This window comes from Streptococcus dentapri (assembly GCF_042649885.1).
Lineage (GTDB): Bacteria > Bacillota > Bacilli > Lactobacillales > Streptococcaceae > Streptococcus > Streptococcus dentapri.
The window spans coordinates 1-57,671 of the sequence record NZ_JBHSAC010000052.1; the positions used below are offsets into that span (position 1 = coordinate 1).

The window sequence follows — 57,671 nt, forward strand, 5'->3', positions numbered from 1 at the left end:
TGTAGAGTACAGAAAACTGGCCGCATAAATGTGTTTTTCTTCTGTCCCATTATGTGGGTGCAGTGCCATTTGAGAACACCGTTTTTTTATGTGTGATCAGAATCTTAGTCAGCTAGAGCAGCTGGATTTTGTGCAACCAAAGAGCGGTAAAATTCAGCTCTGGTAGCTTGAACGTAAGGAGCTAACCATAGATAGCCAATTCCTAATGTAAAGATACATAAAATAGCCCAACCCAAAAAGCTCAAGTCAAGGACAAAAAGCTCAAATTTATGGCCGTCCATTAAACGACGAGATCTTGTAATCGCTTCGCTTGCTCCTAGTTCTTTGCCCTGACGTTTTAAATCATCGACAATGTAATAAGACATTGAGTAAGAATAAAATTTAATGATACCAGGAACAACTAACAGTAGGTTCCACAAGAAGATAAAGATTGTTTGCAGGAGCCAAGTCAACACAAATGAACCAGCTCTGTTTTCTCTAAAACCAGCGAACAAGGCATTGAAAATGTTATCGTCTTTGCGACCATCAACCAAGTGGAGAAATGCAAAATATAGATTGGCAGCAAGGATGCCGGTTACAACACCAGAAGTGATAAAAGTGAAAAAAGAAAGCAATATACCGAAGACATAGAAAACAGCTATTAATCCAACAGCCCAGCCCCAGTTACCAGATAATTTTTGTTTAGCACGTGTTTTTAACTCAGCACGAGTCATGATAAAATCTCCTAACATATATTATTGTGTTATCGTATAGATACCAAGCGATTATATAATAATTTTAGCTAGTGGTCAAGGGACTGAAGAGAGTTTTTTATAAGATACTTTAACTTGATCGGACCTTAGTTAAATAATGTCAGTTCTTGTTGGAAACTCTGAGAATCTGCTTGAATTGTAATTTTTTCAGAGGTGAAGGGGTGTGTCAAACTGATTTGATGGGCGTGCAGCATCAATCGTCTTGCCCTTTGATTTTTATTATAAAGAGGGTCACCGATAATAGGATGTCCATGATGGGATAGGTGCACCCGAATTTGATGAGTCCGTCCTGTTTCTAACTGGCAGTTAACTAGTGTCGCCTCGTTAAATTCTTTTGACTTACTAATGTGGGTAATAGCTGTCTGGCCCCTGCTCTGATTAACAAGGCGTTTTCTGCGATCGTGGCGATCCCGTCCAATTTTATCTCTGTAAATCAAGCTATCTTGCTTGATTTTTCCCTGCACTAGAGCCCAATACTGACGCGAGATTTGTCTATCTTCCAAAAGACGATTGAGAATGGGTAGAACGAATGGGTTCTTGGCAAATAGGATTAAGCCACTGGTCTCCTTATCCAATCGATGGACAACATAACAGACTTTACCGACATAGGCTGAGACGTGATTGAGCAGGGCAATTTCTTGAGGTTCATTAGCATGAGTTTTCATGCCTTCGGGCTTGTTGACTATTATCAAGTGCTGGTCCTCATAGAGGCAGGCCACTAAACTAGCATCTCCCATGACAATAGACTTCTTAGGATAGTCGTCTTGGTCAAAGACTAGTTCAATATGATCACCAGCTTGAACCAAGCTTTGCCAGTTGATTTTCCTGCCATTGACTTTTAGATGTTTTTTGCTACGTAAAAAATGTCGAATCTTTCTGGGGACTAGCCAGTAATCTTCTAAGAGGGACTTAACTGTCGTTTTGGGAAAAGTATTGGGCAGTATTATTTGAAATTTCATAACCTCATTTTATCACAAAAATGTTTTCTTCTTAAGAATTTAAAGGAATCTTGCTATAATAGGATTATGAAATTTTTAGAAATTATGAAAGCTCAGTTTCGTAAACTGAAATCTGGACTGTTCAATAATCAAAAGCCAAAGAGATCTAGAAGCACTAAAAATACTAGATCTCAAGATTCTCAAGTGACTGATGATATGAGCATGACGCAGCGATTGGAATCGGTGCCGGTTCATGAGAGTCCTTATCATCGCAGTGGCACACATAGCCAAAAACATAAAAGCCGTTTGGATAGACTGATTGATAAATATCCTAAATTAGCTTGGGTAAAGGTCTTGATACCAGATAAGCAGTCTTGGATTCGTCGTTTTTGGCGGCGTTATCAGATCAATAAAATTTTGGCTCTGGGAGTCAGTATCTTTGTGCTGTTTACAGCAGCCTATCTCTTTTATTTGGCTAAGACGACCAATGTCTCTGACCTGCAGGACGCTTTGAAATCTTCTACAGTCATTTACGATAAAAATGGCAAGGAAGCCGGTAGCTTGATTGGCAGCAAAGGGACTTATGTTGAGCTCGATGCCATTTCCGATGACTTAGAGAATGCTGTTATCGCTACTGAGGATCGTAGTTTCTATAAAAATCATGGGATTAATTACCAGCGTTTTATTCTAGCCATTCTCACTGCTGGTAAATTTGGTGGAGGGTCAACCATTACCCAGCAATTGGCTAAAAATGCCTATCTCAGTCAGGAACAGACAATCACCCGTAAAGCCAAGGAATTTTTCTTGGCGGTAGAATTGGATAAAAAATATTCCAAGAAACAAATTTTGACTATGTATCTCAATAACTCTTATTTTGGAAATGGTGTTTGGGGAGTGGAAGACGCTAGTCAGAAATATTTTGGGACCAGCGCGGCTAATCTGACCGTAGATGAAGCAGCGACTCTAGCTGGTATGCTTAAAGGACCTGAAATTTATAACCCGCTTTATTCCGCAAAAAATGCCACCAATCGTCGTAATACGGTTCTTGAGAATATGGTCAATGCCAATTATCTTAAGGCATCGGACGCAGCTTCTTTCAAGTCTGTAGACATTAGTAGTCGTCTCAGTGATACCTATGTTGATAGTCACAAAGACTATAATTATCCGTCCTACTTTGATGCAGTTGTCAATGAGGCTATCAATAAATATGGTATATCTGAAAAAGACATTCTCAATAATGGCTATAAAATTTATACGGAATTAGATACCGATTATCAAACAGGTATGCAGACGGTCTATTCGGCACCATCACTCTTTCCGGCATCGCCTTATGATGGGAGCAATGCCCAATCAGCTAGTGTTGCAGTTGATCCTTCAACGGGAGGCGTTCGGAGTCTAGTTGGTCGTTTGGAAAGCACTAATGATCCGACCTTCCGTAGCTATAATTATGCGACTCAGTCATCACGCAGTCCTGGTTCAACTATTAAGCCACTAGTTGTTTACTCACCTGCTCTGGCGCAAGGTTACGATATTGATGAAGATTTACCAAATACGGTCAAGGACTACAATGGTTATTCGCCTTCCAACTACGGAGGAATTGAAACAAAAACCATTCCGATGTACCAAGCTTTGGCCAATTCTTATAATATTCCTGCCGTCTATCTACTCAATGAGATGGGTGTTGGAACTGCCTTTGACTACGGTAAGAAATTTGGTCTTAACATGGACAAGGTTCCTAAGAATCTGGGTGTTGCTCTAGGAGGCAGTGTCACCACTAATCCTTTGGAAATGGCTCAGGCATACTCTACCTTTGCTAATGATGGTGTTATGAATGAAGCACACTTCATCACTAAGATTGAAACGGCTTCTGGCAAACCCGTTATCGAATATAAGAAGTCTTCATCGCGAGTCATCAGCAAGTCGGTCAGCGATAAGATGACAAGTATGATGTTGGGGACCTTCTCCAATGGGACCGCTGTCAGTGCTAATGCCTACGGTTATACTATGGCTGGTAAGACCGGAACAACCGAGACCAATTTCAATGAAGACTTGGTTGGTGATGAATGGATTATTGGTTATACACCAGATGTCGTTATTGCCCAGTGGATGGGATTTGAACATACCGATGAAAACCATTATATTGTTGATGATTACGGGGCTTCAGATAATGTCTTTAGTCAGGTGGCAAGTTATATTCTTCCTTATACTAAAGGAACAGAATTTACTCAAGAAAATGCCTATCTATCTGATGGTGAGGGCCTGACTTATGATGCGAACAGCCAAGACAGTAATGGAACTTCAGATGAGTCAAAAGGTATTGTTGATAAAATTAAAGATGCTGCTGATGATGCTTCAGACAAGGTTAACAGAGCTGTTGAAGATTCTGGTATTGTTGATAAGGCCAAGGATGCTTGGGATACGGTCAAGGGCTGGTTCCAATAAACTTGCCAGATACTTTAAATCGTGCTACAATAAAGGAGATTGAAACGGAGGCAGAAATGGCTCAGAAAAAAGCAAGCTTAGCTTGTTCGGAATGTGGATCGCGCAATTACTCTATCAAGGTTAGCAGCAATCCCAGACTAACACGTTTAGAAGTTAATAAATATTGCAAGCGCTGTAAAAAGTACACACAACATAAGGAAACACGCTAAAAGTTTTAGCAGTTAGAGGGAGAAAGATCGTGAAATTTATTGCTGGTATTTTTCAAATTTTAGAACATACGAATTGGCCAACTCCCAAGCAACGTTGGGTAGACTTTATCTCTATTTTGGAATATACGGCCTTCTTTACGGTAATCATTTATATCTTTGATTACCTACTACGTATGGGTATTAATTATTTATTGACCCATGTGCATTTTTAAGAATATGAAAGGAGAATGGGATAGTAATCCTACTCTCTTTTTTTAATAAAATAAAAGGCTGAGGATTTTCCCTCGCCTTTTATTCTACTAACCTGCTTGGAAATCTTTATTTCCAGAATCCTTACTATCGCTAGAATCATCGTCATCATAATCATAACCATAATAGCTATAATAAGATTTTTTAAGCTCTTTTTGAAACTCTTTGAAACTCATATAATTATTTTTGGCATCCCTTTTCTCTTTTCGCGCATTGGAGCTAGATAGAGACTTGTAGGTTTCCATATAATAGGGTTCATTATCATCATAATAGACAATCGTTAATTTATGATCTTCAACAAAATAACGAGCCTCTAAATCATCAAAATCAGTATGTTCATCGTAGTTTACAGGATAGTATTCCTTGTAGTCATCATCATCAATTCTTGCTTTGATAGTTTGTTCATCTTTATTAATGTTTAAAGTCAATGAAGGGTGGGCTGTTGAAGCAAAATAGAAATCATAATCACTCAAATCTGTGTGGTTATAGGAGACAAGATTTCCGTTCTTACTAGTCAAATAGGTATAGAGAGTCACATCTTCATAATCAGATTTGTATTTACTATCGACCACTTCTCCATTTTTAGAGAAAGTTTCCCAATTACCATCATCATAGTAGGCAGATTTTGTTAACTGCCAATCTCCCTTAATATCTTTAGCTAGTAAATTCTTTTGAGCATAATATCCTGAAATCCCAAAGATCAAAAGGATTAGAGCAATGAAGGCGGCGATACCGATATTGAGCCAGAGTGGCCAACCTTTTTCCCCCTCCTTTTTAGCTTTGAAGAAGTTAGCAAATTTCTTAGGTTTAGGTGCTGCAACAGCTGCTTGATTCGGTACAGAGCTCCCAATACTGCCATCAGCTTGAACAGCTGGTGGCGTAGTTTGTACTTGATCAACTTGCTGAGGAGAAGCAGTGGTAGTCTCTGCTTCTTTCTTATCGGGAATAAATTCCCCTGCTAACTCAGCTTCTAAATAATCGATCGTTTCGGGCTTTCTTCCTTGAGTTAATTCAAAAAACTCAGCCCATTCTTTTTCATTCATAAAAAGATCTCCTTAAAACAAAATACTCTCCTAAAGAGTTTGATAGCAATAGTATATCATTTTTGCTTGCTTTCCGCACTATTTTTTGAGAATTCGCGGAAAAATAGTTTTGTGGTCCGGATAATTGTGCTATAATGTTATCAAATCAAAGCCAGCAGAGGCTTTTTTATTATGAAAGGAAATCATTATGTTAGATTCATTTGATAAGGGTTGGTTTGTTCTACAAACGTATTCAGGTTATGAAAATAAGGTTAAGGAAAATCTTCTACAAAGGGCTCAGACCTACAATATGATGGATAATATTCTGCGTGTTGAAATCCCTACCCAAACCGTCAATATTGAGAAAAACGGTAAGGTTAAAGAGGTAGAAGAGAATCGTTTCCCAGGTTATGTTCTGGTTGAAATGGTCATGACTGATGACGCTTGGTTCGTTGTTCGTAATACACCTAATGTTACAGGATTTGTTGGCTCACACGGGAATCGTTCTAAACCAACACCACTTTTGGAAGAAGAAATCCGTTCCATCCTTGTTTCTATGGGACAAACGGTTGAAGTTTTCGATACCAATATCAAGGTTGGTGATGTTGTTCAAATTATTGACGGAGCCTTTATGGGACAAGAAGGACGTGTCGTCGAGATTGAAAATAACAAGGTTAAAATCATGATCAATATGTTTGGTTCGGAAACCGCAGCCGAAGTTGAACTCTATCAAATCGCTGAATTATAAGCACTTGAGCTAGAAAGTTTATTGCCTCGTAAGTAGCTCCCAGTTGGTTTGGGTCAATAAACTGTTATTAGGCTTAGCAGCTGTATTAGTCTCAAGAATTTGATTGCGCTGAAAAAGATTTAAAAACAATAAAGATGGAGATATTTTCCTAAAATATTAGGAAAATATCTCCATTTTCTTTTTCTAACACCTTGTTATAATAAAATTGTTAAAATGAATCAAATAGATGTGGAGGAAAATGATTATGTCCAGATTACCTGAAAATTTTCTTTGGGGTGGCGCTGTTGCTGCCCATCAACTGGAAGGTGGTTGGCAGGAAGGCGGTAAAGGAATCAGTGTTGCTGATGTTATGACAGCAGCTCGTCACGGCGTACCGCGTGAAATCACAGAAGGTGTGTTGGCTGATAAATATTATCCTAACCATGAGGCTATAGATTTCTATCACCACTATAAAGAAGACATTAAGCTTTTTGCAGAAATGGGCTTCAAGTGTTTTCGGACATCTATTGCTTGGACTCGCATTTTTCCGAATGGTGATGAAACAGAACCTAATGAAGCAGGTCTGCAATTCTATGATAATTTGTTTGATGAATGTCTGAAATATGGTATCGAACCAGTTGTTACCCTGTCGCACTTCGAGTTACCCTATCATCTCGTTACTGAGTATGGTGGCTTTACTAACCGCAGAACCATTGATTTTTTTGTTCATTTTGCAGAAACCTGTTTTAAACGTTATAAGAGTAAGGTCAGGTACTGGATGACCTTCAATGAAATTAATAATCAAGCTAATTATCAAGAGGACTTTGCACCTTTTACTAATTCAGGTATTGTTTACAAAGAAGGCGATGATCGCGAAGCCATTATGTATCAAGCTGCCCATTATGAGTTGGTGGCTTCTGCGCGAGCTGTAAAAATAGGTCTTGCTATCAATCCAGATTTTCAAATTGGTTGTATGATTGCTATGTGCCCGATTTATCCGGCGACCTGTAAACCTGCCGATATCCTGATGGCTCAGAAGGCCATGCAAAAACGTTATTATTTTGCCGATGTCCATGTGCATGGCTTTTATCCAAATCACATTTTAAAATACTGGCAACGTAAAGGAATTCAGATTGATTTCACTCGAGAGGATGCAGAAGCTTTGCAACAAGGGACTGTTGACTATATCGGATTTAGTTACTACATGTCCTTTGCCATTGATTCACACCGCCCGAACAATCCGCATTACGATTATCTTGAAACGGAAGATTTAGTGAAAAATCCTTATGTCAAAGCTTCTGATTGGGATTGGCAAATTGATCCTGAGGGTCTGCGATATTCGCTAAATTGGTTTACCGATATGTACCATCTGCCACTCTTTATTGTGGAAAATGGTTTTGGAGCCATTGATCAGGTGGAAGCGGATGGTATGGTTCATGACACCTATCGAATTGACTATCTTGGCAGCCATATCAAAGAAATGATTAAAGCTGTCGATGAGGACGGCGTTGATTTGATGGGGTACACTCCTTGGGGTTGTATTGATCTTGTTTCAGCAGGGACAGGTGAAATGCGGAAACGTTACGGTTTTATTTACGTTGATAAAGATGATGAGGGTCAGGGGAATTATAAACGTTCACCGAAGCTTTCATTTGATTGGTATAAGCAAGTAATTGCTTCAAACGCAGAAATAATATAATAGTCAATTGGGCTCACTTATTTTGTAGATATAAAAATTTATCATGACGACTCGGTTTTTGTTTTAAAATAAAACTGAGTCTTTCTTATTGTAACTTTTAGCCGTTTTTAGTATCTGGCAACATTTTTCCGTATTTGATTAATTTTCCGTATCGTTGCGGAAAAAAAGACAATGGTAAATATAAGCGCTTACAAGTATAATAGAAATACCAAATATGAGGAGGAACTTTTATGTCAAAGCAAGCTTTAATTATCTGTGCAGGTGGGATGTCATCATCGATGATTGCTAAGAAGACCATGACTTTGCTTCAGGAACAAGGTGAAGATATTGAAATGGATGCAGTTGGTGTTCCTGAAGGACAAAAACGTATTGATGCAGATAAGTATGATCTCTATCTGGTCAGTCCGCAAACGAAGATGAACTTCAAACAGTTGGCAGATGCTGCTGCTAAGAAGAATAAACCCATTGTGCAAATTCCACCGCAAGCTTATGTTCCAATTCCAATGGGAATTGAAAAAATGGCTAACTTAGTAAAAGAAAATATTTAGAAAACAATCATATCCTAGCGCTATCAAACTGGAGGTTGTGAGGTGCTGAATAAAAGGGAAACACAGATCATCCAACTTTTGATCAAGGAAGAAGATTTTATTACCGGCAAGGAGTTGGCTAGACTTTTAAATTGTTCGGATAGAACAATCAGAACTTACTGTAAATCTTTGTCTGAAAAATTAGCGGCTTATTCCGGTCTTGAAATCATCTCCAAACAAGGGCAGGGATATAAGCTTGAGATTCACAATAAAAAGGCTTATTTGCAATTTTTGGAAGAGAGCCACATCAACGACTATCAACTGAATCATCAGCCAACTAATGATATCAATGATCGTTACAGTTATTTATTAAATAAACTTTTATTTGAACAAGATAAAATTTATTTTGACGATCTTGCCGATGAGCTTTTTGTCAGTCGTTCTACTTTGTCGAGCGATTTTAAAAAAATCAGACAACGTTTTGCTTCTTATCATCTTAAAATTGAAAGCAAGCCTAACAAAGGTGTCTTTGTAACTGGTTCTGAATGTGATAAAAGACGTTTTATCATGGATTATTTTATCCATTCGGGTTTTATCACCACTATGCAGACTTATATTGACAATGAACTCTTAAATCAAAAAATCTCTTTTGAAGAATTGACTATTATTGTTCTGGATGAATACCGTGAGGGACATTTAAAGCTGTCCGATTTTGTTATTCAAAATCTAGTCGTCCATATCGCTCTGGCTATTCGGCGGATTACTGAAGGTTTTCATATCAATAAGATAGAAGAGAAGGTTGATTTGGGCAGCTTGGCTGAGCATGAAGTTGCTAGAAAAATATTGGAGCGTGTTTCTGCGGTTACAGGTATTCATTTTCCAGATGAGGAAATGGATTATATCACCCTACACTTGATTTCCAAAGGACGCGGAGGTATAACCTATGTGTCGGATGGTCTGCTTACAGATATTCGCTCAGAGTTGATTCAAAGCATCACACAATATGTACCTGAATTTGAAAATGATTTTCAGCTGATTGAAGGAGTTGTCACACATTTATCGACGCTTTTAATCCGACTGGAAAATGGAATTGTCCTTGAAAATCCAATGACAAATGACATTCTTGTCAATTACAGGGATATGTATTTTTTGGCTGAAAGGGTCATGTCCCAGTTGCCGACCTTTAAACGCTTTTCTCTATCGCAGGATGAAATTGCCTACATTGCTCTACATTTTATGGCTGCCCAAGAACGCTATAAGGAGCCAGAATAAATATAATATTCTTGTCATCTGTGCTACTGGTTATGGTAGTGCGCAGATGCTAAAAAGTCGTATTGAAAATGAGTTAGGTGGCTTGGTTCATATCACTGATGTGATTGGTTATTATGATATTAGTGATGATAAATTGAAAGATATTGACTTTATCATCTCCTCCATTGATCTCTCTAATCTAATTTTCTCGATCCCGGTCTTTACTGTTTCAGTTTTTCTCAGTGAGGATGAATTAAAAACCCTTAAAAGAGAGATTGCTTCTTTAAGTCAGTCAAATCAACATACTCCCTCTCCTCAAAAAACAAGAGAAGCAGTTGAAGGATATTTTGATGATTATTTCTCTGAGCGTTCCTTCTTTTTCTTATCTGAAACGAATAAAGAGGACGTTATTAAGCAGTTGATAATCAGTGTTTCTGACGGTGAGGATTCGGAATTTGAACGACGTATATCCCAGCTTATTGGGCAAAGAGAAGCTATGAGCTCAGTTGTTTTCAGCGAGACTATTGCAGTTCCCCACCCTCTCAAAGCGGTAGGTGATAGACATCATATAGCGGTGGCTATTATTAAGGATGGTTTGTATTGGAATCGAGAATTTCCGGCCATTAAGTTAGTCTTTTTAACTTCCATGTCTATTTATGAAAATGAGGGTCTGCCTGAATTAGCTTCCTGCATTGTTGAGTTGGTGAATCGTTTGGATATCCAAGAAGAAATATTGAAATGTCAGTCGTTTGAGCAGTTTAAAGCATTATTTTTAAAGCTAGAAGAAAGGTAGAAGGTTAATGAATACAGAAGAATTACAGGTTGCAGCATTTGAAATTATTTTAAATAGTGGTAATGCTAGAACTATTGTGCATGAATCATTTGATACTATGCGTGCAGGGAATTATGATTTGGCTGAGAAGCAGCTTGAAGAAGCTAATGAAGAGATGTTAAAGGCCCACCAAGCTCAAACAGATCTCTTACAAAAATATGCTGGCGGTACAGAGATTAAGATTGAAATTATCATGGTGCATGCTCAGGATCACTTGATGACAACCATGACTTTGAGAGAAGTTGCACTTGAAATGTTGGAATTGTATAAAAAAATCGGTTAGAAAGGGGTGGAAAAATGTCTCAACACTTAGATAAAAAACCAAGAAAAACAGTAAACCAGCAGTTGAAAAAGGAGATGATCCTGAAGAATAATTTATTTTCGCGTTATCTACTCTTTAGATATAGCTTGGCCTTATTTTTCTTTATCAATCTCTATTGGTTATTGCCTTTCCTTTATCGTCCCAATGTCTACCTTATTTTGCCAGTAATCTTGTTGATTGTAATTATTGGGGCTTGCGCTGAGCAGTTTAAATTGTACGGAGCTAAGGAAATTCATCTGACGCGGACCAGACAGGCTTTAAAAATTCAAGTTTTTGTACAGATTTGTTTGTTAGTTGTAGACATTTTGCCCCAGCAGTTATCGGCTGCCTTCCCTTTCTTTTCAGATAGTTTATCGGCTCATGTGATTTGTGCCCTGCTGCAATTCTTTGGTTTGCTTATCTGTTGGTACAACCTTAAGCGTATTAAGCAGATTAACAAGAATGAAGACAAGTTCTATCATCGTTTCCATAATCATATTGAAAAATATATTTAAAGGAGGAAAAAATTATGGATGAACAAAAAGGACTCTTCGGATTCTTCGATAAATATTTAATGGGTCCTATGAGTATAGTGGCACAGTATAAAGTTGTACGTGCGATTACAGCTGCAGGAGTTGCTTCGGTTCCCTTCACAATTGTCGGTTCAATGTTTTTAGTATTTAATGTTTTACCACAGTCCTTTGATTTTTGGCCTGCAATTGGAGATTTTTACGAAGCCACATTCTTCAAATTTTCCAGTCTCTATATGTTAGCTTATTACGTTACCATGGGTTCGCTATCACTTTATTTTGTCTTAACCATGGGTTATGAGTTGACCAAAATTTATGCTGATGAGGAAGATTTGAACCTCAATCCTTTAAATGGAGCCATGTTATCCCTCTTTGCCTTTTTAATGACCGTGCCACAAATCATTTTTAAGGATGGTTCTATGTCGGCTATTCTCAATCTAAAAAAGGGTGCAGTTGTATCAGATGGTTGGGCAATTGCTGATGGTGCCATAACACGTTTTGGTACCACAGGTATTTTTACCGCAATCATCATGGCTATTGTAGCAGTTTTGCTTTATCGGATGTGTGTAAAACGTCATTGGGTTATTAAAATGCCAGAAGCTGTTCCCGAGGGAGTCTCTCGCGGATTCACAGCTTTGGTACCCGGCTTTGTCATTGCCTTTGTCGTACTGTTTATCAATGGTGTTTTCGTTGTACTAGGAACAGATATTTTCCAAGTTATTGCGGCTCCGTTTGGTTTTGTTAGAGGTTTGACAGATACTTGGATAGGTATTATGATCATCTATCTTTTGACACAGATTCTGTGGAGTGTTGGTATTCATGGTGCCAATACAATCTTTGCTCCCTTTGTTAATCCAATTGCTCTAGCTAATATGGCGGCCAATGCCAAGGGAGCTCATTACATTGTAGCTGGTGAATGGTCTAATATGTTTGTCATCGCTGGTGGTTCTGGTGCTACGCTAGGTCTTTGTATTTGGTTAGCCACTCGTGCTAAATCTGAACAGTTGAGTGCTATCGGAAAAGCCTCCATTGTACCCGGTATCTTTAATATCAATGAGCCCCTCATCTTTGGTATTCCTATCATTTATAACCCGTCGCTTATCATCCCATTCATTTTAGCTCCAATGACGTCGGCGACAATTTATTATTTTGCCATGAAGCTTGATCTGATCAAGGCTGTTTTTGCTCAAGTTGCTTGGCCCACACCTGTTGGTATCGGTGCTTTCACAGGGACGGGTGATTGGAGAGCTATTATTTTAGCTCTTATCTGTGCTATTGCCGCCTTCCTAGTTTACTATCCATTTATCAAATCTTATGATAATAAACTCCTCAAAGAGGAACAAGGTGCTTGATGACTTATCATTGTCTAGCAAATATCTACCCAAAAGAGAGTAGGAGAGAAATTAGTAAATCGTGATAAAATCGCAATTTCAATTTTGTCGTCTTTTTTTCTGTACAGTTGGTTAGTTTGGCCTTTATCACTAGCTTGGCAAGGGATAAGAACTGCCGATCAACCAATACCTTAATCTGGTAAAGCTAAAACAAAAAAGGCAGGACTTTTGTCCCAGTCTTTTTAAATCTGGACTACATTGAGTGTCATACCAAAAAGTTGCAATCTGATAATTTTTGGTCTATGATAAGAGTAATTTATATAAATGGGGTTATCTTATGTTAAATTTTGAAGAAGTTATCAGTCGGTTTGAAACGATTTCTGCAGTAGAAGCACGCAAGCGTATTGATTCCAAGGAAAAAGTTATTCTCTTTATCGGTCGTCCAACCTGTCCTTTCTGTCAGCGCTTTGCTCCAAAACTGGATAAGGTTGTTGCAGAAACAGGAGCGAAAGTTGTTTTTTTACTCAGTGATGATGCGACACAAATTGAAGCAATTCAAGATCTTCGCAATCGCTACGGTGTAGCTACTGTACCAGGTCTTTTAGTTGCAGAAAATGGTGCTGTTAAAGTGGTCTGTGATTCGTCACTCTCTGAAGATGATATTAAAGATTTCATCGCTTAAAAATCATAATTAGTTTAAAAAAACTCTTCTCAGTAGCTGATTGCTGTCTGGAAAGAGTTTTTAGTTTTGAAATATTTAATTTAAAATGCTTTATTTACCTCTGGGAATAGTTTTTCAACAACTCTGGTTGAAACAACTTGTCCTGGCCCTTCTGAGCAATAGGTGTGCATGTACATGAGTGGATTGAAATTCAGTTCAATGCAAGTAGCATTGGGCCGCTCTGGAGAATAAGCTAATCGGTAGTCGGGGATAATTAAATCAACCCCACAGACCCAGGCCCCAATGGCTTGGGTCATTTGACTAGCTAGGGTCAAGTAGCTTGGATGCATTTGCTCGGTCATATCAATAGAATCACCACCGGTAGAAATATTGGAATTCTCCCGCAAGTTGATCCGCACATCCTTATCGGGAATACTATGGATATTGTACCCTTGCTGTTCTAGCATCAACTTTTCGATTTCTCCAAGTTGAATTTTTTCGAGAGGTGAGCGATGATCGATACCTCTTAGAGGGCTACTGTTCTTCTCCTCTACAAGTTCAACGATAGTTGATTTCCCATCCCCGACGACATTGGCTGCCCGTCGCAGGAGGACAGCTTGGGTTTGACCATCGAGAACGAAAAAGCGGTATTCAGTCCCAGCTATATATTCCTCAACAAGAATGCTTTTGTCCTCGGCGAAGGCTAGCTCGACAGCTCTTTGGTAATCGCTTGGACTAGCACCATACCTAAAAATAGAAATTCCTAAACCGAAATTCGTGCTCTTGGGTTTGATGACAATAGGCTTGTCACGAAAGCGCGCGTAAGCCTCTAGGGCAGTATCAGGATAATCAAACTTGGCACCATCGGGGACAGGGAATCCATTTTGGCTGAGGAGTTTCTTGGTGACCGTTTTATTTTCCATGGCTAGTGGCACAATAAAACTATCTTTGGCTGTCATGTTCCCATTCTTAACATATTCAATATGTTGACCTACAGAAAGTTTTAAGAATTGATCATTTTCATCGAGAATTTCTAGGTTGATTCCCTTTTGGATAACATCGAACATGATGAGCTGGGTGGATAGTTCCATCGTTTCAAAGCCTTTGAGAGCATAAGGAGCTTGCCAGGCTAGGTCGCTGAATGTTTGCCCTTGTTTTTGGCCAAATTTTTCTAAAGACAGGTTATCAATATTCTTATAGAGACGACCACCGATTGTTAAATAAGGGTCAGCAAGCTGATCTTCGATTCTATCAACCAAATCACGGTAGTAGGTTTTTAGATGAAAATGTTCAATTAATGCACGTAGAGCCTCGATGATTAGTCGAGTGTTGGTCATCTCAGGTAGAGGTTCTAACGGATTAGCTATGGCAATCTTTTCATTCATTTGATGGGCTAGTTCCAGCTCTTGGTCAACCTCCAAAGGGGCTGGTAGCCAGAGCAGGGCTAAGGCTAAGAGATGAATAGTATCAAGAGTCTCTTGACTGATTCCGAGCGGTTCAAAAGGATTGAGGTCAAAACAACGAAATTCCAGATAGGTAATGCCTTGCTTCAGAAAATCTCGGCTGTATTTAGCACCGCGTAGGCGAACAGGAGAGTAAAATTCTTTTTCTGCAATCAAAGAGCCATCGGCGACACAGGATTCAATATCGGCAGTATACTGTTGGAGACTGCTGTAAGAGATTTTGACCTGATCCTTGTTGACATAGCCATACTGGCTATTGCGAATGGAGCGCATAGGGCGTTGGAAATCTTCATCAAAGAAGCCTTTTTCAGCGATTGGGCTCGCTCCATAAAGATAGGTTAAAAGCCAACGATACTTGATGAAATTTTGAGCTAGTTTCAAGTAGAGATCATTCTTGAATTCGAGGAAATCTTCATAATCGCTTTGTTCAAAAAGTTGGGACAAAAGGTCTTTACCCAGCCCAAAATTATAGTGAATCCCCGACATGGACTGAAGTCGCTTGCCATAGGTCTGAGCTAGGTGTTGACGATAGTGGCGTTCAAACTCATCATCTAGCTGGGCGATAACAATTTCTGCCTCACTGACTCGCGGAGGCATGGACAGAGGCCAGAGATAGTCTTCTTTAGACAGGGAACGTCCGGCAACATCGGTGATTGCCTTTAAAAAACGCCTAGCTTCTTGGGTGGAATGAGCGATTGGTGTGATTAGCTCTAACTGAGGCTCACTATAATCGGTCTGAATATAGGGGTGAAAGCTTCTCGCTCCCAAGACCGGAGGATGCTCCCTATGTGATAATTTTTGCGATTTTCGGTCGATGCGCAAACTTTCATGCTCTATCCCAAAAGTTCCTTCTAAGATTGGTAAATTGCTGGGACTGCCTTGTAAAAGGTTATCAAGATTCATAAGAGTGTTCTCCTTATGGATATTAATTGATGGCGATAATCTGAATAATAGCCCACTATACACTGAATCCCCCGTAAAAACAAACTTCCGCTATATTTTGATAAGAATTTTCGCGATACCCGAACTATCACTTTTTTGATTAAAGGCAGCAAAGTTCGGTTTTTGCTTGTAAAAAATAGAATATTTAGTCATCCCTTCATCTTTTGTTCATTTTATCTTGGTTTTCTTGAAAAATAATCAGAAATTTCTTATAATAAGGTGTTGTAGAAAACCGACAGGTGAGATTCCTGCGTCTTATTTCTAGAAAGGTAAGAGATCCCTATATTAGGGTTCTCCAAAGTATGAATATATGACATCAGTAGTAGTTGTAGGGACCCAATGGGGTGACGAAGGTAAAGGAAAGATTACTGATTTTTTGAGTCAGGATGCTGAGGTAGTCGCTCGTTATCAAGGTGGTGATAATGCTGGTCATACTATCGTGATTGATGGTAAAAAATTTAAACTACATTTGATTCCATCTGGTATCTTTTTCTCAGATAAGCTCTCTGTCATCGGTAATGGTGTTGTAATCAATCCCAAATCTTTAGTTGAAGAGTTGGACTATCTGCATAAAAAAGGAATCAATACAGATAATTTGCGCATCTCAGACCGTGCTCATGTGATTTTGCCTTACCATATTAAATTGGATCAGCTGCAGGAAGCTGCTAAGGGAGACAATAAGATTGGAACAACCAACAAGGGCATCGGTCCAGCTTATATGGACAAGGCTGCGCGTGTTGGTATTCGTATTGCGGATCTTTTGGATAAGGATATCTTTGAAGAGCGTTTGAAAACTAATTTAGCTGATAAGAATCGCCTCTTTAATAAGATGTATGAATGCGAAGAAATTGCCTTTGAAGACATCTTCCAAGAATATTATGACTACGGGCAACTAATTAAAAGATACGTGACAGACACATCCGTTATTCTTAATGATGCTTTAGACAAGGGCAAGCGTGTGCTTTTTGAAGGTGCTCAGGGTGTTATGCTTGATATTGATCAAGGCACCTATCCTTTTGTAACCTCATCCAACCCCGTAGCTGGTGGTGTCACTATTGGCTCTGGTGTTGGACCAAGTAAGATTAATAAGGTTGTCGGCGTCTGCAAGGCTTACACGAGCCGTGTTGGTGATGGCCCCTTCCCTACTGAACTCTTTGATCAGGTTGGCGATCGCATCCGTGAAATTGGTCATGAATATGGGACGACAACAGGTCGTCCGCGCCGTGTTGGTTGGTTTGACTCAGTGGTTATGCGTCACAGTCGCCGTGTCTCAGGAATTACCAATCTCAGTCTCAATTCTATTGATGTCCTTTCTGGACTTGATAGGGTTAAAATTTGTGTGGCCTATAATCTAGATGGTCAGCGGATTGATCACTATCCAGCAAGTTTAGAGCAACTCAAACGTTGTCAACCCATTTATGAAGAATTACCTGGCTGGTCAGAAGATATCACTGATTGTCGCAGTCTGGATGAACTTCCTGAAAATGCCCGTAACTATGTTCGCCGCGTTGGTGAATTGGTTGGTGTTCGGATTTCAACCTTCTCTGTTGGTCCAGATCGCGATCAAACTAATATTCTCGAAAGTGTTTGGGCGAATATTTAAAAAATGGATTATTATAATAAATAAGGAAAGAAGTCAGCATAATTTATGATGACTTCTTTCCTTATAGTTTTATCTTTTTGCCATAGTGACAAAGGTGAATTTATCTGGACGGTAGCTGATTGTTCCGTATTGAAAAAGCTGGCCGTTGGATAAATAAGTCATACTGGTAACGACAGCCACCATCTTGTAATCCCCTAAATCCATATTTTTAAGTTCTTCCTTGTTAGCATAGCGAAAGGAAATTTCACGTCTTGAATGGGTAATGCGCAAGCCTAACTGATTTTCTAAATATTGGTAAATAGAGCTCTCGGCAATCGTCTTGTTCAGATAAGGTACCACGCGCCGATCAAAGTAGGAGAGTTCAAATTCGATACGCTCTCCACCAATGATACGACTGCGGCCAACACGATAAAAATCCACGCTGTCATCTACCTTAAAGATATCCATGATTTCTTTTTCACCTTGGATAATATAGAGGTTATCTAATTGTGTTTGAATATCAAGGCTGTCATCGCGGTTGAGTTCATCTGAGGTCTTGATTTCAGAGAGATAATTATTTTTAGTCCGACCGTGTTCCATGACAATTGAATTGCGGCCACGCATCTTTTGAATGTAGCCGTCTAATTCTAGGAGTGAAAGCGCCTTGCGGATAGTATCTTTGGAAAAACCATAGACTTCCATCAGCTCATTCTCAGTTGGTAATTCCTGATTGGGCTGTAGACTCCCCTCTTCAATCTGTTTTTTGATGTCCTCATAGACTAATTTGTACTTACTCATAATATTAATTCCTTTGATAAGATAGTTTAATTTTACCATAAATTCTTTTAAAAAACAGCAGAATACGTATCCAGAAATTAATAATCAAAAGAATTACGTAAAACTATTGACAAAAGCAATCGCTTTCACTATAATAAAATAGCAAAAGTTCAGAAAGGATTAGAGATATGGCAAAACGAAAAAGTGGCGTCCTAATGCATATTACATCATTGGCTGGCAAACGGGGAATCGGCTCTTTCGGCCGGTCAGCTTATGACTTTGTTGATTTTTTGGTGGAGACCAAACAGACCTACTGGCAGATTTTACCGTTGACAACAACTAGTTATGGAGACTCCCCTTACCAATCTTTTTCAGCGATAGCAGGGAACACTAATCTCATTGATTTAGATTTTTTAATCGCGGATGGTTGGTTAAAAGAATCGGATCTGCAAGGTATTAATTTTGGAGATTATCCGGAGGAAGTGGACTACGGGCTTCTCTTCAGGGTGCGTAGACCCCTTTTAGAAAAAGCAGCTAGAACCTTTTTAGCAAATGCAAATGCGCTTGCTAATTTGGCTGCTTTTGAAGCAGAAAATAAGTCTTGGCTTCAAGATTATGCGGAGTTCATGGCCATCAAAGAGCACTTTGATCAAAAGGCACTACAAAATTGGGATGACAGCAAGGCTATTTTGCGCGATGAGAGTACACTGACTAAGCTTCGTCAGAACTTAGCAGAGATTATAGATTATCACAAGGTAACCCAGTTCTTTTTCTTTCAGCAATGGCAAGCCCTTAAGAGCTATGCGAATAAAGCGGGGATTCAAATTATTGGTGATATGCCCATCTATGTTTCTGCCGATAGTGTTGAAATGTGGACCATGCCTGAGCTCTTTAAAACAGATAGCAATCGTAAACCACTTTATGTTGCGGGTGTTCCTGCTGATGAGTTTAGTGATGAAGGTCAGTACTGGGGTAACCCTATCTACGATTGGCCGGCGCATAAGACCAGTGGCTACGCTTGGTGGATCTATCGCATTAAAGAAAGTCTTAAACTCTACGATCTAATTCGTATTGACCATTTTAAAGGCTTCTCGGATTTCTGGCAAGTTGATGCCAGCCAAAACACAGCCAGATATGGCAACTGGCAGCCTGGTCCAGGTTACGATCTCTTTCGTGCTATTAAAAATGAGTTGGGAGAGCTGCCAATCATTGCAGAAAACCTCGGCTATATTGATGAAAAAGCTGAAAAACTTTTGGCAGATACGGCTTTTCCGGGTATGAAGATTTTGGAATTTGGCCTGCAAGGGCCAGATGAGAACAACCTTGATTTGCCGCATTTTTATACAAGCAATTCCATCGCTTATACAGGAACGCATGACAATGAGGTAGTCCGAGGATGGTATGAAAATCTATCTGAGCAAGCGCGCATCTATACTGATGCTTACACTCATCGTTCGGCCGGAGAACCGGTCACTCAAGCCTTGCTTCGCACCTTATATGCCAGTGTCAGCGATGTTGTGATTGCTACGATGCAGGACATTTTGGACCTACCGGCCAACACTCGAATGAATACGCCTAATACTGTTGGCAACAACTGGAAATGGCGGATGACAACTGATCAATTAACCAGAGATCGCAAGGAATTTTTAAAAGAGATTACAGAACGTTACCATAGGGGGAGAACATTATGACAGTTACACAATTTATTGAAGAAAGTAAAGGAGCTAAATTAGCAGATCTCAGTGATAAAGATATTTATTTAGGGCTGATGGATTATGTTAAGGAGCGCTCTAGTCAACTGCCTAAAAATACTGCTAAACGCAAGGTTTACTATATCTCAGCAGAATTCCTCATCGGGAAACTGCTCTCCAACAATCTAATCAACCTCGGCATTTATCAAGAAGTCAAGGATGAATTAGCGGCAGCTGGAAAGTCTATCGCACAAATTGAGGATGCTGAGCTTGAGCCTTCTTTGGGGAATGGTGGTCTGGGACGGCTAGCTTCTTGCTTCATTGATTCCATGTCTACACTAGGTATCAATGGTGAAGGAGTTGGTTTAAACTATCACTGCGGTCTCTTCAAACAGGTCTTTCGCAATCATCAACAAGAAGCAGAAGCAAATTACTGGATTGAAGATGATTCTTGGTTGCTGCCAACGGATATTAGTTATGAAGTACCTTTTCGCGATTTCACTCTGAAATCCCGTCTGGATCGTATCGCTGTTTTGGGCTACCATAAGGACACTAAGAATTATCTTAATCTCTTTGATATTGATGGCTTGGATTATGGACTAATCCATGATGGTATTGCCTTTGATAAGACAGAAATTACTAAAAATTTGACTCTCTTCCTTTACCCAGATGACTCTGACCGCAACGGGGAACTTTTGCGGATCTATCAACAATATTTCATGGTGTCAAATGCTGCTCAGCTTCTAATTGATGAGGCCTTGGAACGTGGTTCTAACCTGCATGATCTAGCTGACTATGCCTATATTCAAATCAATGATACTCACCCTTCAATGGTTATTCCGGAATTGATTCGTCTTTTGACAGAAAAACATAGTATTGATTTTGATGAGGCTGTTACCATCGTCTCTAAGATGGTAGGCTATACCAATCATACTATTCTGGCTGAAGCTTTGGAAAAATGGCCTTTGGACTACCTCAATGAAGTTGTTCCTCAATTAGTAATAATCATTGAAAAACTTGATGCCTTGATTCGATCTAAAGTTAGTGACCCGGCTGTTCAAATTATCGATGATCAAAAGCGTGTCCATATGGCTAATATGGATATTCACTTCTCAACAAGTGTCAATGGTGTTGCGGCCTTACACACAGAGATTTTGAAATCTAGTGAATTAAAGCCTTTTTATGATCTCTATCCTGACAAATTCAACAACAAGACCAATGGGATTACCTTCCGCCGTTGGCTGGAATTTGCTAATCAAGATTTAGCTTCCTATATCAAAGAATTGATTGGAGACGATTACCTGAGCGATGCCACTAAATTAGAAAAGCTGTTGGCTTTTGCGGACGATGAGACAGTACAGAAGCGTTTAGCAGAGATTAAATTCCAAAATAAATTGGCTCTCAAGCGCTATCTTAAAGAAAATAAGGGCATTGATCTGGATGAAAACTCCATCATTGACACCCAGATTAAGCGTTTCCACGAATACAAACGCCAGCAAATGAATGCTCTCTACGTTATCCATAAGTATTTGGAAATTAAGCGGGGACACCTGCCGAAACGTAAGATTACAGTTATTTTCGGTGGTAAGGCAGCTCCAGCTTACATTATAGCGCAGGACATTATTCACTTAATTCTTAGCTTATCTGAACTAATCAATAATGATCCTGAGGTTAGCCCATATCTCAATGTTTACTTGGTTGAAAACTATAATGTAACAGTTGCTGAACATCTGATTCCAGCAACAGATATTTCTGAACAAATTTCCTTGGCTTCTAAAGAAGCTTCAGGAACTGGTAATATGAAGTTCATGCTCAATGGTGCCCTTACCCTTGGGACTATGGATGGTGCTAATGTAGAGATTGCTGAACTGGCTGGCAAGGATAATATTTATACTTTCGGTCAAGATTCTGACACCATCATTGATCTCTACACTAATCAGGCTTATGTTGCTAAAGACTATTATGAGGGCGACGAGGTTATTAAAGAAGCTGTGGACTTTATTGTCAGTCAAGACTTGTTAGCTATTGGCGATAGCAAACGATTAAAACGTCTTCATCAAGAGTTAGTCAATAAGGATTGGTTCATGACCTTGATTGACCTCAAAGACTATATTGCCGTTAAGGAAAAGATGTTAGCTGATTATCAAGACCAAAAGACTTGGAATCGCAAGGTGATTAAAAATATTGCCAGGGCTGGCTTCTTCTCATCAGATCGGACTATCGCTCAGTACAATGAAGATATCTGGCACAGTCATTAGGTCCTTAGTAATCAAAGGTTGATCGGGATAAATTACAGAAAAAAAGTCAAGAAATAAAAATAATTACGGAAAACATATTGACATAAGAAAACGTTTACATTATAATTGAACTATGATTTAGGAGAAAGGATGCTCAGATGAATCTATTAACCTTAAATGTTCATGCTTGGTTAGAGGAAGATCAAGAGGCGAAAATTCGGTATCTAGCGGATGTTATCGCAGAAAAAGATTACGATGTTATCGCGCTCCAAGAGGTTAACCAGAGCATCTCAGCTCCAAAGGTCATGGGAGAGGTGAGATCAGATAATTACGGAATAGTTTTACTCGACCTTCTTAAAGAAAAAGGGATCACCGATTATCATTATTATTGGTCGCCTTCTCATATTGGTTATGATGTTTATGAAGAAGGTGTCGCTCTTCTAACTAGGGATAAGGTTCTGGAAGTTGAAAATTTTTACACCTCTAAGAGTCAGGATATGCACACCATTGACTCACGCAAGATTATCAAACTTCAGCTAGAAGTTGATAATCAAGTCTTAGAAATTTACAGCTGCCACATGAATCTACCCAGCAGTCGGATTGAAAACCAGCAGGATAACCTCCAACGACTGGTTCAACATTCGGACTTTTCCGGTCTCAAGATTTTTTTAGGTGATTTTAATACCGACGCTATTGGTAGTCCGCAGGCCTACCAAGTGATTTTGGATCAGGGGCTGCTGGATACCTATCAGTTGGCTCAAGAGAAGGATGATGGTATCACCGCCTCTAAAGCTATTGATGGCTGGGCAGATCAGCTAGAAGGGAAACGTTTAGATTATGTCTTCCTCAACCAAGAGCGGTCGGTTTCAGCCAGTAGAGTCATCTTTAATAATCGTTATAAACAGGTCGTCTCAGATCATTTTGGTCTTGAGGTTACCATAAATATTTAAAAGGAGTAGCTTAAATGAAAAACATTAAAAGCTTAGCTAGCTTCGAATTTTGGCAAAAATTCGGTAAAAGTCTTATGGTGGTTATCGCTGTCATGCCTGCCGCAGGACTCATGATTAGCATCGGTAACTCACTTGCCTTGATTGATCCTAACAACACTTTGTTGGCACAGGTTTCCAATCTGATTGCCCAACTCGGTTGGGGATTCTTGAATAACCTGCACCTCTTATTTGCATTAGCTATCGGTGGTAGTTGGGCCAAGGAACGTGCTGGTGGTGCTTTTGCGGCTGGTATTGCCTTTATTCTTATCAACTTAATCACGGGTAATTTTTATGGTGTTACTATTGAAATGTTAGGTGATAAGAGTGATGCAACGGTTCATACAGTTTTTGGAGGAACTGTTCCCGTGGCTAACTACTTTATCAATGTTCTGGGACAACCAGCTCTTAACATGGGTGTTTTTGTTGGTATCATTGCTGGTTTTGTTGGTGCTACCGCCTATAACAAATACTACAACTATCGCAAACTCCCAGATGTGCTATCTTTCTTTAACGGAAAACGTTTCGTACCATTTGTTGTTATTTTACGTTCTCTTATTGTTGGTATTGTCTTGGCTATCTTCTGGCCTTTGGTTCAATCTGCTATAAATGGCTTCGGTCAATGGTTGGCCAACTCAAAAGATACAGCTCCATTCTTGGCGCCATTCCTCTATGGTACCTTGGAACGCTTGCTCTTACCTTTCGGATTGCACCATATGATTACCGTCCCAGTCAACTATACCTCACTGGGTGGAACTTACCATGCTATAGTTGATGGTAAGACTGTAACTGGGCAAGATCCTCTCTGGTTAGCTTGGATTACTGACCTTATCCATACTAAAAGTAGTGATCCAGATACTTATAAACATTTGTTGGCAACTGTAACACCAGCTCGCTTTAAAGTTGGTCAAATGATTGGCTCATCTGGTACGCTTATGGGACTGTCTCTTGCGATGTATCGCAACGTTGACCCTGATAAACGTAAAAAGTATTCAGCTATGTTTATTTCAACAGCAGCAGCAACCTTCTTGACAGGGGTTACCGAACCAATTGAGTTCATGTTCATGTTTGTTGCAATGCCACTCTACGCTGTTTATGCTGTTGTTCAAGGGATTACCTTTGCTCTTGCTGACCTTGTCCCTCTTCGTCTCCATTCGTTCGGGAACATTGAGTTACTTATCCGTACACCAATGGCTATTCAAGCAGGCCTTCTTGGAGATGTGATTAACTTTATTATTGTAAGTATTCTTTCAGGAGTCGTGATGTATTTCATCGCTGACTTCATGATTAAAAAATTCAATTACGCAACTCCAGGTCGTAATGGTAATTACGATGATATGGATGCAGCTGAAACAATTGATGCTGTTGGTAATCCAGAAACAGCTGATGCCAACTCACAAACCGTCCAAATCGTTAACCTCCTTGGTGGTGCATCTAATATCGAAGATGTAGATGCTTGTATGACTCGTCTTCGTGTCACCGTCAAAGATATGACTAAAGTCGGTAATGAAGATAACTGGAAAAAAGCTGGGGCTATGGGTCTGGTACTTAAAGACTCAGGTGTACAAGCTGTTTACGGTCCAAAAGCTGATATCTTAAAATCTGATATTCAAGACTTGCTTGATTCAGGTGTTGTTATTCCAAAAATTGATTTTTCAGATGTTCAAGAAGAAAGCACAGGCGCTGTTAATTACAAGGGCATCACTGAAGTTGTTGAAGCTGTTGCTGATGGTGAGGTTCTTTCAATCACAGATGTACATGATCAAGTCTTTGCTGGTAAGATGATGGGTGATGGTTTTGCTATTGAACCTGAAAATGGTAATGTCTTTTCTCCGGTAGCAGGTACTGTTACAACAGTTTTCCCTACTAAACACGCTTTTGGTCTCTTGACAGATGGGGGTCTTGAAGTTCTTGTTCATATTGGACTTGATACTGTTGCCCTTAATGGTGCGCCGTTCTCAGTTAAAGTTACTGAGGGACAACAGGTTAAAGCAGGTGACCTTCTTGCAGTAGTAGATCTTGATGCTGTTAAATCGGCAAATCGTGAAACTACAATTGTTGTGGCCTTCACTAATACCGCTGAAATCAAATCTGTAGAATTAACAAGAACAGGTGGAGTCACAGCTAATACAGCTGTTGCCAAAGTTGAACTTTAAAAAGCCTTATATTAAAGGCGATAAAGAGGTTGGTAATCCAGCCTTTTTATTATTCTCAAAGAATTTGTTAGGAAAGAATGAGAACCTATCTATAGAAAGGTTTTCTTGGAATTTATTACAGACTGAGCAAGGTGACAAGCCGCTTTTATTTTGTTAAAATAATGAAGCTAAATTAGAAGCTAAGAACTTTATTCTAGACTTCATACTATCAAGGAGCGGAACAGCAAAAAATATGACAGATTATCCTATCAAGTATCGCTTGATTAAAAAGGAAAAGCATACTGGAGCGCGCTTAGGAGAAATTATTACGCCTCATGGGACCTTTCTAACCCCTATGTTTATGCCGGTTGGAACTCAGGCAACTGTTAAGACACAATCACCAGAAGAACTTAAGGAGATGGGGGCAGGAATCATCCTTGCCAACACCTATCATTTGTGGCTGCGTCCTGGCGATGACTTGATTGCTGAAGCCGGTGGACTTCATAAATTTATGAATTGGAACCAAGCGATTCTTACTGATAGCGGTGGTTTTCAGGTTTATTCTTTGGCGGATAGCCGCAATATTACAGAAGAAGGTGTAACCTTTAAAAACCATTTGAATGGTGCCAAAATGTTTTTATCGCCCGAGAAGGCTATCTCAATTCAAAATAATTTGGGCTCAGATATTATGATGAGTTTTGACGAATGTCCGCAATTTTATCAGCCCTATGATTATGTTAAGAAGTCTATTGAGCGTACCAGTCGCTGGGCTGAGCGTGGTTTAAAGGCGCATCGTCGTCCCCATGATCAGGGTCTCTTTGGGATTGTACAAGGAGCAGGTTTTGAAGATTTACGACGTCAATCTGCGCGAGACTTGGTCAGCATGGATTTTCCGGGCTATTCTATCGGAGGCTTAGCAGTAGGAGAAACTCATGCAGAAATGAATGCCGTTTTAGACTTTACTACTCCACTTTTACCTGAAAATAAGCCTCGATATCTGATGGGGGTTGGTGCTCCCGATAGTTTAATTGATGGAGTGATTCGAGGAGTTGATATGTTTGACTGTGTTTTACCGACTCGCATTGCTCGTAACGGAACCTGTATGACTAGTCAAGGACGTTTAGTTGTGAAAAATGCAGTCTTTGCTAGAGATTTTGGTCCCTTGGATCCCGACTGTGATTGTTACACTTGCCGTAATTACAGCCGTGCTTATCTGCGTCATCTGCTTAAGGCCGATGAAACCTTCGGTATTCGCTTAACAAGTTATCACAATCTTTATTTCTTGATCAATCTGATGAAAAAGGTTCGTCAGGCTATTCTCGGCGATAACCTCTTAGAATTTCGTCAAGATTTTATTGAACGCTATGGTTATGGTAAAAATAATCGTAATTTTTAAATGATTTTTCTATTCTTAAAGCTGGAACTGCAGTCCAGTTTTTTTGAATTCCAATAGTTAACCATATATAATAAATTGGTTGACAAATAAATTCTAATACTTTATACTGCTAATAGATTAGTTAAGAAAGTATTAAGTAGACTAGCCTTAAAAAGGTTAGAAATTTTTGTATAAGGAGCTATCATGAAGACAAAAGATTTTGTTGCTATTGCAATGATGGCAGCCCTATTAGCTGTCCTGGGTCTGCTTCCAGCTATTCCCTTGGGTTTTATACCAGTCCCTATTGTCCTCCAAAATTTAGGTGTCATGTTGGCAGGTGTTCTTTTGGGTGGTAAGAGAGGAAGTTTGGCACTTCTTCTTTTCTTGGTTATTGGTTTGGTCCTTCCGTTTTTTTCGGGAATGAATACCACCTTAAAGGTTATGGTTGGACCGACCGCGGGTTATATCTGGGCGTGGATTTTTGTCCCTCCGCTTATGTCCTGGGGCTTATCCGCTCTCAAAACTAGAAAGTTTTTACCAGTCTTTTTTATTATCTGGTTATCAGGTGTTCTCTTTGTAGATCTCAGCGGTGGTCTTTACTTGTCTCTTTATTCGGGTATACCTCTCAAGACAGCCCTCATCAGTAGTAATCTTGTTTTTATCCCTGGAGATAGTCTTAAAGCCTTGTTAACCACGGCAGTGGCCCTTCGTTTAGATAGGGCAAATCTTTTTAAACCATTCTTGGGAAATTTCAATCGTTTCAAAGACTGATGCAGGGTTGACTTGAGTCCCTGAATAGAATGTTTTTGCCTGTTGACAAGCTCTGTTTTCAGTAATAGAATAGTAGTATTAAACAAAAAAAGGAGTTTGTTGTGAAGACTAGAAAAGAATTGAAGGAGCAGGCTAAAACAGCCCTGCGTGGTAACTGGCCATGGGCTATAGGCGTCTTTCTCTTACCGATCTTGGTATTGGGGGTGATATTTTTTGCCTTATCAGCAGTTATCAATATGATTTGGAATATAGTGACATCTGATCCGTCAACTTCCTCTGGTGTTGTTGCAATCTTTATTATTATGACCTTTCTGATGGTGGCTCTTTTTACCTTCCTTGCTACTATCGGTATTGGTGTCGGCGTCAGCTATGCTTATTTAGATCTCATCCGCGGACGTAAACGTTCTTTTCGAGAAGCTGCTACCTATGCTTTTAAGGGACAACATTTTGATAGCATTTTTGGTGTATGGTTGGTGAACCTCTTCTATGTCTGTCTCTGGTCTCTACTCCTTATAATTCCTGGTTGGGTCAAGGCTTATTCTTATTCACAGTCATTCTTTATCCTAAAGGATGATATGGACCAAGACAAGGGAATTACGACAACTTCAGCGATTACTAAGAGTCGTCTTTTGATGGAAGGCCACAAGAAGGAACTCTTTCTCTTAAACTTAAGCTTTATCGGTTGGTATTTCTTGGCAGGGTTAATAGGAGGACTGGGCTGTCTAATCTTGATACCTTATCATGCAACGACACTGGCTGCTTTTTACGAAAATTTACTAGAGCAAGAACGTCCTAAGGAGCTTGATGTCTTGGAAGAAAAGCTTGCGGAAATTAAAGTGGAGTCTGATCAAGCAATGGCAGAATACCAGCTGCAAGAAGCTGAGAAAAAAGCTGAGAAGGCAAAAGCTCATTCTGATAAGATAACCAAAAAATTAGCAGCTCAAAAAGATAGAGAAGAAAAACGTCTTGAAAAAGTTGCTGAAAAACGTGAAAGAAGAGAGGAAAAAGCAGCTAAAAAAGGGAAGCCGGCTAAGAAATCGACTAAAAAAGTAGAATCCTCTGAGAAAGAGGAGCCGGCCGTGTCTAAGAAAGAAACTCAAGATAAAGTGACAGATGGGATTTCATCTGATGAAAAAGATGCTTCACCAAAAGACAGGGAAGAAAAGGTGAGTAGCAAAGCTCAACCTAAGGCTAATCAATCAAGTTCTAAAAAACCAAAATCGAAATCGAAGAAATCTTCCAAGAAAAAATCAAAAAAACGCAAATAGTATAAAAGACTGGGACTTCATCTCAGCCTTTTATATTGGAGTTTGGATCGATATAATCCCAAGAAATTCGGGTCTAAATATGCTATAATAAATTGACTAATTTACAGGAGAAATGGGATGTCAGACTTGTTCAAAAAATTGATGGAACAGATAGAAATGCCGCTTGAGATGAGACAATCTCAAGCCTTTTCATCTGCAGGTATTAAGGAAGTCAAGGTTCATACGCTCAGCCGTCACTGGGAATTTCATTTTACTTTTTCAGAGATTCTACCGATTGATATTTACCGAGAGTTATCCTATCGTTTAAGGACAACATTTGAGCAGGCTGATATCAAAGCTACCTTTGATGTTGAGGTTGAAACGGTTGATTTTTCAGATCAACTGCTTCAAGAATACTACGCTGAGAGTTTTAATCTACCACTTTGTAACAGTGCCAGTTTTCGTTCATCTTTCGCTGATTTGACTGTCTTTTATGATGGCAGTCAGATTGTTATTCAAGCGCCGGCCTTTGTGAACAATGCTCATTTCAGGCAGCAGCATCTACCGCGCTTGGAGCAACAGTTTGCCCAATTTGGATTTGGAGCTGTTCGTTTTGATATTCAATCTGATGAGACTAAAACACAGGAACTACAACAGGATTTTGTCTATAGTCGTGAAAAGAAGATTGAACAAGCACAAGCAGAAAATGCCCAAGCTGTCGCCTCTTTAGAGGCCTCTATACCGACTCAGGAAGAGGTGACACCTGCTCCTCAATTTTTTGATTATAAAGAACGGGCTGCCAAGCGTCAGGCAGGTTTTGACAAGGCTGAAATCACTCCCATGATTGAGGTAGAAACCGAAGAAAATAGGATTGTTTTTGAGGGAATGGTTTTCGACGTGGAACGCCGAACAACTCGTACGGGTCGCCATATCATCAGTTTTAAAATGACCGACTACACCTCTTCTTTTGCGATGCAAAAGTGGGCCAAAGATGATGCCGATCTCAAAAAATACGATATGATTGCTAAGGGAGCCTGGCTGCGTGTACGTGGGAATATTGAAAATAATCAATGGACCAAGACCTTGACCATGAATGTTCAAGATGTTAAGGAGATAATCCATAAAGAACGTAAGGATATGATGCCAGATGGTCAAAAGCGGGTTGAATTCCATGCTCATACCAACATGTCCACAATGGATGCTTTACCCACTGTTGAACAGTTGATTGACAAGGCTGCGAGCTGGGGTCATACTGCTGTAGCTATTACAGACCATGCTAATGTTCAAAGTTTCCCTCACGGCTACCATCGAGCTAAGAAGGCTGGTATCAAAGCGATTTTTGGTCTTGAGGCCAATATCGTAGAAGACAGTGTACCAATTACTTATAATGAGGTGCCTCTGGATCTTCATGAAACTACCTATGTCGTTTTTGACGTGGAAACGACAGGTTTGTCTGCGGTCAATAATGATCTGATTCAAATCGCCGCTTCTAAAATGCATAAGGGTAATATTATTGACCAATTTGATGAATTCATCAATCCGGGTCATTCCTTGAGTCAATTCACAACAGATTTGACCGGTATAACAGACAATCACTTAAAAGATGCCAAGCCTCTATCGCAGGTTCTGCAAGAGTTTCAAGATTTCTGCCAAGATACGGTTCTTGTCGCTCACAATGCTACCTTTGACGTAGGTTTTATGAATGCTAACTATGAGCGTTATAACCTACCTTTGATTACGCAGCCGGTGATTGATACTTTGGAATTCGCTCGCAATCTTTATCCAGAATACAAGCGGCATGGTTTGGGCCCTTTAACTAAGCGTTTCCAAGTTGCACTTGATCATCACCACATGGCCAATTATGATGCTGAAGCAACCGGTCGCCTGCTCTTTATTTTTATCAAGGAAGCATGTGAAAATCGGGGCATAACTAATCTTGCGGATCTCAATACTAAACTGATTGCCAAGGATTCTTACAAGAAGGCACGTGTCAAACATGCAACAATCTACGTTCAAAATCAGACCGGTCTGAAAAACATGTTCAAGCTAGTTAGCCTATCTAATGTTAGCTATTTTGAGGGTGTCGCACGAATTCCTCGGACGGTTCTCAATGCTCACCGTGAAGGCTTGCTCCTAGGAACAGCTTGTCCAGAAGGGGAGGTTTTTGATGCAGTACTTTCCTCGGGAGTTGATAAGGCTGTGGAGCTTGCTCAATACTATGATTTCATCGAAGTTATGCCCCCAGCTATTTATCAACCGTTGGTCGCTCGTGGACTCATTAATGGTGAAGAAGGCATTCATCAAGTTATAAAGGATTTGATAGAGGTGGGACGCCGTCTCAATAAGCCTGTTTTAGCAACGGGAGACGTTCACTATCTAGAACCGGAAGATGAAATTTACCGTGAAATCATAGTGCGTAGTTTGGGGCCTGGTGCTATGATTAATCGCAGTATCGGCCGCGGTGAGGATGCCCAACCAGCTCCTCTACCCAAGGCTCATTTCCGAACAACCAACGAGATGCTGGATGATTTTTCTTTCCTTGGTAAAGACTTGGCTTATGAAATAGTCGTAACCAATACTCAAAACTTTGCGGACGGTTTTGAAGTGATTGAGGTGGTTAAAGAGGACCTCTATACGCCTTATATTGAAAAAGCGGAAGAAACAGTAGCGGAATTAACTTATCAAAAAGCATTTGAAATCTACGGAGATCCCCTGCCGGATATTGTTGATTTGCGGATTGAAAAAGAATTGACTTCCATTTTGGGGAATGGTTTTGCTGTAATTTACCTAGCTTCACAGATGCTGGTTGAACGCTCCAACAAACGTGGTTACCTAGTAGGTTCGCGAGGGTCTGTTGGCTCGAGTTTTGTCGCTACTATGATCGGTATCACAGAGGTCAACCCTATGCCGCCACACTATGTTTGTCCGTCTTGCCAGTATTCAGAATTCATTTCAGACGGTTCTGTCGGCTCTGGTTTTGATCTCCCAGATAAACTCTGCCCCAACTGCAATCATAAATTAGCCAAAGATGGTCACGATATTCCCTTTGAAACCTTCTTGGGATTTGATGGGGACAAGGTTCCCGATATTGATTTGAACTTCTCGGGTGATGATCAACCGTCCGCCCACTTAGACGTTCGTGATATCTTTGGTGAAGAGTATGCCTTTCGTGCGGGGACCGTTGGTACTGTAGCAGAAAAGACAGCTTATGGTTTTGTTAAAGGTTATGAACGTGACTACAATAAATATTACCGAGATGCTGAAGTTGATCGTCTGGCTATGGGATCTGCCGGTGTTAAACGGACAACCGGCCAACACCCAGGTGGTATAGTGGTTATTCCTAACTATATGGATGTCTACGATTTCACCCCTGTGCAGTATCCAGCTGATGATACAACGGCCGAATGGCAGACAACCCACTTTAACTTCCACGATATTGATGAAAATGTTCTTAAACTGGATATTCTAGGCCACGATGACCCCACCATGATTCGTAAATTGCAGGATCTATCAGGGATTGATCCAACAGATATTCCGGCTGATGATCCGGAAGTCATGAAACTTTTTTCTGGAACGGATGTTTTAGGTGTCACTGAGGAGCAAATTGGTACACCGACAGGAATGCTGGGAATTCCAGAATTTGGAACTAACTTTGTTCGAGGAATGGTTAATGAAACCCATCCGACTACTTTTGCTGAATTGCTTCAACTTTCTGGACTCTCGCATGGAACAGATGTTTGGCTCGGGAATGCTCAAGATTTAATCAAGGAAGGAATTGCAGACCTGTCAACAGTTATCGGCTGTCGGGATGATATCATGGTCTATCTGATGCATGCTGGTCTTGAGCCTAAAATGGCCTTTAATATTATGGAGCGAGTACGTAAGGGTATGTGGCTAAAAATCTCCGAAGAAGAACGTAATGGCTATATTCAAGCCATGAGGGATAATAATGTACCTGATTGGTATGTCGAGTCCTGCGGTAAGATTAAATACATGTTCCCAAAAGCTCACGCAGCAGCTTATGTTATGATGGCCCTGCGTGTCGCCTATTTCAAAGTTCATCATCCAATCTACTATTACTGCGCTTATTTCTCCATTCGTGCCAAGGCCTTTGAGTTAAAAACTATGAGTGCTGGCTTGGATGCTGTCAAGGCTCGTATGGAAGATATCACCAACAAACGTCGCAATAGCGAGGCTTCTAATGTTGAAAATGATCTCTTTACAACCTTAGAAATTGTCAATGAAATGCTGGAACGCGGTTACAAATTTGGCCAGTTGGATCTCTATAACAGCGATGCCATCGAATTTAAAATCGAAAGAGATACATTGATACCACCATTCGTTGCTATGGATGGTCTAGGGGAAAATGTCGCCAAGCAGATTGTAGCCAGTCGCCAAGAAGGAGAATTCTTATCTAAGACCGAATTGCGCAAACGTGGAGGTTTGTCAGCAACTCTGGTCGAAAAAATGGATGAAATGGGAATCCTAGGTGACCTACCGGAGGATAACCAACTCTCGCTTTTTGATGATATTTTTTAACAATCAAGTGACTTGCTAGCCTAAACCTTTAATGTTACAATAATCAGCATTAGGTTATCTTTAGGAAAGAATAAATAATCAGGCAAATGTTCAGTATAAAATAAGTTTCAACTTAATTTTCATTATATCCTGATCAATTTAAAAGCCAAGTAAGGAGATAGCAAATGACGGAATTTAAAAATTCTGCCGTCAAGAGTATGGTTGTTATGAGAAAGGCCTTTCGCACGATTGATAGCAGAGTTTCGGGGACCTTTCGTGACTTTGATTTGACACCGGCTCAGTTCAGTGTTCTCGATGTCTTATATGCTAAAGGACCAATGCGTATCGGTGAGCTTATTAGTAGCATTTTATCAACATCTGGAAATATGACCATTGTCATTAAAAATATGGAAAAAAACGGTTGGATTAAACGTGAGGTCAGTGATGATGATGGGCGTGTTTATATTATTTCGATTACCAGAAAAGGACGAAATATTATTGAGAAAGCCCTGCCAGCCCATATCCAAGCCGTCGAAGAGACCTTTAGTATCCTGACGCCAGAAGAGCAAGAACAGCTGATTGGTTTACTTAAAAAATTTAAAACACTTAATGAATGAGCAAAATAATGGACAATTAATTTGAGTATGATATTATTACTATATAGTAATAATTCCGGAGGAGAACCAATGTCCATCATTACTAAAATTAAGGAAATGTTCAAAGGAGAACCTAAAATGAAAAATATTTTATTTGTTGTCGGATCGCTTCGTGAAGGATCCTTCAACCAACAATTGGCTGAGCAAGCTGAAAAGGCTCTTGTAGGTAAGGCTAATGTAACCTATCTTGATTGGACTCAAGTACCAATGTTTAATCAGGATCTTGAAACCCCTGTATTACCTGCTGTTCAAGCAGTTCGTGATGCTGTTAAGGCTGCAGATGCCATCTGGATTTTCTCACCAGTTTATAACTTTGCGATTCCAGGTTCTGTAAAAAATCTCTTGGATTGGTTGTCACGCGCTGAAGATCTTTCAGATCCAACAGGGGCTTCAGCTATCAATGAAAAGGTAACAACCGTTTCATTAGTAGCCAATGGTGGGCACGAACCAGCTCCAGAAATTTACCGCAATTTGATGCCGTTCATCCGCACAAATTTTGTGGATGAGCTGACTTTCTCAAAAGTTAACGATTCAGCTTGGGCTGATGGTAAGTTTATAGCGAGCGAAGATGTTTTAGCTCAGCTTAACAAACAAGCAGAAGCCGTACTTGCAGCAATTGGCTAAGACGGTAAATAACTAAGAGAATGCAAATCTGCATCTTAAATAAATAGCTCTCTGTCATGCGGACAATTAATAATAAAAGCAACGGCCTCGTTCCTCATTTCAAGAGGAGCGAGGCCGTTTAGCTTCTCTTGAAAACGTTGGTTATTGTAAAAATAGATGCAGGCATCAGTATCTGCGAGGAGTTCCTCATAGTTCTTGTAGCGTTTGAGTTCATAAGGCTCGGTCTTGAAATGGCTGAAGAATAATTCAACTGGTGTATTATCAATGCACTTTTCAACTCGTGACATGGAGCAAGTGAGTCGATAATTTAGTGGTGATCAAAGCACTCACTCATGTGAGATGTACTTGTGAGCTAGGGTCGCTATGAATAGCCAACGTAACGCCCAAATTAGCTTTTACGCCCTGTCCAGAGTTTATCATCATCAAGTAGGCTGTATTGTGTTGACTGCTATGACCGGAGAGGTAATAGGTAATCTTCTATAGCAGCCTGCTTTAACTCCGATGGGGACTTATTTCAAATACAGTTTTCCTTAAGACCTTCAATACCATCAGATGGGTACTTCCTTATCCAGTCCCTAACTGCATATCCTGAGACCTTATATTCTTTGGCTAACTATCCAACAAACTTCCCTTCTTTCTGATATCTAAAGACAAGCTCTAACTTCTGCGCAACACTCTTTGGACTTTTTTAGACATACAAAAACACTCCTTGTAGTTTCTAGTAAAATAATTTTTGCTATTTTATTGTTCACTATAAAGGGGGAGTATATTATCTGACGGGTTTGCTTTTTTTTTGCTAGTTTTAATGCTAGTAAAAAGAGACTAGAAATATATCTAGCCTCAATTGACCTATTCAATAATAAGCATACCATCTTTAATGGCGAAGGGATTACTTTCGTTGATACGGTCGTAAAATAAGATACCGTTGATATGGTCGATTTCATGTTGAACAACTATTGAATTGTAGCCACGGAGTTTAATCTTGTGTTTTTCCCCTTGTTTATCAGTGTATTCAACTGTGACGCGTGAATGGCGTACAACATATCCCGGGACTTCACGGTCAACCGAGAGACAGCCCTCACCATCACCTAGAGCAGCGTCCTGAACAGAGTGGGAAATAATTTTAGGATTATACATAATTTCTTGTAAACTGTAGGGTTCAGCAGGTGGATTGCCTTCGGCATCTTCTGGATTGGGTACGAGAACAGCAATGATACGTTTAGAAATATCAAGCTGGGGTGCTGCCAACCCTACCCCTCCGCGTAAGCCTAATTTTTCCGCTATCACTGGGTCTTGCGAATTTTTCAAAAATTGCATCATCTTCTCACCTAGGATGATGTCTTCGTCAGATAGGGGGAGCTCAACATCAGTAGCTACTTGGCGCAAAGTAGGATTCCCTTCACGAATAATATCGGTCATATCAATTATGTGGCTAGCTTTTATAATTTTATCTTGTACAGACATAATAAACTCCTTATAGGTCTTCTTGTGATTAGTATAGCATGAAAAATGAGAAATAAAAATGGATAGATGATCAATCTTTGATGGTCAGCTCTGTTAGAATTTGGCGTTTTCGGATACGGTAGCTTTTAAATGCTATTTTTTCAATAATCTCTTGATCCAAGAGCTCTCTGATTACTCGAATCAAATGGCGATAGGAAGTTCCAAAGGCGTCTGATAAGACGCTTGGTTGGAGCTGAAAATCACCAGCAACTTCATTGGCCAGAATATGAGTTGCTAACCTTTCTTTAACTGAATAAGAGATATTGGTTGAAGAAATGATATTTTGTTGCTCTAATTTCTGAGCTAATTGCCGACCAATCTGGTAAAGAAAGAGCGGATCTTGATAGAACTGGTCGCGATTCGTCAAGGGAAGTTGAATGACGAGACTGGGCTCCAAAGCGATAACCGAGGAAACGCTATCCTGATTACTCATTAATTCGATATCGCCAATGAGTGTCGGTCGACTTTGAGTCTCTAAGATGTGCTCCTTACCATTAAAGAGTCGTCTGACAATTTTGACTTGTCCCTCTATAAAATAGAAGAGGTACTTTAATTTTTCTCCCTGTTGACAAATGGCTTGCCCCTTATCATAAAAATCTAGCTGTAAATGCTTGATATAATGCTGGGGAAAAATACGATAAAGTTGATATTTTGTCAGGTAATACTCTAAATTCTTTTCTGGCATATTCACCTCATTTTAGGACATATGTCCTATTTTAAAATCCTGTTTTTCATTATACTGGAATAGTTATCATTTTTCAAGAATGGAGCTGCTATGAAATACACCATGGAAAAAATCAGCCTTTTAGCTCTGTCGCTAATGCTGGTTTCCACCTATGCCATATCACCGGCACTACCACAGATGATTAGCTATTATTCTGCTAAAGGTTATAGTTCTGATAAAGTAGAACTATTGGTCTCTCTGCCCTCTTTTGCTATTATTGGGGTTTTGTTGGTAACACCTATGCTCAGTAAGTTATTATCTCAACGTTTTATTATTGTCAGTGGTCTTTTATTACTGTCTTTAGGTGGACTTTTCCCTCTAGTCTATCAAAGCTATTCTCTCGTTTTTCTATCTCGTTTAGTCCTGGGGATTGGAATTGGTCTGATGAATGCACGGGCCATCAGCATCATTAGCCAGCGTTTTACTGGTAGAGAAAGAACTCGCTTGCTAGGCTTAAGAGGGTCCGCTGAGGTTTTGGGTTCGGCCCTCTTAACCTTGCTAGCTGGTCAATTACTGAACTTTTCTTGGTCAGTAAGTTTTGCCATTTATGCAGCAGGTTTTCTCATTTTAGGACTCTATTTACTATTTGTTCCCCAGATACCAGAGCATGCTGATGGTGCCGGCATTTCTGATGAAGATAGAGGGAATGAGCGACTAAGTTGGAAGCAGATTAGCTATATTTTAGCGCTAGCTTTATATGCTGGTTTTGTTATTTTAATCAACTCTGCTAATACACTTAGGATTCCTCTTCTTATTGATAAATTGGGGTTAGGGACAGCCCAGCAATCTAGTTTTATTTTAAGTTTGATGATGCTGATGGGAATTCTGGCTGGTAGTTTATTTCAGAGCCTCCTTGATTATTTCAAAGATTATTTAATGGCTGTGGTGGTTCTTCTTTTAGGTCTTGGCCTCTTGTTGTTTTGGCTGGCTAATAGTCTCTGGCTTATCGGCTTGGGTGCCTTGCTGACAGGTTTTGTTTACAGTCTTGGTGTGACTTGCGTCTTCAACCTTATTTCAGAAACCATTCCCAAGCAGCAAGTGCACACTGCGACAACTTTAATTCTTCTAGGCTGTAATTTGGGTGGTGCCTGCGCTTCCTTAGTGCTGAGTTTTTTGGGTTATTTCACTAACTCTTTATCCTTTGCTTTTGCTATTTTGGGTTTCCTAAGTTTGGGTTTGGGGTTTGCTCTTTTGTTAGCCAGTCGTTTGCGGAAGAAGTAAAAGTTGACGCTGTTTAGCTATTTTGTTAGAATATAGAAGTCGTTAAGACAAACTAACTTCTTCTTGGTTGTAGGAATGCCAAAGCCTACCACTCGGTTGAAGCAATAAAAGGAGAAAAATAGATGGCAATTTCAAAAGAGAAAAAAAATGAAATCATCGCTCAATATGCTCGTCACGAAGGTGATACAGGTTCAGTTGAAGTTCAGGTCGCTGTTTTGACTTGGGAAATCAACCATCTTAATGAACATATTCAGCAACACAAAAAAGACCATGCAACTTACCGTGGTTTGATGAAAAAAATAGGTCACCGTCGTAACTTGTTGGCTTACCTTCGCCGTAAAGATGTTAACCGTTACCGTGATTTGATCCAATCACTCGGACTTCGTCGTTAAGTTATAAACCAGCTAGTTTTAGCAACACCAACACCATTCAGAAAAAAAGAATGGTGTTTTCTTTTACTTAAAATAGTGAAAAAAGTCACAAAAAACACTTGACATTCTCCATAAGCTCCTTTATACTAGAACGTGAAGAAAATCACAAAGATAAAATTTGTAGTTATTGCTATTTTAAAGAATGATAATCTTCATAAAATAAATATTTGACAATTATTAGGAGGTCATCTTAATGGCTAAAGGAACAAAAGTTGCTAATCAGAATGTTGAAGAACTGGCGCAAGAATACACCGGTTCTTTGGTTGAAAAAGCTCTCAAGGCTGAGGAAATTTTTGCGACCTATACTCAAGAACAGGTTGATAAGATTGTAGCTGCCATGGCTCTTGCGGGTTCAGAAGCTTCTCTCGAGTTGGCACAGGAGGCCCATGCCGAAACAGGACGTGGTGTTGCTGAAGATAAGGACATTAAAAATCACTTTGCGACCGAAAATATTTATGAATCTATCAAGAATGAGAAAACCGTTGGCATTATCGGTGAGGATAAGGTTAAAGGACAAATTCATATCGCGGCTCCTCTTGGCGTTCTAGCAGGTATCGTTCCTACAACTAATCCAGTAGCAACTACAATGTTTAAAATTTTGGTATCTCTCAAAACACGTAATGCCATTGTTTTTGCCTTCCACCCATCTGCTCAAAAATGTTCTGCCCATGCGGCTCAAATATTGTATGACGCAGCTATTAAGGCGGGAGCCCCAGAAAACATTATTCAGTGGATTGAAGAGCCATCCATTGCTAATACCAATGCTTTGATTTCCAATAAAAACATTGCTTCTATTTTAGCTACTGGCGGTCCTGGTATGGTTAATGCAGCCCTTAAATCAGGAAATCCATCAATGGGTGTTGGTGCTGGTAATGGTGCTATTTATGTTGATGCAACAGCTCACTTAAACCGCGCCGTTGAAGATTTGCTGATGTCTAAACGTTTTGATAATGGGATGATCTGTGCCACTGAAAACTCTGTGGCTGTCGACGCTTCAATCTATAAAGAATGGCTTGCTAAAATGCAAGAAAAAGGTGCCTACCTTGTTCCTAAAAAAGATTATAAGAAATTAGAAGACTTTGTTTTTAATGATAATCACGGAGTTAATGGACCTGTGGCAGGTATGCCTGCTAGATGGATTTGTGAGCGAGCGGGTGTCGATTTACCAGAAGGTAAAGATGTTCTCCTTTTTGAATTAGATGCTAAAAATATCGGAGAAAAGCTATCTTCAGAAAAACTATCTCCTCTACTTTCTGTTTATAAAGCAAAAGATCGTGAAGATGGAATCAAGATTGTTTCAGCTTTACTGGATTATCAAGGGGCTGGTCACAATGCAGGTATTCAAATCGGTTCACAAACAGACCCATTTGTTTCAGAATTTGGCGATCGTGTCAAAGCGTCACGTATTTTGGTTAATCAACCAGACTCAATCGGTGGTATTGGAGATATTTACACGGATGCTTTGAAAGCCAGTTTGACACTCGGAACAGGATCATGGGGGAAAAATTCATTGTCACACAATTTATCAACTGGCGATCTCTTGAATATCAAGACAGTCGCTAAACGCCGCAATCGCCCACAGTGGGTTCGCTTGCCAGAAAAAACTTACTATGAAAAGAATGCTATCAGTTATCTACAAGACAGCTATGAGCAGATGGATCGCGCTCTGATTGTAGCAGACCCAGGTATGGTACAATTTGGATTTGTTGATACTGTTCTTGGCCAATTAGCTCTCCGTGAAGATAAAGTTGCTACCTCAATTTATGCTACTATTAAACCAGATCCAACACTTGGTCAAACTATTGAAATTGCTAAACAAATGCGTGATTTCAAACCGGATACAGTCATTGCTATTGGTGGTGGTTCTGCTATTGATGCCTCTAAAATTGCCCGCCTCATTTATGAAGTATCTCTTGATAAAGATGCAGCTTGGCTTGATAGCTACGAAAGCGTTAGTGAGTTTTTCCTCGAATTACAACAAAAATTCATTGATATCCGTAAGCGTATTGTGAAGTTCAAACATCAAACAGCAACACGTCTCTTCTGTATTCCAACAACATCTGGTACAGGTGCTGAAGTAACACCATTTGCGGTTATTACAGATGATTTCTCTCATGTTAAATATCCATTGGCCGACTATGAATTGACACCACAAGTAGCTATTGTCGACCCAGAGTTCGTAATGACAGTACCAAAACGTACGGCTGCTTGGTCAGGTCTTGATGCCCTATCACACGCTCTTGAGTCTTACGTTTCAGTTATGGCTTCTGATTTCACTCGTCCATGGTCACTGGAAGCTATCAAATTGATCATTGAGAACTTAGAGGATGCTTATAACTTTGATCCTAAGAATCCAACTCTTCGTGGTGAACAGGCCAAGGAAAACATGCACTATGCTTCAACGCTTGCTGGTATGGCCTTTGGTAATGCCTTCTTAGGAATTAATCACTCATTGGCTCATAAAACGGGTGGTGAATTTGGGCTTCCACACGGTTTAGCCATTGCAATCGCTATGCAGCACGTTATTCGTTACAATGGTGTTTCTGGTAATGTTAAACGTTCGGTTTATCCACGTTATGAAGAATACCGTGCACAACGTGATTACGCGGATATTGCTCGTGCGCTCGGTCTTAAAGGTAAGGACGATGCTGAACTAGTAGAAGTTCTCTGTCAACGTATTGATAAATTGATGAAAGCTGTCGATGTCAATCCAAAACTTTCGGCTAATGGTGTCAAAAAGAAAGACTTTGATGCTGCAGTTGATCGTCTGGCACGCTTAGCCTATGATGATCAATGTACACCAGCCAACCCACGTCAACCATTTATTGAAGATATGCGTCAATTGTTGATTGATCAATTCTAATCTGATGTAGACTAAGCAGAGAGTGGGATAAAAATCGGTGATAAAATCGCAATTTCGATTTTGTCGTCTCTGCCTCGGTACAGTTGATCTGGTAAAGTTAGAGTAAAACAATAAAGGCAGGACTTTTGTCCTGACTTTTTTTATATCTTGATGCCGACTCTGGATTAATTTTGGCTCTTTGTCAACTGTAGTTGGTAAGAAGTCTAAAGCCTAGAGAGGACCAAATTGGTTCTCTATTTTTTGATGTTCAAAGCGAGGAGTATTTTGGTTTTGAAGTTCTTAAAATTGCGAAAGCCAAAGGCAGCTCGTTTGATGTCCTTGATGAGCTTGTTTGTGGCTTCTAGTTTGGCGTTAGAATAGTCGAGCTGGAGCGCATTTGTGATGTAGGATTGATGTTTGAGAAATGTCCTGAAAACTGCTTTAAATGCGGGATTGACGATGTCCAGATTATCCTTGATAATTCCGAAAAAATCAGTTATTCGTTTTTCTTGGAAATGGAAGAGTAGAATCTGGTAAAGGTCGTAATAATAGCGATGCGAGTGGTCATCATAGCACGTCCTAAGTGCTGAACAAGATGGAAGCGGTTGAGGACAATTTTGGCACTCGGAAAGAGCTGCCGAATCAAAGGAATATAAGCACCAGACATATCAACAGTCACGACTTTAACTCGCTCACACACCTTTCTCGGATAGCGGTGACAATAGTTTTTGATAGTGTTCTGACGGTTATTTTCAAGGAGAGTAATAATTTTTCTGGTCATAAAATCTTAAGCGATGAAGGCAAATTTACCCTTATTTCTGGCAAATTCATCCCAGGAGATGATTTCTGGCAAGGTGGTGTAATCTTCTTTAAACGTAAACTGGGCTAGCTTTCTCTGGACGGTTGAGACGGAGAAGTGGAGAATCCTTGCGATATCGGTATTGGTTCTGTTTTTGTTCAGCAGCTGAGTAAGCTTTTGCCAAACTAGGTGAGAAATCTGGTGATTCTTGTCCACGATTGGCGTCTCAACGACGGTCACCCGATGACAAGATTTACACTGAAATCGCCGCTTCTTGAGACGGAGCAGACTTGGAAACCCTTGGGCATCTAAGAGCGGGATTTTAGAGGCTTTTTGAAAACCGTACTTAATCTTTTGTCCGCCACAATGAAGGCAAGGAGAAGGCTCATAATCCAGCTCAGCCCTGATTTCCAAGTGGGTCTGGTGCTGCAAGATGAAGTTGATTGTGATATTTGGGTCTTTTATTCCCAGCAATTCTGTGGTATTCTTGATGTGTCCCATATGAGTCTTTCTAAATGATAGTTTTGTCGCTTTTCATTATAGGTCATGTGGGACTTTTTGATACAGTCAAAGAGCCCTATAACCTCTGTAGTAGATTTTACCAACTACAGGAATTATAAATTCGGAATATTTTTGTGTCTCATTTTATGGGAACAGTATAGTTCTATGTTTTTTTGAGAAAACTTTCTAGATTCCGATTTTTTGTAACAAGCCATTGCAGAATATATTATTTACTATAATCCCAACCTATCAAATTAGAACTAAGAGACTTTAACTTTATGAAATACGGAATTAAATCTTTTGGCTAATATTTTTCATCTAATTTTTGAGGGGCAGAATAAATTTTTATTAAGCTTTTTAATCGCTTTTCAACCTTGTTTAATATTGCTTTTTCATTGAAAAACTTGACAATAGGGGGGGTGGAGATGATAAAATCATATTGGTGAAACTGAGGAGCTCAGCAGAAGATTAGCAACAAATGATAATTATGAGAGAATACTGGAAATTGAAAAACAACTATATACAAATGAAGAATCAGCTGCTCGAGGGAATCAGCTTTTGATTATAGGAAGGAAAAAAAGACAATGAGAATGAAAAGACTTGGAATAAAGACTAGTTATAATAGAGGAGAAGAAGAAGCATTGTCTCAAGAGATATTGATTCAATCTTCGCAGTTAAAAAGACATTCGGCTGGTATTTATGGGTTGGGACCATTAATTTTAAAGGCTCGTAATAACGTTATTAATATTATTAAAGATACTTTGGAAAAATATAATTGTGTAGAGGTTTCGTTACCCACATTGCAACCAAAACAAATATGGGCTGAATCAGGTAGATTCTGATCAAATGTTTCATTTTACAGGTAGAAATGGGGAATATTGTTTAGCGCCGACTGGAGAAGAAATTGTACTGGATTTTGTAAATAATAATATTGAATCATATAGAGATTTACCATTTAATATTTTCCAAATTGGAATGAAATATAGAGACGAGTTACGTGTTCGTGGAGGATTATTACGAAGTAAAGAATTTTTAATGAAAGATGGTTATAGCTTTCATTCAAATCAGAGATCTTTAGAGGATGAGTATGAGAAGATGAAAAAGGCTTATCTTGAAATTTTTTCAAAGTTAGGTCTTGAAGTAAAAACAGTTAAAGCTATTAGTGCAGAAATGGGTGGTAAGGTATCAGAAGAATTTATGCTTCCATCTCTAATTGGAGAAGATAAAATGTTGTTCGATGAAAAAACAGGTTTAGCTTTGAATATTGAGTTACTTGAAGATAAAGAATTATTAGAGCAATATCTTGAGGAATATAAAGAAATTGATGTAAATGATTTCGCAGTTATTCAGTGTATCGAACTCGGTCATATTTTTCAATTAGGGACTCGTTATTCTGAAAAAATGAACGGATATTTTACAGATTCTGATGGGGATAGAAAGCCTTATTTGATGGGATGTTATGGTATAGGTTTAGGTGCTATTTGTGAACAAACTTGTGATGAGGAGGGTCTGAAGTGGCCAATGGTTGTTTCTCCATATGAGTGTGACATTATTCCGGTGAAAGGTTTTGATTCCCAAGCTGAGGAAGTATATGAAAAATTAAGCGCCAAGGGTCATGATGTTTTATTTGATGATAGAGATATAGGATTTGGCGCAAAAATTAAAGATGGTAAATTATTAGGGATCCCCTATCTGGTTATTATTGGTAAAAACTTTGAAAAGAATGGATCTGTTGAACTAGAAAGTAGAGAAACTGGTGAAAAAGTTTTAATTAAACTTGATGAATTAATTGAGGAATCAGTAAATTGGAAAAAAATATGAGATTCGAACCCACTTCAATTCCGCTGTTTTTTGATATTTTAGAGGACGAATTATATTTAGTCAATACAGCGTATAATAGAATGCTTGAAGAGTTTAAAAAATATGGCTACCGAGAGATAAAAACTAGTAAAATAGAGCAAAGAGATAAGTATCTAAATGCTACAAAAGTTCATTGGTCTAAAATTTTTGAAGTTCATAGAAGTAAAGAAAGGAGTAAATTCCTACTTCAGTCAGACTTAGCTATAAGTATGTCAAGATATGTTGCTTATTCGAAGGATTCTTCAGTTATAAGGTTAATTCAAATGGGTGATATTTATAGAGATAGGATACCTTTTTTACCTGGTTATAGACGAGAATTTCAACAAATTTTAACAGGGATTTGGGGGATTTCACATATTAGTGCAGATTTAGAGTTGCTATATTTAAATTTTAAACAACTATCTTCGATTTCTGGGATTCGAAACTTATATTTACAAATATCTAATCAACAAATTTTTGAAGATTTAAAACAAGGTTTATCAGAAGAAATTAGATTTTCTGGGATAGATTCATTGTTTGAATTAGATATAGAGAAAAATGATTTACTAGTTTTAAAAGATTTATTTAATCAAGGTAAGATTGAATATAATGAATTAAAGAAGTATTATCATCGTTTCTCCATTAAAATTATTAAAAGTAGGATTTCAGAAATTTTATATATTTTCGAAAAATTGAAAGAAAAAGGTGTTGGAAAAGTTGTTTTTAATCTATCGAATTTAGGTGGTACAGGACATTATTCGGGATTTAATTATCGATTTTATGCGAATGTAAATGATTCAGAAGAACTATTGATTGCTGATGGGGGAAGAATCGATTCGCTTGTTTCAAAATTCAATTCTAATGCTGATAAGCCAGCTGTTTGTATTGGTATAGGTATTCAAGTAATTGCCCAATTTTTGGATACAAAGGAGGGGTTGGGAGCTGTTGTTTTAATTGACAATGAAGATAAATTAGATAAAGCCGATAAATATAGTGAATATTTACGATCATTGAATTTTAGGTCAAGTATTATTTTATTGCCTAAAAAAAAATGGAAAAATATTTTTTTGAGTAAATATTATAGTAATTTTGTGTTTGTAATAATTAATAATTATGCTGATTTTGAAATCAGATCTGATAATATGAAAGCCTTAAATATTATTGATTTTAACAAACTAAAAGAACTTTAAAATCTTGAATTGTCAAATTAAGTGCACATATTCTCCTTGAAATACCAAATAAGATATTTGAATCAAACTCCAAAGGTTAGACAGAAAAATTAACTCTTTATAAACTGTAGTTGGCAAGAAATCTAAATCCGAGAGAGGACCAAATTGGTTCTCTCTTTTTGCCTGATTTAGATCTACCGCTGAAACTTGTTAGAGGAAACGTATTCAGGCGGGGATATAGTTTTCAATCTAATCATCCCTTTTTGCATCTATTATCCAATATTCTTAGTCATATTTTAAGAAGAGTTAAAGCTATTTACTGGAATAAGTTTTCTGTTCATCTGAGTATTTATCTTAATTGTTAAAGATCTTACTTGAGATGGACTTTTCTTTGCACAAAGATATTAGCAATCTTATCATTCTTCCTCTTTTATGGTAAAATATGGGGGATACCATGATTTTGTGCAAAATCAAGTTAAGATTGGCTTATCTTAATTTCATTTTGTAAAAAACGGGTATCTAATTTCCAGCAAATGAGGTGCTTTAATGACAAAACAAGTTTTTCAAACAAACTTTGCAGGCCAGACCTTAGCGGTTGAAATCGGTCAACTAGCTAAGCAAGCTAATGGTGCGGCTCTAATTCGCTATGGGAACTCAACGGTACTGAGTGCAGCTGTCATGTCTAAGAAAATGTCTTCCAGCGATTTCTTTCCCCTGCAGATCAACTATGAAGAGAAGATGTATGCAGCTGGTAAATTCCCCGGTGGTTTTCTAAAACGTGAAGGTCGTCCCTCGGCAGATGCTACTCTGACAGCGCGCTTGATTGATAGACCCATTCGTCCTATGTTTGACGAGGGTTTCCGTAATGAAATTCAAGTTATCAATACAGTCCTATCTTACGATGAAGATGCCAGCAGCCCGATGGCGGCTATGTTTGGAAGTTCTTTGGCTTTATCCATTTCTGATATCCCTTTTAATGGTCCAATCGCTGGTGTTCAGGTTGCCTATATTGACGGTGAGTTTATCATCAATCCCACTGCTCAACAAAAGGCAGATTCACTCTTGGAATTGACAGTGGCAGGTACCAAGGAAGCTATCAACATGGTTGAATCCGGCGCTCAAGAATTATCAGAGGAAATCATGCTAGAAGCCCTGTTAAAGGGTCATGAAGCCATTCGTGAACTTATTGCCTTTCAAGAGGAAATCGTGGCGGCTGTGGGCAAAGAAAAAGCTGAGGTAGAGCTACTTCAGGTGGATGATGATCTACAGGCCGAGATTATTGCTAACTACAATGCCGATTTACAAAAGGCTGTTCAGGTCGGGGAAAAATTGGCACGCGAACAAGCAACCCAAGCCGTCAAAGATCGTGTTTTAGAGGTTTACGAGGAAGCTTATGCCGAAGACGAAAGACATGATCGGATTATCCGTGATGTGGCTGAAATTTTAGAGCAAATGGAGCATGCGGAGGTACGCCGTCTGATTACGGAAGATAAAATTCGTCCAGATGGGCGTCAAATTGATGAAATCCGTTCCCTAGATGCGGAAGTTGATTTTCTACCGAAGGTCCACGGATCTGGCCTCTTTACCCGGGGACAAACGCAAGCTCTATCCGTCCTAACCCTAGCACCAATGAGTGAAACAAAGATTGTCGATGGGCTAGATCCCGAGTACCGCAAACGTTTTTTACACCATTACAACTTCCCTCAATATTCTGTTGGGGAAACTGGTCGTTACGGTGCACCGGGACGGCGTGAGATCGGTCATGGAGCCTTGGGGGAACGTGCTTTAGAACAAGTGTTACCAAGTTTTGAAGAATTTCCTTACGCCATCCGTCTAGTTTCAGAAGTACTAGAATCAAATGGTTCTTCCTCGCAGGCTTCTATCTGTGCTGGAACTCTAGCCTTGATGGCTGGAGGGGTACCGATCAAAGCTCCGGTGGCAGGAATTGCTATGGGACTTATTTCAGATGGTAGCAATTATACTATCTTAACGGATATCCAAGGTTTGGAAGATCATTTTGGCGATATGGATTTCAAAGTCGCAGGAACTCGTCAAGGAATTACGGCTTTACAGATGGATATTAAGATTGCAGGTATTACACCACAAATTTTACAAAAAGCTCTGGCACAAGCGAAAAAAGCTCGTTTTGAAATTCTTGATTTGATTGAAGCAACCATTCCTGCTCCGAGACCTGAATTGGCAGCGACGGCTCCCAAGATTGATACCCTTAAAATTGATCCAGATAAAATCAAGATTGTTATCGGTAAAGGTGGCGAAACCATTGATAAGATTATTGATGACACTGGTGTCAAAATTGATATTGATGATGAGGGAAATTTGCAAATCTTCTCATCTGATTTAGACGCTATCCAGTTGGCCAAAGAAATTATCTGCAATTTGGTTCGTGAAGCTAAGGTAGGAGAGGTTTATCATGCTAAAGTAGTTCGTCTTGAAAGCTTTGGTGCCTTTGTCAATCTTTTCGATAAGACGGATGCCTTGGTCCATATTTCTGAATTAGCTTGGAACCGTGTTGCTAAGGTGGAAGATGTCCTTAAACTTGGTGATGAAGTTGACGTTAAGGTCATCAAGATTGATGACAAAGGACGAGTCAATGCTTCGCTCAAGGCTCTTCTGCCCAAACAAGAGAAACATTTGAATGGTGAATCAGACAAAAAATATACTGGTCATCATCCAAAAAAATCAAAACTGACTGAATCAAAAGAAGGTAATGCACATGAATAAATTTAACTCAGAATTAGACTTTGCCCTTCGTAACTTTATTGCTAATCCGGATAATTTTTTGGATAGTTTAACCATTGTTAATAGCTTCCATTCCATTCCGGTTCTGGCTAGCAGTCAGCCCTATGCGATTGTTGTCGATGGTAAAAAGGTGATCCCTGTCTTTACCAGCAAGTCAGATTTGGATAATTTCCGGAAAGAGCACCCCAGTGCTAAAAAACAGGACTGGATTGAACGTCCTAGCATTGAAGTTTTAGAAGAAGCTGTTGAAAATCGTCTCCATGGTCTGGTCTTTAATATTAAGAAATCTGGCGACTTTGCTAATTCAACAATTTTTAAGAGTAGTGAAATGATTCAATTCATCAATACCTATACAACTCTTTTACATGATGTTTTGGGTGAGGAGAATCAGGAGCTAGCTCCGATGGAGAGCAAATATTTTGTGCCAGTTATCATTCTGACAGCTGAAGATGGTATTTATCAGCGCAGTTATCCAACTCTTGCGATTGAGAGTGCTACCTATATTCCAATCTTTACTAGTGTTCCAAGTTTGGCGAAATGGTACAATGATGGTGAACTAGGCTTTCCTTTTCGTCAGGCTAAGGGTGTTGTAATGACTTGGACCATTGCCCAAATTGCTCATCCAGCCCAAGGAGAGAATGGTGTTGGGGAAACTTCAGGTGTTGTGATTAATCCGCTTGATGATAACCAAGTCTTAGTGAATTGGAAAGATATAGATTAAGGAAGGAGTGCCTATGGGGTGGTGGAAAGATTCTATTGATATTGTAAAAAGGCAAGATCCAGCTGCCCGTACTTCCTTAGAGGTTCTTCTGACCTATCCAGGAATTAAGGCTTTGGCTGCCCATCGTCTCTCTCATTTTTTATGGAAACACCATTTCAAGCTATTGGCACGGATGCATAGCCAATTTTGGCGGTTTTTGACCAATATTGAAATTCATCCTGGCGCTCAAATTGCTAGTGGTGTTTTCATCGACCATGGCGCTGGTCTAGTAATTGGAGAAACTTCCATTATTGAGAAAGGAGCCATGCTCTACCATGGTGTAACACTGGGTGGAACCGGAAAAGATGTTGGCAAGCGTCACCCGACCGTTCGTGAGGGAGCACTTATTTCGGCTCATTCCCAGCTTATCGGTCCTATAGAGATTGGTAAAAACGCCAAAGTGGGAGCAGCGGCAGTTGTTTTGACAGATGTTCCTGAGGATGTCACAGTTGTTGGTGTACCTGCCAAGGTTGTTCGTGTTCATGGTCAAAAAGATGAAGCGATTATTCGTACATTACAGGAAGCACGTGAGGCTAGCTACCATTCGTCTCATCTATAAAAGAGGATTGCAATGAAGTTTTTGAAAAAAAGGTGGCTCGATTTATTGGTTATTATTCTTGCCTTTCTTAATGTCGGTCAACAGTGGCTTTATGGGAGTCACTCCTTGGCTTACACTTGGTTGGCTATTGGCGTATTCTGGATGATTTTGATTTTTATCCTCAAAGATGACAACAAGCCAAAAAAGAAATGAAAATCCAGTTGCCTAAAAATCAGCAACTTACTGTTACCAAACATTAAAAGATTATGCAAAGAAAGGAAGTACTGTGATTAAAATTTATGATACTATGACCCGTAGTTTACGTGATTTTGTACCAATTCATAGAGATACGGTCAATATGTACGTCTGCGGTCCAACTGTTTATAATTATATCCATATAGGAAATGCTCGCTCAGCAGTGGTTTTTGATAGCATTCGTCGTTATTTTGAATACGCTGGCTATAAGGTCAATTACATCTCTAATTTTACAGATGTTGACGATAAAATCATCAAGGCAGCTAAGCAAGCTGGTATGACTCCTAAAGATCTGGCTGATAAATTTATCGCAGCTTTTATGGAAGATACCAAGGCTCTAGGTATTAAATCTGCCACGAAAAACCCTCGTGTTGTGGAATATATGGACCAAATAATCAATTTTGTACAAATTTTAATTAATAAGGGTTTTGCCTATGAGTCAGCCGGTGATGTTTATTTTCGTGTTCAAAAATCTCAAAATTACGCCGCTTTGGCCAACAAGACCCTCGATGAGCTAGAAATTGGTGCCAGTGGTCGAACAGATAGCGAAACAGAACTCAAAGAGGATCCGCTAGACTTTGCTCTTTGGAAGTCGGCCAAACCAGGTGAGGTATCTTGGGATAGTCCTTGGGGTCAGGGGCGTCCGGGGTGGCATATTGAATGTTCGGTCATGTCTACAGCTATTCTTGGGGATACGATTGATATACATGGCGGTGGTGCTGATTTAGAATTCCCACATCATACCAATGAGATTGCGCAATCAGAAGCTAAGACAGGCAAGACTTTTGCTAACTATTGGATGCACAACGGTTTTGTCAATGTAGATAATGAGAAGATGTCTAAATCTCTGGGTAATTTTGTAACCGTCCACGATTTACTTAAGACAGTGAACGGACAAGTGCTGCGCTTCTTCCTAGCTACCCAGCACTACCGTAGACCAATTAATTTTACTGAAAAAGCAATTCATGATGCTGAGGTCAATCTTAAATACCTCAAAAACACCTTTACTTTACCGATAAATGAAGAAACTGATCAAGATCAAGTTGCTTTGGATCGGTTTTTAGCAGATTTCAAGGCAAGCATGGATGATGATTTTAATACCGCCAATGGTATTACGGTGGTCTTTGAAATGGCTAAGTGGATTAATTCTAACTCTGGTCACTATACACAAGCTGTTAAAGAGTCCTTTGCTAAAATGTTGGATGTCTTTGGTATTGTTTTTGAAGAGGAAGTTTTGGATGCTGACATTGAAAAACTGATTGAAGAACGTCAAGCGGCGCGTGCCAATAAAGATTTTGCAAGAGCTGACCGCATTCGTGATGATTTGGCAGCTCAGGGAATTAAATTGCTCGATACTAAGGATAGTGTGAGGTGGACGCGTGATCAAAGTTCAGGGAATTAAGGAAGTAGAAAAGAGATTAGATGCTTTTCGAAAAAATAGGAAAAAACTAGGAATTGAAGTTGATGATTACCATACTTCCAATTTAGACGAGAAGTGGGGAAAAGTCTTATGATAAAGTCAGTGGATGTCGATCTTATCAACGGAGTGGCTCTGGCTTTTGAGGGTGATGCTATTTATTCGACCTATATTCGTCGCCATTTGATTTTTCAAGGACAGACCAAACCCAACCACTTGCATCGTTTAGCCACCCACTACGTGTCAGCTAAGGCGCAGGCCATGTTGATTACCGAAATGTTAGAAGAAGGTCTTTTAACCGACAAGGAAGAAGCAATCTATAAACGAGGTCGCAATGCCAATACGCATACAAAGGCCAAGAATACTGATATTATCACCTATAAAATGTCCACGGGCTTTGAAGCGGTCATGGGCTATCTCCACATGACTGAGCAGCTTGAGCGCCTCGAGGAATTGATCAATTGGTGCATTATTTATATTGAAAAAACCAAAAAGTAAGGTTGGATAGCCCAACCTTACTTTTTATAATTTTTCATTCACATAATTAACAAAATGATTCCACCAGACCTTGAGGAAGAAACTTTTCTTAACAGGTTTTTGAGCCACCAAGGTGACACTTGGAGGGTTGTCGAGATAGCCACTGCCAATTAAATCGGGATCTTTATAGGTCAATTTTCCGACTTCTGCTCTCTTTTTTACCTCAGCTGTCAGGGTCTTGGTATTGGCTACAGCTTCTGGTTTTTTATCAGAACCGATCTTGGTTACGACCTTAAAATCTTTTTGTGTAACGGCTGGAACATATTTTGATTTGCCATCGATAACCTCTGCTTTACTTTTATGGTAACTGCTGCCAGAAACAGTCAAGGTCGTCATCTGAAAGTTATAGGCGACATAATCTAGCAGTTTGTTGGTTGCTTCAAAGCGGGCGTAGTCATTGGTATCGCCATGATCGGCATTCATGATAACACTGATGACGCGCATACCATTTTCGGTTGAAGTAGCCACAAAGGATTGTCCGGCCAGTTCAGTTGTCCCAGTTTTTAATCCATCAACCCCTGCACGGTAATTGGGCATATTTTTTAACATGTAGTTAAAGCTATTCATAGTTGTTCCATGAAAATCGGCAGTGGTTTTTTTACTAATATCAAGAACTTCAGGATATTCTTTAATTAGGTGCTGGGCGATGATTGCAACATCGCGGGCGCTCATCTGATTCTCATCATCATTGGAAGAACCTGGATAGATATTATCGCCTAAGTAGCTATTATTAAGGCCGGAAGCATTGACTAGCTTAGCATCCTGAATTCCCCATTCTTTTAATTGCGTTTGCATTCTATCAACAAAGTCTGGTTCGCTGCCGGCGATTTTTTCAGCTAGGGCGATAGCTGCACTATTTGCACTAGCAATCATTGAAGCTTCCACCAATTCTTTAACAGTGTATTTGCGATTTTCCATAGGGACATTGCTGGCATCAGAATTGGTCGTCAAGCTGTAAGCGTAGTCGGAAATCTCAACTTTAGTATCCCAAGAAAGCTTACCAGCATCAATTTGCTTATAAACCATATAAACGGTTAAGATCTTAGTTATTGAAGCGATGCCATCTGGTGTTGTCGCGTCCTTTTCATAAAGGACCTTACCGGTCGTTGTCTCAACAGCAATAGCGTGTTCAGCCTCTGCATTAAATTCATCAGCCAAGGCCGCGCTGCTGACGAACAGAAAAGCCAAACCGATAAGTAAGCTCACAAAAAATTTCTTCATACATAATTCCTTACTTAAAATTATCTCTACAATTATATCATAAATCAGAATCATCCTGTTGAAATTCAGATTAAAATCAGCTCCTGCTTTTGCAGAAGCTGATTGTTGAGTTAGTTTATTATTGAGCTTTATCGGTGTCGAAAAAGGCTTTGTAAAGAGCACGGACGGCAGCTTTTTCTTGGTTGGTCTTGATAACAAACATGATGGAAACCTCACTGGAACCTTGTGAAATCATCTCTAGGTTGATATTCCTATCAGATAGAGCCTTGGTCGCTGTTGTTGTAACCCCAATCTGATTCTTCATATTTTCCCCAACAACCATAATAATCGATAAATCGCGTTCGATCTCGATCTCATCCACTCCCAGATTGCGAGTTAATTGTGTCAAAATTTCCTGCTCTTTAATAGGCGTTAACTCACGGTCGCGTAAAATAATGGACATATCGTCAATACCTGTTGGGATATGTTCCCAGCGAATATTGAGTTCTTCTAAAACTTGCAGGACTTTGCGACCGAAACCGACTTCTCGGTTCATCAGGTATTTAGAAATATTAATGCTGACAAAATTGTCATCGCCAGCAATACCGACTACTGGAATGGCTTGTTTGCGATGTTCTAGCACGATACTAGTACCCGGGTGGCTCGGATTATTAGTGTTTTTAATGACCAGCGGAATTTGTCCGCGGTAGGCAGGAATTAGAGCCTCATCATGGAGAACAGAAAAGCCAGCATAGGCTAATTCCCGCATTTCACGGTAGGTCAGCTCTTTGATAGAATGGGGCTTGTGAACAACACCGGGATGGGCAGCAAAAATACCATCTACGTCGGTAAAGTTTTCATAGAGGTCGGCCTTAACTCCTGCCGCAACGATAGAGCCAGAAATATCAGAACCTCCGCGTGAGAAGGTACAGATTTGTCCATCTACTGTCACACCAAAGAAACCGGGGATGACAAGAACCTCATCGCTATCGCGCAACTCTTCTAGTTTATCGTAACTTGATGGTAAAATTCGTGCGTTACCAGGTTCACTAGAGACGATAATTCCAGCCTGTCCCGGATGTATATAACGAGCAGGAAGACCATTTTTGTGGAAATAAGCTGCGATTAATTTAGCATTATTATCTTCACCCGCTGCTAAGAAAGTATCATAGAGAAAATCATTCCCTTCAATAGGTAGGGTAGCTAAGTCAGTGATACTAGCGGCAATTCTATCAAGGATACTGGCTGAAAGTCCCAATTCCTCTATGATAGCCTTGTAGCGATTGATAATGAGATTTTGATTATCAGTTACATCATTGTCTGCTGTATAGGAACGATAGTATTTAATTAGCGCATCTGTAACCTTGGTATCCTCAGGATTGCGTTTACCGGGAGCTGAGACAACTACAAAGCGACGTTCTGGATCAGATTTAACGATATCAAGAACTTTTTTCAATTGCTCTGCAGATGCTAAAGAGCTTCCACCGAATTTAATAACTTTCATAGTGACTCCGTTTAAATTTATAAGTATATTTTTAAATTATAGCAAAATTCAGACAGTTTTTCAATTTCCTTTAGCAGTCAACTTTAGCGAAATTATGATAGAATAACAAAGAGGTCTATTATGAAGCAAGCAATTATTTTTGACATGGATGGTGTCTTGTTTGATACCGAAGAATTTTACTATACTCGACGTGAGACTTTTTTAGCTGGTCAGGGAATTTCTATTAAACACCTGCCTCCTAGCTTTTTTATTGGTGGTAACATGAAGCAAGTCTGGCAAAAGATATTGGGTGACAGCTACGATGCTTGGGATATTGATCAACTTCAATCAGATTACGACGCCTATAAAACTTCCCATCCCCTTCCTTATACTGAACTCATTTTTGCGGATGTTCAATCAACCTTGGATCAACTTCAGGAAAAAGGTATTAAGATGGGGTTGGCTTCTAGTTCAACCAAGGCTGATATTTTAAAGGCCCTCAGAGATACTCATTTAATAGACTATTTTGATGTCATCTTATCTGGAGAAGAATTCCCTGAAAGCAAGCCTCATCCGGATATTTATAATGCGGCTGCTGAACTTCTGGGTTTTGATAAACCTGAATTATTGATTATTGAAGACAGTGAAAAAGGTATTGCTGCTGGAGTTGCAGCAGGTATAGAAGTCTGGGCTATTGAAGATAAGCGTTTTGGTATGAATCAAAAACAAGCCCAACGTTTAGTATCCAGTTTGACAGAATGTATGGATTTATTATTAACTAGTGAGACTTCCTAGTTTTTGCAGTAATTCCTTGTCAAAAGAATATTTTTAGCTATAATAAACTGGAAATAAAGAAATCTTTAATTTTAGTTTGAATTAAAAAATAATTGGAGGCATCATATGAATTTTTCAACTATTCTTTACAGTGTAGACAATGGCATCGCTACTTTGACGCTTAACCGACCAGAAGTATCTAATGGTTTCAATATTCCTATCTGTGAAGAAATTATTGAGGCAATTAGTCAGGCCGAAGAAGATGAGACTGCTCAAATCCTTCTCATCAATGCTAATGGAAAAGTTTTTTCTGTCGGTGGGGATCTTGACCAAATGCAAAAGGCGGTAGATGCCGATGATATCCAATCCTTGGTTCGGATTGCAGAGTTGGTCAATACTATTTCATTCATGATGAAGCGTCTGCCAAAACCAGTCATCATGAGTGTTGATGGACCAGTTGCAGGAGCTGCCTTCAATATGGTTTTAGCGGCAGATTTTACTATTGCTTCTGAAAAAGCCAAATTTATTCAAGCTTTTGTAGGTGTTGGTTTAGCACCAGACGCTGGGGGGCTCTTTCTTTTGACCCGCTCTATTGGTATCAATCGTGCCACTCAAATCACTATGACTGGTGAAGCTGTCAATGCTCAAAAAGCTTTGGATTGGGGATTTGTTTATCGATTAACCGAATCTGAAAAATTGGAACGTGATACAGAACGTTTAATTACCCGCTTGAAACGTAGCTCACCTAATTCCTTTAAGGCTATTAAGGAGATGGTTTGGAAGAGTGAATTTGCTGGCTGGGAAGAATATGCTGATTTAGAGTTGGCTCTTCAGAAATCGTTAGCCTTCACAGAAGATTTTAAAGAAGGTGTCAATGCTTTCAGTGCTAAACGCCGTCCAAAATTTACTGGGAAATAAGAGCTTTTACTCGCTAGGTAGCTCAACTGATAAAGTTTTTCAATTTCCTTGCAAATGTATTCTAGTTTTGATATACTTTGAATGTCAAACTATTTGAGGATCGAGGTAGAAAGTGGATTATAAGCTGGTTAATGAGTATTTAACAAAAGTCTTCAATAATGTTTTGGTTATTGAAGAAATGAGTTTAAAAAATAGTCGTTTTAATGATGTATCCATGAAAGAGATGCATACAGTTGATATTATCGGACATATTCCGGATGCAACGCCAAGTGATATAGCCCGAGAACTGATGGTTACTTTAGGAACGGTTACCACCAGCCTAAATAAATTAGAAAAAAAAGGTTATGTTGAGCGTCATCGTTCTAAGGTAGACCGTCGAGTCGTGCATTTAAGTTTAACCAAGAAAGGTCGATTGATTTACCGTCTGCACAATCGCTTCCATAAAAATATGGTCTCTCGAATCGTAGAGGGAATGGACGATGTTGAGGTTAAGACGCTGGAGCGTGGTTTGCATAATCTTTATCAGTTTTTAGAGGATTTAAAGTAATGCCCTTTGCGAAAATTAGTCAAACAGCTTATTATGTACCGGATCAAATCGTTACTAATAATGATCTTTCAAAAATAATGGATACCAGTGATGAATGGATTTCTAGCCGTACAGGTATTAAAGAAAGACGTATTAGCCGTGATCAGGAAACGAGCGACTTGGCTACTATAGTAGCCAAGCAGCTTTTGGAAAAGTCAGAAATTAAACCTCAAGATCTCGATTTTATTATTGTAGCTACTATTTCACCTGATTCTATGATGCCGACAACGGCAGCGCGTGTTCAGGCTAATATCGGGGCGACCAAGGCCTTTGCTTATGATTTGACTGCAGCCTGTAGTGGTTTCGTTTTTGCTCTTGCGACGGCCGAAAAGTTTATCAAGACTGGTAGTTATCAAAAGGGGATTGTCATTGGTGCTGAAGTTTTATCCAAAACACTGGACTGGACAGATAGGCGCACAGCTGTTCTATTCGGAGATGGAGCTGGCGGTGTCCTATTGGAAGCTCACTCTCAGGAGCATTTCTTGGCAGAGTCTCTTCATAGTGATGGTAGCCGCGGGCAAAGTTTAACATCTGGTCAGTGTGGCTTAGCTTCCCCTTATTCTAAACAAGGGATTAACAATCCTTATGTGGCAATGGATGGGCGTGCTATTTTTGATTTTGCGATAAAGGATGTATCTACTAGCATTAAAGAGCTTTTAGAGTCTACCAACATCACTGGTCAAAATTTGGATTATGCCCTCTTACATCAAGCTAATATCCGTATATTAGACAAGATGGCCAAGAAAATTGATCTTGAACGTAAAAAGTTTTTAGCGAATATGATGTATTATGGCAATACTAGTGCTGCGAGTATTCCTATTTTACTCGCGGAATCTGTTGAAAATGGTATAATTAAATTGGACGGTTCGCAAACAGTCCTTCTATCGGGATTCGGTGGGGGATTGACATGGGGCAGTCTAATTGTTAAAATTTAGATAG

The 57,671-nt window shown here is 39.5% G+C and carries 47 protein-coding genes and 3 pseudogenes; 38 read left to right on the forward strand and 12 right to left on the reverse strand.

Going from position 1 to position 57,671, the window contains the following annotated elements; translation table 11 throughout:
* Positions 1-104: 104 nt before the first annotated feature.
* Positions 105-713 carry a DUF975 family protein gene (locus tag ACFOSE_RS06075; protein ID WP_380431674.1) on the reverse strand — a complete coding sequence of 203 codons (609 nt, stop codon included), beginning with the start codon at positions 711-713 and terminating at the stop codon, positions 105-107.
* A gap of 125 nt (positions 714-838) precedes the next feature.
* Positions 839-1,711, reverse strand: coding sequence for an RluA family pseudouridine synthase (locus tag ACFOSE_RS06080; protein ID WP_380431676.1), 873 nt, complete (start codon positions 1,709-1,711; stop codon positions 839-841).
* Positions 1,712-1,906: 195 nt separating this feature from the next.
* On the opposite strand from ACFOSE_RS06080, the gene pbp2a reads away from it, so the two are divergent.
* The 3 genes from pbp2a to secE are packed head-to-tail and all read left to right on the forward strand — an operon-like array spanning position 1,907 to position 4,553.
* On the forward strand, positions 1,907-4,132 hold the full coding sequence (pbp2a, locus tag ACFOSE_RS06085) for a penicillin-binding protein PBP2A (RefSeq protein WP_380431816.1): 2,226 nt from the start codon (positions 1,907-1,909) through the stop codon (positions 4,130-4,132).
* Positions 4,133-4,188: 56 nt separating this feature from the next.
* Entirely contained in the window at positions 4,189-4,341 is a 153-nt protein-coding gene (gene rpmG, locus ACFOSE_RS06090; RefSeq protein WP_380431818.1) for a 50S ribosomal protein L33, read from the forward strand.
* A gap of 29 nt (positions 4,342-4,370) precedes the next feature.
* The gene (gene secE, locus ACFOSE_RS06095; RefSeq protein ID WP_380431678.1) at positions 4,371-4,553 is read left to right on the forward strand and encodes a preprotein translocase subunit SecE; all 183 of its coding nucleotides are present in this window, start codon (positions 4,371-4,373) and stop codon (positions 4,551-4,553) included.
* A gap of 87 nt (positions 4,554-4,640) precedes the next feature.
* On the opposite strand, the gene ACFOSE_RS06100 is transcribed toward secE, so the two are convergent.
* Positions 4,641-5,633: a hypothetical protein gene (locus tag ACFOSE_RS06100; protein WP_380431680.1), complete on the reverse strand. Its 993-nt coding sequence runs from the start codon at positions 5,631-5,633 to the stop codon at positions 4,641-4,643.
* A gap of 187 nt (positions 5,634-5,820) precedes the next feature.
* Between ACFOSE_RS06100 and nusG the strand changes: the two genes are divergently transcribed.
* The 8 genes and pseudogenes from nusG (at position 5,821) to ACFOSE_RS06140 (ending at position 13,492) form a co-directional block, all read left to right on the forward strand.
* On the forward strand, positions 5,821-6,360 hold the full coding sequence (nusG, locus tag ACFOSE_RS06105) for a transcription termination/antitermination protein NusG (protein WP_380431682.1): 540 nt from the start codon (positions 5,821-5,823) through the stop codon (positions 6,358-6,360).
* 244 nt (positions 6,361-6,604) lie between these two features.
* Complete coding sequence (locus ACFOSE_RS06110; protein ID WP_380431684.1) at positions 6,605-8,038, forward strand: 6-phospho-beta-glucosidase; 1,434 nt, start codon at positions 6,605-6,607, stop codon at positions 8,036-8,038.
* A 230-nt stretch (positions 8,039-8,268) separates the two neighbouring features.
* Positions 8,269-8,586: a PTS cellobiose transporter subunit IIB gene (locus tag ACFOSE_RS06115; protein WP_380431686.1), complete on the forward strand. Its 318-nt coding sequence runs from the start codon at positions 8,269-8,271 to the stop codon at positions 8,584-8,586.
* A 42-nt stretch (positions 8,587-8,628) separates the two neighbouring features.
* Positions 8,629-10,609, forward strand: a pseudogene (locus ACFOSE_RS06120) (BglG family transcription antiterminator).
* Between the two features lie 7 nt (positions 10,610-10,616).
* The gene (locus ACFOSE_RS06125; protein WP_380431688.1) at positions 10,617-10,931 is read left to right on the forward strand and encodes a PTS cellobiose transporter subunit IIA; all 315 of its coding nucleotides are present in this window, start codon (positions 10,617-10,619) and stop codon (positions 10,929-10,931) included.
* Positions 10,932-10,945: 14 nt separating this feature from the next.
* Positions 10,946-11,464: a hypothetical protein gene (locus ACFOSE_RS06130; RefSeq protein WP_380431690.1), complete on the forward strand. Its 519-nt coding sequence runs from the start codon at positions 10,946-10,948 to the stop codon at positions 11,462-11,464.
* 14 nt (positions 11,465-11,478) lie between these two features.
* The gene (gene celB, locus ACFOSE_RS06135) at positions 11,479-12,831 is read left to right on the forward strand and encodes a PTS cellobiose transporter subunit IIC (protein WP_380431692.1); all 1,353 of its coding nucleotides are present in this window, start codon (positions 11,479-11,481) and stop codon (positions 12,829-12,831) included.
* Positions 12,832-13,147: 316 nt separating this feature from the next.
* Complete coding sequence (locus tag ACFOSE_RS06140) at positions 13,148-13,492, forward strand: thioredoxin domain-containing protein (protein WP_380431694.1); 345 nt, start codon at positions 13,148-13,150, stop codon at positions 13,490-13,492.
* 80 nt (positions 13,493-13,572) lie between these two features.
* Here the strand turns inward: ACFOSE_RS06140 and gshAB are convergent, their stop codons facing one another.
* Positions 13,573-15,837, reverse strand: coding sequence for a bifunctional glutamate--cysteine ligase GshA/glutathione synthetase GshB (gene gshAB / locus ACFOSE_RS06145; protein WP_380431696.1), 2,265 nt, complete (start codon positions 15,835-15,837; stop codon positions 13,573-13,575).
* Between the two features lie 349 nt (positions 15,838-16,186).
* Between gshAB and ACFOSE_RS06150 the strand changes: the two genes are divergently transcribed.
* On the forward strand, positions 16,187-17,479 hold the full coding sequence (locus tag ACFOSE_RS06150) for an adenylosuccinate synthase (RefSeq protein ID WP_380431698.1): 1,293 nt from the start codon (positions 16,187-16,189) through the stop codon (positions 17,477-17,479).
* A 69-nt stretch (positions 17,480-17,548) separates the two neighbouring features.
* Here the strand turns inward: ACFOSE_RS06150 and ACFOSE_RS06155 are convergent, their stop codons facing one another.
* Positions 17,549-18,259, reverse strand: coding sequence for a UTRA domain-containing protein (locus tag ACFOSE_RS06155; RefSeq protein WP_380431820.1), 711 nt, complete (start codon positions 18,257-18,259; stop codon positions 17,549-17,551).
* A 164-nt stretch (positions 18,260-18,423) separates the two neighbouring features.
* Between ACFOSE_RS06155 and malQ the strand changes: the two genes are divergently transcribed.
* The 10 genes from malQ to ACFOSE_RS06205 all read left to right on the forward strand — a co-directional run bounded on the left by malQ (position 18,424) and on the right by ACFOSE_RS06205 (position 34,475).
* Complete coding sequence (malQ, locus tag ACFOSE_RS06160; protein WP_380431700.1) at positions 18,424-19,926, forward strand: 4-alpha-glucanotransferase; 1,503 nt, start codon at positions 18,424-18,426, stop codon at positions 19,924-19,926.
* The gene (gene glgP / locus ACFOSE_RS06165; protein WP_380431702.1) at positions 19,923-22,184 is read left to right on the forward strand and encodes a glycogen/starch/alpha-glucan family phosphorylase; all 2,262 of its coding nucleotides are present in this window, start codon (positions 19,923-19,925) and stop codon (positions 22,182-22,184) included. Before malQ ends, glgP begins: the two co-directional genes overlap by 4 nt.
* 137 nt (positions 22,185-22,321) lie before the next feature.
* Entirely contained in the window at positions 22,322-23,113 is a 792-nt protein-coding gene (locus tag ACFOSE_RS06170; protein ID WP_380431704.1) for an endonuclease/exonuclease/phosphatase family protein, read from the forward strand.
* A gap of 14 nt (positions 23,114-23,127) precedes the next feature.
* On the forward strand, positions 23,128-25,305 hold the full coding sequence (locus tag ACFOSE_RS06175) for a PTS transporter subunit IIBC (protein WP_380431706.1): 2,178 nt from the start codon (positions 23,128-23,130) through the stop codon (positions 25,303-25,305).
* A gap of 232 nt (positions 25,306-25,537) precedes the next feature.
* A complete protein-coding gene (gene tgt, locus ACFOSE_RS06180; protein WP_380431708.1) occupies positions 25,538-26,680 on the forward strand; it encodes a tRNA guanosine(34) transglycosylase Tgt in 1,143 nt (380 codons plus the stop codon).
* A 183-nt stretch (positions 26,681-26,863) separates the two neighbouring features.
* Entirely contained in the window at positions 26,864-27,430 is a 567-nt protein-coding gene (locus ACFOSE_RS06185; protein ID WP_380431710.1) for a biotin transporter BioY, read from the forward strand.
* 101 nt (positions 27,431-27,531) lie between these two features.
* Positions 27,532-28,698 (forward strand): DUF975 family protein, encoded by a 1,167-nt coding sequence (locus ACFOSE_RS06190; protein ID WP_380431712.1) that lies wholly within the window; start codon positions 27,532-27,534, stop codon positions 28,696-28,698.
* Positions 28,699-28,815: 117 nt separating this feature from the next.
* Positions 28,816-33,216: a PolC-type DNA polymerase III gene (locus ACFOSE_RS06195; protein WP_380431714.1), complete on the forward strand. Its 4,401-nt coding sequence runs from the start codon at positions 28,816-28,818 to the stop codon at positions 33,214-33,216.
* 164 nt (positions 33,217-33,380) lie between these two features.
* Entirely contained in the window at positions 33,381-33,812 is a 432-nt protein-coding gene (locus ACFOSE_RS06200) for a MarR family winged helix-turn-helix transcriptional regulator (protein ID WP_380431716.1), read from the forward strand.
* A 117-nt stretch (positions 33,813-33,929) separates the two neighbouring features.
* Positions 33,930-34,475, forward strand: coding sequence for an NADPH-dependent FMN reductase (locus ACFOSE_RS06205; RefSeq protein ID WP_380431718.1), 546 nt, complete (start codon positions 33,930-33,932; stop codon positions 34,473-34,475).
* A 35-nt stretch (positions 34,476-34,510) separates the two neighbouring features.
* Here the strand turns inward: ACFOSE_RS06205 and ACFOSE_RS06210 are convergent.
* From ACFOSE_RS06210 to ACFOSE_RS06220, 3 genes and pseudogenes are all read right to left on the reverse strand, one after another.
* A pseudogene (locus tag ACFOSE_RS06210) lies at positions 34,511-34,780 on the reverse strand (IS3 family transposase); the annotation flags it as partial.
* 544 nt (positions 34,781-35,324) lie between these two features.
* The gene (def, locus tag ACFOSE_RS06215; protein WP_380431720.1) at positions 35,325-35,939 is read right to left on the reverse strand and encodes a peptide deformylase; all 615 of its coding nucleotides are present in this window, start codon (positions 35,937-35,939) and stop codon (positions 35,325-35,327) included.
* 70 nt (positions 35,940-36,009) lie between these two features.
* Positions 36,010-36,663 (reverse strand): Crp/Fnr family transcriptional regulator, encoded by a 654-nt coding sequence (locus ACFOSE_RS06220; RefSeq protein WP_380431722.1) that lies wholly within the window; start codon positions 36,661-36,663, stop codon positions 36,010-36,012.
* 90 nt (positions 36,664-36,753) lie between these two features.
* Between ACFOSE_RS06220 and ACFOSE_RS06225 the strand changes: the two genes are divergently transcribed.
* The 3 genes from ACFOSE_RS06225 to adhE all read left to right on the forward strand — a co-directional run bounded on the left by ACFOSE_RS06225 (position 36,754) and on the right by adhE (position 41,217).
* Positions 36,754-37,923: an MFS transporter gene (locus ACFOSE_RS06225; RefSeq protein WP_380431724.1), complete on the forward strand. Its 1,170-nt coding sequence runs from the start codon at positions 36,754-36,756 to the stop codon at positions 37,921-37,923.
* A gap of 122 nt (positions 37,924-38,045) precedes the next feature.
* Positions 38,046-38,315 carry a 30S ribosomal protein S15 gene (rpsO, locus tag ACFOSE_RS06230; protein ID WP_380431726.1) on the forward strand — a complete coding sequence of 90 codons (270 nt, stop codon included), beginning with the start codon at positions 38,046-38,048 and terminating at the stop codon, positions 38,313-38,315.
* 232 nt (positions 38,316-38,547) lie between these two features.
* Complete coding sequence (adhE, locus tag ACFOSE_RS06235; RefSeq protein WP_380431728.1) at positions 38,548-41,217, forward strand: bifunctional acetaldehyde-CoA/alcohol dehydrogenase; 2,670 nt, start codon at positions 38,548-38,550, stop codon at positions 41,215-41,217.
* 233 nt (positions 41,218-41,450) lie between these two features.
* Here adhE and ACFOSE_RS06240 read toward each other — a convergent pair.
* A pseudogene (locus tag ACFOSE_RS06240) lies at positions 41,451-41,977 on the reverse strand (transposase).
* Between the two features lie 6 nt (positions 41,978-41,983).
* Complete coding sequence (locus ACFOSE_RS06245) at positions 41,984-42,496, reverse strand: transposase family protein (RefSeq protein WP_380431730.1); 513 nt, start codon at positions 42,494-42,496, stop codon at positions 41,984-41,986.
* A gap of 584 nt (positions 42,497-43,080) precedes the next feature.
* Between ACFOSE_RS06245 and ACFOSE_RS06250 the strand changes: the two genes are divergently transcribed.
* The 9 genes from ACFOSE_RS06250 to ACFOSE_RS06290 all read left to right on the forward strand — a co-directional run bounded on the left by ACFOSE_RS06250 (position 43,081) and on the right by ACFOSE_RS06290 (position 51,732).
* Complete coding sequence (locus ACFOSE_RS06250; protein ID WP_380431732.1) at positions 43,081-43,338, forward strand: hypothetical protein; 258 nt, start codon at positions 43,081-43,083, stop codon at positions 43,336-43,338.
* 4 nt (positions 43,339-43,342) lie between these two features.
* Complete coding sequence (locus ACFOSE_RS06255) at positions 43,343-44,317, forward strand: aminoacyl--tRNA ligase-related protein (protein WP_380431734.1); 975 nt, start codon at positions 43,343-43,345, stop codon at positions 44,315-44,317.
* Positions 44,314-45,525 (forward strand): ATP phosphoribosyltransferase regulatory subunit, encoded by a 1,212-nt coding sequence (locus tag ACFOSE_RS06260; RefSeq protein WP_380431736.1) that lies wholly within the window; start codon positions 44,314-44,316, stop codon positions 45,523-45,525. Before ACFOSE_RS06255 ends, ACFOSE_RS06260 begins: the two co-directional genes overlap by 4 nt.
* Positions 45,526-46,050: 525 nt before the next feature.
* Positions 46,051-48,246, forward strand: coding sequence for a polyribonucleotide nucleotidyltransferase (gene pnp / locus ACFOSE_RS06265; RefSeq protein ID WP_380431738.1), 2,196 nt, complete (start codon positions 46,051-46,053; stop codon positions 48,244-48,246).
* Complete coding sequence (locus tag ACFOSE_RS06270; RefSeq protein WP_380431740.1) at positions 48,239-48,985, forward strand: SseB family protein; 747 nt, start codon at positions 48,239-48,241, stop codon at positions 48,983-48,985. Before pnp ends, ACFOSE_RS06270 begins: the two co-directional genes overlap by 8 nt.
* Positions 48,986-48,998: 13 nt before the next feature.
* Positions 48,999-49,583, forward strand: a complete 585-nt coding sequence (gene cysE, locus ACFOSE_RS06275) for a serine O-acetyltransferase (protein ID WP_380431742.1) — start codon at positions 48,999-49,001, stop codon at positions 49,581-49,583.
* A 12-nt stretch (positions 49,584-49,595) separates the two neighbouring features.
* Entirely contained in the window at positions 49,596-49,775 is a 180-nt protein-coding gene (locus tag ACFOSE_RS06280) for a hypothetical protein (protein ID WP_380431744.1), read from the forward strand.
* Positions 49,776-49,848: 73 nt separating this feature from the next.
* Positions 49,849-51,219: a cysteine--tRNA ligase gene (gene cysS / locus ACFOSE_RS06285; RefSeq protein ID WP_380431746.1), complete on the forward strand. Its 1,371-nt coding sequence runs from the start codon at positions 49,849-49,851 to the stop codon at positions 51,217-51,219.
* 108 nt (positions 51,220-51,327) lie between these two features.
* Entirely contained in the window at positions 51,328-51,732 is a 405-nt protein-coding gene (locus ACFOSE_RS06290; protein WP_380431748.1) for a Mini-ribonuclease 3, read from the forward strand.
* Positions 51,733-51,756: 24 nt separating this feature from the next.
* On the opposite strand, the gene pbp3 is transcribed toward ACFOSE_RS06290, so the two are convergent.
* Both pbp3 and ACFOSE_RS06300 read right to left on the reverse strand, forming a co-directional pair.
* Positions 51,757-52,992 (reverse strand): D-alanyl-D-alanine carboxypeptidase PBP3, encoded by a 1,236-nt coding sequence (gene pbp3 / locus ACFOSE_RS06295; protein WP_380431750.1) that lies wholly within the window; start codon positions 52,990-52,992, stop codon positions 51,757-51,759.
* Positions 52,993-53,110: 118 nt separating this feature from the next.
* Positions 53,111-54,475 carry an aspartate kinase gene (locus ACFOSE_RS06300; protein WP_380431752.1) on the reverse strand — a complete coding sequence of 455 codons (1,365 nt, stop codon included), beginning with the start codon at positions 54,473-54,475 and terminating at the stop codon, positions 53,111-53,113.
* A gap of 120 nt (positions 54,476-54,595) precedes the next feature.
* Between ACFOSE_RS06300 and ACFOSE_RS06305 the strand changes: the two genes are divergently transcribed.
* The 4 genes from ACFOSE_RS06305 to ACFOSE_RS06320 all read left to right on the forward strand — a co-directional run bounded on the left by ACFOSE_RS06305 (position 54,596) and on the right by ACFOSE_RS06320 (position 57,667).
* The gene (locus ACFOSE_RS06305; RefSeq protein ID WP_380431754.1) at positions 54,596-55,249 is read left to right on the forward strand and encodes an HAD family hydrolase; all 654 of its coding nucleotides are present in this window, start codon (positions 54,596-54,598) and stop codon (positions 55,247-55,249) included.
* Between the two features lie 105 nt (positions 55,250-55,354).
* Positions 55,355-56,146 (forward strand): trans-2-decenoyl-ACP isomerase, encoded by a 792-nt coding sequence (gene fabM / locus ACFOSE_RS06310; protein WP_380431756.1) that lies wholly within the window; start codon positions 55,355-55,357, stop codon positions 56,144-56,146.
* A 112-nt stretch (positions 56,147-56,258) separates the two neighbouring features.
* Positions 56,259-56,693, forward strand: coding sequence for a fatty acid biosynthesis transcriptional regulator FabT (gene fabT, locus ACFOSE_RS06315; RefSeq protein WP_380431758.1), 435 nt, complete (start codon positions 56,259-56,261; stop codon positions 56,691-56,693).
* Positions 56,693-57,667: a beta-ketoacyl-ACP synthase III gene (locus tag ACFOSE_RS06320; protein ID WP_380431760.1), complete on the forward strand. Its 975-nt coding sequence runs from the start codon at positions 56,693-56,695 to the stop codon at positions 57,665-57,667. Before fabT ends, ACFOSE_RS06320 begins: the two co-directional genes overlap by 1 nt.
* The last annotated feature ends 4 nt before the right edge of the window (positions 57,668-57,671 follow it).

What these genes read in the sequence shown, in the direction of transcription:
- def (WP_380431720.1), bottom strand. Translation starts at nt 35,939, where the DNA reads ATGTCTGTACAAGATAAAATTATAAAAGCTAGCCACATAATTGATATG.
- ACFOSE_RS06175 (WP_380431706.1), top strand. Translation starts at nt 23,128, where the DNA reads ATGAAAAACATTAAAAGCTTAGCTAGCTTCGAATTTTGGCAAAAATTC.
- ACFOSE_RS06255 (WP_380431734.1), top strand. Translation starts at nt 43,343, where the DNA reads ATGTTTCATTTTACAGGTAGAAATGGGGAATATTGTTTAGCGCCGACT.
- ACFOSE_RS06075 (WP_380431674.1), bottom strand. Translation starts at nt 713, where the DNA reads ATGACTCGTGCTGAGTTAAAAACACGTGCTAAACAAAAATTATCTGGT.
- ACFOSE_RS06110 (WP_380431684.1), top strand. Translation starts at nt 6,605, where the DNA reads ATGTCCAGATTACCTGAAAATTTTCTTTGGGGTGGCGCTGTTGCTGCC.
- tgt (WP_380431708.1), top strand. Translation starts at nt 25,538, where the DNA reads ATGACAGATTATCCTATCAAGTATCGCTTGATTAAAAAGGAAAAGCAT.
- ACFOSE_RS06205 (WP_380431718.1), top strand. Translation starts at nt 33,930, where the DNA reads ATGAAAAATATTTTATTTGTTGTCGGATCGCTTCGTGAAGGATCCTTC.
- malQ (WP_380431700.1), top strand. Translation starts at nt 18,424, where the DNA reads ATGGCAAAACGAAAAAGTGGCGTCCTAATGCATATTACATCATTGGCT.
- ACFOSE_RS06270 (WP_380431740.1), top strand. Translation starts at nt 48,239, where the DNA reads ATGAATAAATTTAACTCAGAATTAGACTTTGCCCTTCGTAACTTTATT.
- ACFOSE_RS06225 (WP_380431724.1), top strand. Translation starts at nt 36,754, where the DNA reads ATGAAATACACCATGGAAAAAATCAGCCTTTTAGCTCTGTCGCTAATG.
- ACFOSE_RS06305 (WP_380431754.1), top strand. Translation starts at nt 54,596, where the DNA reads ATGAAGCAAGCAATTATTTTTGACATGGATGGTGTCTTGTTTGATACC.
- ACFOSE_RS06130 (WP_380431690.1), top strand. Translation starts at nt 10,946, where the DNA reads ATGTCTCAACACTTAGATAAAAAACCAAGAAAAACAGTAAACCAGCAG.
- ACFOSE_RS06250 (WP_380431732.1), top strand. Translation starts at nt 43,081, where the DNA reads ATGAGAATGAAAAGACTTGGAATAAAGACTAGTTATAATAGAGGAGAA.
- ACFOSE_RS06245 (WP_380431730.1), bottom strand. Translation starts at nt 42,496, where the DNA reads ATGGGACACATCAAGAATACCACAGAATTGCTGGGAATAAAAGACCCA.
- ACFOSE_RS06200 (WP_380431716.1), top strand. Translation starts at nt 33,381, where the DNA reads ATGACGGAATTTAAAAATTCTGCCGTCAAGAGTATGGTTGTTATGAGA.
- pbp3 (WP_380431750.1), bottom strand. Translation starts at nt 52,992, where the DNA reads ATGAAGAAATTTTTTGTGAGCTTACTTATCGGTTTGGCTTTTCTGTTC.
- ACFOSE_RS06300 (WP_380431752.1), bottom strand. Translation starts at nt 54,475, where the DNA reads ATGAAAGTTATTAAATTCGGTGGAAGCTCTTTAGCATCTGCAGAGCAA.
- fabM (WP_380431756.1), top strand. Translation starts at nt 55,355, where the DNA reads ATGAATTTTTCAACTATTCTTTACAGTGTAGACAATGGCATCGCTACT.
- ACFOSE_RS06170 (WP_380431704.1), top strand. Translation starts at nt 22,322, where the DNA reads ATGAATCTATTAACCTTAAATGTTCATGCTTGGTTAGAGGAAGATCAA.
- pnp (WP_380431738.1), top strand. Translation starts at nt 46,051, where the DNA reads ATGACAAAACAAGTTTTTCAAACAAACTTTGCAGGCCAGACCTTAGCG.
- nusG (WP_380431682.1), top strand. Translation starts at nt 5,821, where the DNA reads ATGTTAGATTCATTTGATAAGGGTTGGTTTGTTCTACAAACGTATTCA.
- glgP (WP_380431702.1), top strand. Translation starts at nt 19,923, where the DNA reads ATGACAGTTACACAATTTATTGAAGAAAGTAAAGGAGCTAAATTAGCA.
- ACFOSE_RS06220 (WP_380431722.1), bottom strand. Translation starts at nt 36,663, where the DNA reads ATGCCAGAAAAGAATTTAGAGTATTACCTGACAAAATATCAACTTTAT.
- ACFOSE_RS06320 (WP_380431760.1), top strand. Translation starts at nt 56,693, where the DNA reads ATGCCCTTTGCGAAAATTAGTCAAACAGCTTATTATGTACCGGATCAA.
- ACFOSE_RS06290 (WP_380431748.1), top strand. Translation starts at nt 51,328, where the DNA reads ATGATAAAGTCAGTGGATGTCGATCTTATCAACGGAGTGGCTCTGGCT.
- ACFOSE_RS06195 (WP_380431714.1), top strand. Translation starts at nt 28,816, where the DNA reads ATGTCAGACTTGTTCAAAAAATTGATGGAACAGATAGAAATGCCGCTT.
- adhE (WP_380431728.1), top strand. Translation starts at nt 38,548, where the DNA reads ATGGCTAAAGGAACAAAAGTTGCTAATCAGAATGTTGAAGAACTGGCG.
- celB (WP_380431692.1), top strand. Translation starts at nt 11,479, where the DNA reads ATGGATGAACAAAAAGGACTCTTCGGATTCTTCGATAAATATTTAATG.
- ACFOSE_RS06150 (WP_380431698.1), top strand. Translation starts at nt 16,187, where the DNA reads ATGACATCAGTAGTAGTTGTAGGGACCCAATGGGGTGACGAAGGTAAA.
- ACFOSE_RS06140 (WP_380431694.1), top strand. Translation starts at nt 13,148, where the DNA reads ATGTTAAATTTTGAAGAAGTTATCAGTCGGTTTGAAACGATTTCTGCA.
- ACFOSE_RS06100 (WP_380431680.1), bottom strand. Translation starts at nt 5,633, where the DNA reads ATGAATGAAAAAGAATGGGCTGAGTTTTTTGAATTAACTCAAGGAAGA.
- ACFOSE_RS06260 (WP_380431736.1), top strand. Translation starts at nt 44,314, where the DNA reads ATGAGATTCGAACCCACTTCAATTCCGCTGTTTTTTGATATTTTAGAG.
- rpsO (WP_380431726.1), top strand. Translation starts at nt 38,046, where the DNA reads ATGGCAATTTCAAAAGAGAAAAAAAATGAAATCATCGCTCAATATGCT.
- cysE (WP_380431742.1), top strand. Translation starts at nt 48,999, where the DNA reads ATGGGGTGGTGGAAAGATTCTATTGATATTGTAAAAAGGCAAGATCCA.
- ACFOSE_RS06080 (WP_380431676.1), bottom strand. Translation starts at nt 1,711, where the DNA reads ATGAAATTTCAAATAATACTGCCCAATACTTTTCCCAAAACGACAGTT.
- pbp2a (WP_380431816.1), top strand. Translation starts at nt 1,907, where the DNA reads ATGAGCATGACGCAGCGATTGGAATCGGTGCCGGTTCATGAGAGTCCT.
- ACFOSE_RS06125 (WP_380431688.1), top strand. Translation starts at nt 10,617, where the DNA reads ATGAATACAGAAGAATTACAGGTTGCAGCATTTGAAATTATTTTAAAT.
- ACFOSE_RS06185 (WP_380431710.1), top strand. Translation starts at nt 26,864, where the DNA reads ATGAAGACAAAAGATTTTGTTGCTATTGCAATGATGGCAGCCCTATTA.
- gshAB (WP_380431696.1), bottom strand. Translation starts at nt 15,837, where the DNA reads ATGAATCTTGATAACCTTTTACAAGGCAGTCCCAGCAATTTACCAATC.
- ACFOSE_RS06115 (WP_380431686.1), top strand. Translation starts at nt 8,269, where the DNA reads ATGTCAAAGCAAGCTTTAATTATCTGTGCAGGTGGGATGTCATCATCG.
- rpmG (WP_380431818.1), top strand. Translation starts at nt 4,189, where the DNA reads ATGGCTCAGAAAAAAGCAAGCTTAGCTTGTTCGGAATGTGGATCGCGC.
- ACFOSE_RS06280 (WP_380431744.1), top strand. Translation starts at nt 49,596, where the DNA reads ATGAAGTTTTTGAAAAAAAGGTGGCTCGATTTATTGGTTATTATTCTT.